52 protein-coding genes and 3 pseudogenes are annotated in these 54,854 nt (G+C 44.7%); 23 read left to right on the plus strand and 32 right to left on the minus strand.

The features are described 5' to 3' along the window. Positions 1-317: 317 nt before the first annotated feature. Positions 318-485 (plus strand): hypothetical protein, encoded by a 168-nt coding sequence (locus JGK36_RS10570; protein WP_293200914.1) that lies wholly within the window; start codon positions 318-320, stop codon positions 483-485. A gap of 327 nt (positions 486-812) precedes the next feature. Here JGK36_RS10570 and clpB read toward each other — a convergent pair whose 3' ends face one another. Then, positions 813-3,428: an ATP-dependent chaperone ClpB gene (gene clpB, locus JGK36_RS10575; protein ID WP_293190437.1), complete on the minus strand. Its 2,616-nt coding sequence runs from the start codon at positions 3,426-3,428 to the stop codon at positions 813-815. Positions 3,429-3,730: 302 nt separating this feature from the next. Between clpB and JGK36_RS10580 the strand changes: the two genes are divergently transcribed. Next, positions 3,731-3,937, plus strand: a complete 207-nt coding sequence (locus JGK36_RS10580; RefSeq protein ID WP_293190438.1) for a type II toxin-antitoxin system Phd/YefM family antitoxin — start codon at positions 3,731-3,733, stop codon at positions 3,935-3,937. Between the two features lie 528 nt (positions 3,938-4,465). On the opposite strand, the gene JGK36_RS10585 is transcribed toward JGK36_RS10580, so the two are convergent. The 4 genes and pseudogenes from JGK36_RS10585 to polA form a co-directional block, all read right to left on the minus strand. After that, the gene (locus tag JGK36_RS10585; RefSeq protein WP_293177324.1) at positions 4,466-6,187 is read right to left on the minus strand and encodes an ATP-binding protein; all 1,722 of its coding nucleotides are present in this window, start codon (positions 6,185-6,187) and stop codon (positions 4,466-4,468) included. Positions 6,188-6,871: 684 nt separating this feature from the next. Beyond that, positions 6,872-7,396 (minus strand): hypothetical protein, encoded by a 525-nt coding sequence (locus JGK36_RS10590; RefSeq protein WP_293177321.1) that lies wholly within the window; start codon positions 7,394-7,396, stop codon positions 6,872-6,874. Between the two features lie 1,017 nt (positions 7,397-8,413). Continuing rightward, entirely contained in the window at positions 8,414-8,986 is a 573-nt protein-coding gene (locus JGK36_RS10595) for a thermonuclease family protein (RefSeq protein WP_293196850.1), read from the minus strand. A gap of 13 nt (positions 8,987-8,999) precedes the next feature. Continuing rightward, a pseudogene (polA, locus tag JGK36_RS10600) lies at positions 9,000-12,165 on the minus strand (DNA polymerase I); the annotation flags it as partial. 656 nt (positions 12,166-12,821) lie between these two features. Here polA and JGK36_RS10605 point away from each other — a divergent pair. After that, positions 12,822-14,138 (plus strand): J domain-containing protein, encoded by a 1,317-nt coding sequence (locus tag JGK36_RS10605; RefSeq protein ID WP_293190441.1) that lies wholly within the window; start codon positions 12,822-12,824, stop codon positions 14,136-14,138. Between the two features lie 362 nt (positions 14,139-14,500). Here JGK36_RS10605 and JGK36_RS10610 read toward each other — a convergent pair whose 3' ends face one another. The 4 genes from JGK36_RS10610 to JGK36_RS10625 all read right to left on the minus strand — a co-directional run bounded on the left by JGK36_RS10610 (position 14,501) and on the right by JGK36_RS10625 (position 20,462). Next, the gene (locus JGK36_RS10610; RefSeq protein WP_293177312.1) at positions 14,501-16,162 is read right to left on the minus strand and encodes an EAL domain-containing protein; all 1,662 of its coding nucleotides are present in this window, start codon (positions 16,160-16,162) and stop codon (positions 14,501-14,503) included. Next, positions 16,152-18,530: a PAS domain S-box protein gene (locus JGK36_RS10615; protein ID WP_293177309.1), complete on the minus strand. Its 2,379-nt coding sequence runs from the start codon at positions 18,528-18,530 to the stop codon at positions 16,152-16,154. The genes JGK36_RS10610 and JGK36_RS10615 overlap by 11 nt, the downstream gene beginning before the upstream one ends. A gap of 739 nt (positions 18,531-19,269) precedes the next feature. Continuing rightward, on the minus strand, positions 19,270-19,572 hold the full coding sequence (locus JGK36_RS10620; RefSeq protein ID WP_293177306.1) for a hypothetical protein: 303 nt from the start codon (positions 19,570-19,572) through the stop codon (positions 19,270-19,272). Between the two features lie 23 nt (positions 19,573-19,595). Next, positions 19,596-20,462, minus strand: coding sequence for a hypothetical protein (locus JGK36_RS10625; RefSeq protein ID WP_293190442.1), 867 nt, complete (start codon positions 20,460-20,462; stop codon positions 19,596-19,598). Between the two features lie 295 nt (positions 20,463-20,757). On the opposite strand from JGK36_RS10625, the gene JGK36_RS10630 reads away from it, so the two are divergent. From JGK36_RS10630 to JGK36_RS10650, 5 genes are all read left to right on the plus strand, one after another. Beyond that, a complete protein-coding gene (locus JGK36_RS10630; RefSeq protein WP_293177300.1) occupies positions 20,758-21,132 on the plus strand; it encodes a DUF1257 domain-containing protein in 375 nt (124 codons plus the stop codon). A gap of 103 nt (positions 21,133-21,235) precedes the next feature. Further along, positions 21,236-21,922, plus strand: a complete 687-nt coding sequence (locus JGK36_RS10635) for a class I SAM-dependent methyltransferase (protein ID WP_293196851.1) — start codon at positions 21,236-21,238, stop codon at positions 21,920-21,922. A 293-nt stretch (positions 21,923-22,215) separates the two neighbouring features. After that, on the plus strand, positions 22,216-22,413 hold the full coding sequence (locus JGK36_RS10640; protein ID WP_293177295.1) for a hypothetical protein: 198 nt from the start codon (positions 22,216-22,218) through the stop codon (positions 22,411-22,413). A 10-nt stretch (positions 22,414-22,423) separates the two neighbouring features. After that, positions 22,424-22,789: a hypothetical protein gene (locus tag JGK36_RS10645; RefSeq protein ID WP_293196852.1), complete on the plus strand. Its 366-nt coding sequence runs from the start codon at positions 22,424-22,426 to the stop codon at positions 22,787-22,789. A gap of 5 nt (positions 22,790-22,794) precedes the next feature. Next, positions 22,795-23,112, plus strand: a complete 318-nt coding sequence (locus JGK36_RS10650) for an RNA-binding protein (RefSeq protein WP_293177289.1) — start codon at positions 22,795-22,797, stop codon at positions 23,110-23,112. A 68-nt stretch (positions 23,113-23,180) separates the two neighbouring features. On the opposite strand, the gene JGK36_RS33835 is transcribed toward JGK36_RS10650, so the two are convergent. The 4 genes from JGK36_RS33835 to JGK36_RS10665 form a co-directional block, all read right to left on the minus strand. Beyond that, positions 23,181-23,426, minus strand: coding sequence for a type II toxin-antitoxin system PemK/MazF family toxin (locus tag JGK36_RS33835; RefSeq protein ID WP_363319222.1), 246 nt, complete (start codon positions 23,424-23,426; stop codon positions 23,181-23,183). Between the two features lie 101 nt (positions 23,427-23,527). Beyond that, positions 23,528-23,734, minus strand: a complete 207-nt coding sequence (locus JGK36_RS10655; protein ID WP_293196853.1) for a hypothetical protein — start codon at positions 23,732-23,734, stop codon at positions 23,528-23,530. A 23-nt stretch (positions 23,735-23,757) separates the two neighbouring features. Then, positions 23,758-23,913 carry a type II toxin-antitoxin system HicB family antitoxin gene (locus JGK36_RS10660; protein WP_293196854.1) on the minus strand — a complete coding sequence of 52 codons (156 nt, stop codon included), beginning with the start codon at positions 23,911-23,913 and terminating at the stop codon, positions 23,758-23,760. A gap of 180 nt (positions 23,914-24,093) precedes the next feature. After that, entirely contained in the window at positions 24,094-24,612 is a 519-nt protein-coding gene (locus JGK36_RS10665) for a hypothetical protein (protein WP_366516560.1), read from the minus strand. Positions 24,613-24,862: 250 nt separating this feature from the next. Here JGK36_RS10665 and JGK36_RS10670 point away from each other — a divergent pair, with 250 nt between their 5' ends. Together JGK36_RS10670 and JGK36_RS10675 are read left to right on the plus strand one after the other, a co-directional pair. Further along, positions 24,863-25,366: a DUF6232 family protein gene (locus tag JGK36_RS10670; RefSeq protein WP_293190445.1), complete on the plus strand. Its 504-nt coding sequence runs from the start codon at positions 24,863-24,865 to the stop codon at positions 25,364-25,366. 50 nt (positions 25,367-25,416) lie between these two features. Further along, positions 25,417-25,863 carry a hypothetical protein gene (locus JGK36_RS10675; protein WP_293196855.1) on the plus strand — a complete coding sequence of 149 codons (447 nt, stop codon included), beginning with the start codon at positions 25,417-25,419 and terminating at the stop codon, positions 25,861-25,863. 87 nt (positions 25,864-25,950) lie between these two features. Here JGK36_RS10675 and JGK36_RS10680 read toward each other — a convergent pair whose 3' ends face one another. Both JGK36_RS10680 and JGK36_RS10685 read right to left on the minus strand, forming a co-directional pair. Beyond that, positions 25,951-26,397, minus strand: coding sequence for a PIN domain-containing protein (locus JGK36_RS10680; protein ID WP_293196856.1), 447 nt, complete (start codon positions 26,395-26,397; stop codon positions 25,951-25,953). Beyond that, a complete protein-coding gene (locus JGK36_RS10685) occupies positions 26,397-26,696 on the minus strand; it encodes a hypothetical protein (protein ID WP_293190448.1) in 300 nt (99 codons plus the stop codon). Before JGK36_RS10685 ends, JGK36_RS10680 begins: the two co-directional genes overlap by 1 nt. A gap of 146 nt (positions 26,697-26,842) precedes the next feature. On the opposite strand from JGK36_RS10685, the gene JGK36_RS10690 reads away from it, so the two are divergent. Then, positions 26,843-27,055, plus strand: a complete 213-nt coding sequence (locus JGK36_RS10690; RefSeq protein ID WP_293190449.1) for a hypothetical protein — start codon at positions 26,843-26,845, stop codon at positions 27,053-27,055. On the opposite strand, the gene JGK36_RS10695 is transcribed toward JGK36_RS10690, so the two are convergent. Together JGK36_RS10695 and JGK36_RS10700 are read right to left on the minus strand one after the other, a co-directional pair. Next, complete coding sequence (locus JGK36_RS10695) at positions 27,052-27,387, minus strand: XisI protein (RefSeq protein ID WP_293177271.1); 336 nt, start codon at positions 27,385-27,387, stop codon at positions 27,052-27,054. The genes JGK36_RS10690 and JGK36_RS10695 overlap by 4 nt on opposite strands. Then, a pseudogene (locus tag JGK36_RS10700) lies at positions 27,375-27,791 on the minus strand (XisH family protein). The gene JGK36_RS10695 and the pseudogene JGK36_RS10700 overlap by 13 nt, the downstream one beginning before the upstream one ends. A gap of 211 nt (positions 27,792-28,002) precedes the next feature. Between JGK36_RS10700 and JGK36_RS10705 the strand changes: the two are divergent. Continuing rightward, positions 28,003-28,851, plus strand: coding sequence for an Rpn family recombination-promoting nuclease/putative transposase (locus tag JGK36_RS10705; RefSeq protein ID WP_293190450.1), 849 nt, complete (start codon positions 28,003-28,005; stop codon positions 28,849-28,851). A 100-nt stretch (positions 28,852-28,951) separates the two neighbouring features. On the opposite strand, the gene ilvA is transcribed toward JGK36_RS10705, so the two are convergent. From ilvA to JGK36_RS10745, 8 genes are all read right to left on the minus strand, one after another. Beyond that, a complete protein-coding gene (ilvA, locus tag JGK36_RS10710) occupies positions 28,952-30,463 on the minus strand; it encodes a threonine ammonia-lyase, biosynthetic (RefSeq protein WP_293177265.1) in 1,512 nt (503 codons plus the stop codon). Between the two features lie 131 nt (positions 30,464-30,594). Next, on the minus strand, positions 30,595-31,656 hold the full coding sequence (locus JGK36_RS10715) for an MAE_28990/MAE_18760 family HEPN-like nuclease (RefSeq protein WP_293196857.1): 1,062 nt from the start codon (positions 31,654-31,656) through the stop codon (positions 30,595-30,597). Between the two features lie 6 nt (positions 31,657-31,662). Further along, positions 31,663-32,844 (minus strand): DUF262 domain-containing protein, encoded by a 1,182-nt coding sequence (locus JGK36_RS10720; RefSeq protein ID WP_293177263.1) that lies wholly within the window; start codon positions 32,842-32,844, stop codon positions 31,663-31,665. 169 nt (positions 32,845-33,013) lie between these two features. Further along, positions 33,014-33,583 (minus strand): hypothetical protein, encoded by a 570-nt coding sequence (locus tag JGK36_RS10725; RefSeq protein WP_293177261.1) that lies wholly within the window; start codon positions 33,581-33,583, stop codon positions 33,014-33,016. Positions 33,584-33,756: 173 nt separating this feature from the next. Beyond that, positions 33,757-34,620 (minus strand): bifunctional class I SAM-dependent methyltransferase/HIT family protein, encoded by an 864-nt coding sequence (locus JGK36_RS10730; RefSeq protein ID WP_293177259.1) that lies wholly within the window; start codon positions 34,618-34,620, stop codon positions 33,757-33,759. Positions 34,621-34,729: 109 nt separating this feature from the next. Continuing rightward, positions 34,730-36,526: an Hsp70 family protein gene (locus JGK36_RS10735; RefSeq protein WP_293177257.1), complete on the minus strand. Its 1,797-nt coding sequence runs from the start codon at positions 36,524-36,526 to the stop codon at positions 34,730-34,732. Positions 36,527-36,546: 20 nt separating this feature from the next. Then, positions 36,547-37,329 (minus strand): XRE family transcriptional regulator, encoded by a 783-nt coding sequence (locus JGK36_RS10740; RefSeq protein WP_293177255.1) that lies wholly within the window; start codon positions 37,327-37,329, stop codon positions 36,547-36,549. An 11-nt stretch (positions 37,330-37,340) separates the two neighbouring features. After that, positions 37,341-37,553: a DUF2997 domain-containing protein gene (locus JGK36_RS10745; RefSeq protein ID WP_293177253.1), complete on the minus strand. Its 213-nt coding sequence runs from the start codon at positions 37,551-37,553 to the stop codon at positions 37,341-37,343. Positions 37,554-37,632: 79 nt separating this feature from the next. Here JGK36_RS10745 and JGK36_RS10750 point away from each other — a divergent pair, with 79 nt between their 5' ends. After that, a complete protein-coding gene (locus JGK36_RS10750) occupies positions 37,633-38,658 on the plus strand; it encodes a low specificity L-threonine aldolase (protein WP_293196858.1) in 1,026 nt (341 codons plus the stop codon). Between the two features lie 378 nt (positions 38,659-39,036). Here JGK36_RS10750 and JGK36_RS10755 read toward each other — a convergent pair whose 3' ends face one another. Continuing rightward, positions 39,037-39,435: a DUF4112 domain-containing protein gene (locus tag JGK36_RS10755; RefSeq protein ID WP_293196859.1), complete on the minus strand. Its 399-nt coding sequence runs from the start codon at positions 39,433-39,435 to the stop codon at positions 39,037-39,039. 200 nt (positions 39,436-39,635) lie between these two features. Continuing rightward, positions 39,636-39,968 (minus strand): helix-turn-helix domain-containing protein, encoded by a 333-nt coding sequence (locus JGK36_RS10760; protein WP_293196860.1) that lies wholly within the window; start codon positions 39,966-39,968, stop codon positions 39,636-39,638. A 138-nt stretch (positions 39,969-40,106) separates the two neighbouring features. On the opposite strand from JGK36_RS10760, the gene JGK36_RS10765 reads away from it, so the two are divergent. Next, entirely contained in the window at positions 40,107-40,805 is a 699-nt protein-coding gene (locus JGK36_RS10765) for a pirin family protein (protein ID WP_293190457.1), read from the plus strand. A 107-nt stretch (positions 40,806-40,912) separates the two neighbouring features. On the opposite strand, the gene JGK36_RS10770 is transcribed toward JGK36_RS10765, so the two are convergent. Next, positions 40,913-41,260, minus strand: coding sequence for a DUF2442 domain-containing protein (locus JGK36_RS10770; RefSeq protein ID WP_293196861.1), 348 nt, complete (start codon positions 41,258-41,260; stop codon positions 40,913-40,915). 446 nt (positions 41,261-41,706) lie between these two features. Here JGK36_RS10770 and JGK36_RS10775 point away from each other — a divergent pair, with 446 nt between their 5' ends. The 6 genes and pseudogenes from JGK36_RS10775 to JGK36_RS10800 all read left to right on the plus strand — a co-directional run. Beyond that, the gene (locus JGK36_RS10775) at positions 41,707-43,350 is read left to right on the plus strand and encodes a trypsin-like peptidase domain-containing protein (RefSeq protein WP_293196862.1); all 1,644 of its coding nucleotides are present in this window, start codon (positions 41,707-41,709) and stop codon (positions 43,348-43,350) included. 938 nt (positions 43,351-44,288) lie between these two features. After that, entirely contained in the window at positions 44,289-44,462 is a 174-nt protein-coding gene (locus JGK36_RS10780) for a hypothetical protein (RefSeq protein ID WP_293177239.1), read from the plus strand. Between the two features lie 74 nt (positions 44,463-44,536). Continuing rightward, on the plus strand, positions 44,537-46,324 hold the full coding sequence (gene aspS, locus JGK36_RS10785) for an aspartate--tRNA ligase (protein WP_293177237.1): 1,788 nt from the start codon (positions 44,537-44,539) through the stop codon (positions 46,322-46,324). Positions 46,325-46,606: 282 nt separating this feature from the next. After that, a complete protein-coding gene (locus tag JGK36_RS10790; RefSeq protein ID WP_293177235.1) occupies positions 46,607-46,855 on the plus strand; it encodes a type II toxin-antitoxin system VapB family antitoxin in 249 nt (82 codons plus the stop codon). Then, positions 46,842-47,981 (plus strand): AAA family ATPase, encoded by a 1,140-nt coding sequence (locus JGK36_RS10795; protein ID WP_293196863.1) that lies wholly within the window; start codon positions 46,842-46,844, stop codon positions 47,979-47,981. The genes JGK36_RS10790 and JGK36_RS10795 overlap by 14 nt, the downstream gene beginning before the upstream one ends. Positions 47,982-48,016: 35 nt before the next feature. After that, positions 48,017-48,817: pseudogene (locus JGK36_RS10800) on the plus strand (DUF3226 domain-containing protein); the annotation flags it as partial. 109 nt (positions 48,818-48,926) lie between these two features. Here the strand turns inward: JGK36_RS10800 and JGK36_RS10805 are convergent. After that, complete coding sequence (locus JGK36_RS10805) at positions 48,927-49,154, minus strand: hypothetical protein (protein ID WP_293177229.1); 228 nt, start codon at positions 49,152-49,154, stop codon at positions 48,927-48,929. 214 nt (positions 49,155-49,368) lie between these two features. Here JGK36_RS10805 and JGK36_RS10810 point away from each other — a divergent pair, with 214 nt between their 5' ends. Together JGK36_RS10810 and JGK36_RS10815 are read left to right on the plus strand one after the other, a co-directional pair. Further along, on the plus strand, positions 49,369-49,602 hold the full coding sequence (locus JGK36_RS10810) for a helix-turn-helix transcriptional regulator (RefSeq protein ID WP_293196865.1): 234 nt from the start codon (positions 49,369-49,371) through the stop codon (positions 49,600-49,602). A 240-nt stretch (positions 49,603-49,842) separates the two neighbouring features. Then, positions 49,843-51,021: a M20 family metallopeptidase gene (locus tag JGK36_RS10815; RefSeq protein ID WP_293196866.1), complete on the plus strand. Its 1,179-nt coding sequence runs from the start codon at positions 49,843-49,845 to the stop codon at positions 51,019-51,021. 407 nt (positions 51,022-51,428) lie between these two features. Here the strand turns inward: JGK36_RS10815 and JGK36_RS10820 are convergent, their stop codons facing one another. The 3 genes from JGK36_RS10820 to JGK36_RS10830 form a co-directional block, all read right to left on the minus strand. Beyond that, entirely contained in the window at positions 51,429-51,620 is a 192-nt protein-coding gene (locus JGK36_RS10820; RefSeq protein WP_293196889.1) for a type II toxin-antitoxin system HicA family toxin, read from the minus strand. 29 nt (positions 51,621-51,649) lie between these two features. Then, complete coding sequence (locus tag JGK36_RS10825) at positions 51,650-51,862, minus strand: type II toxin-antitoxin system HicB family antitoxin (RefSeq protein WP_293196867.1); 213 nt, start codon at positions 51,860-51,862, stop codon at positions 51,650-51,652. Between the two features lie 343 nt (positions 51,863-52,205). Further along, a complete protein-coding gene (locus tag JGK36_RS10830) occupies positions 52,206-52,949 on the minus strand; it encodes a calcium-binding protein (protein ID WP_293196868.1) in 744 nt (247 codons plus the stop codon). Positions 52,950-53,164: 215 nt separating this feature from the next. Here JGK36_RS10830 and JGK36_RS10835 point away from each other — a divergent pair, with 215 nt between their 5' ends. Further along, positions 53,165-54,697, plus strand: coding sequence for an NB-ARC domain-containing protein (locus JGK36_RS10835; RefSeq protein WP_293196869.1), 1,533 nt, complete (start codon positions 53,165-53,167; stop codon positions 54,695-54,697). Positions 54,698-54,854: the final 157 nt, after the last annotated feature.

A 54,854-nucleotide genomic window follows, 5' to 3' on the forward strand; every position in this document is an offset into this window, starting at 1 on the left:
TTCTTTATTAAGCTTTGTTAAATACAGAAGGCGGTTGAAACCGCTACCGACTTATCCCCATGTCTAAAGCCAGGGGCTTGCGTCTCGCTCTTTGGTCAACATAGAACTCGTCTCCATTGATATTTTTGGAGCCAGAGCCAGCCCGGAACCTTGGACAGTGAGGGGCTGGCTTCTGACGTTTTAGGGTCTGAACCCTATTACACTAATAGCATAAATAGATGTTTTTAACATAAAATGACACAAAAATTATCTAATGACGTGAGAGTGTAAAATTGAAGACAGTTGAAGTAAAACCATGCCAGCCAATGCCTTCACGAATGCGAGTCACAGTTACACTGCCAGAAGACGTTCATCAAGCCCTTTCTGAATGGGCCGAAGAGGAAGATAGAACCCTCGCAAACCTGCTTTCCCATGTGGCAGCTAAAGCTGTCAGAGATCGCCAAGAGCAGAAAAAGGAAGAATCTAGAAGCGATCGCACTGCGTAAGGTGGACTGTTTTGAGATGTTTAGGAGTGCAACGAATGGCTTTAGTGGCGGTTAAACTCACATCGCAACAGGCTTTCCGGCCTGTTCCACAATAAAAATTATTTCTTGTGGGGTGGGCTTCTAGCCCGCCCATAAAAAGCGTTAGCAGTTTGGCAACGTACCTGCTGACTAAATCTGTTCGAGAGCGTCAAGAGTTGAAAAAGGATGAATCTAGAAGCGATCGCACTTAAGCGCGATCGCGCCCAATCCTATCCGCGTCCATCCGCGTCTATCAGCCTACATCTGCGGCAAAAAAAATAAGGTGAGCCGCAGCCCACCCTACTAAGATTATTTCGCAGTCACCAACTGCGCCGGTAGCCGCTTAAACGCCAACCTTTCATTCTCGATATCGACAAAAATGGTATCGCCGTCAACAAAATCTCCCCGCAAAATACCCTTCGCCATTTGCGTTTCCAATTCGCGCTGGATTCCACGCTTCAATGGGCGCGCACCGTACACCGGATCGTAACCGATTTCGGCTAAGAAGTCGATCGCAGATTCCGACAATTTCAGAGACATTTTGCGATCGGCTAAACGTTTTTCCAACCGCTTAACTTGCAACAGCACAATCTGCCGCAATTGGGCCTTACTCAAACCGTGGAAGATAATCATCTCATCAATCCGGTTCAAGAATTCCGGGCGGAAAGTAGCCCGCATCGCCTCCATCACCCGACTCCGCATTTGTTCCTCATCTCCCGCCACATCTAAAATGTATTGAGAGCCGACATTCGATGTCATAATAATCACAGAATTCTTAAAGTCAACCGTGTGACCTTGAGCATCCGTAACGCGGCCGTCATCCAGAATTTGCAGCATGATATTGAAGACATCCGGGTGCGCTTTCTCGATTTCATCGAATAGAATTACCGAATACGGACGGCGGCGCACAGCCTCAGTTAATTGTCCACCTTCGTCGTAGCCGACGTATCCCGGAGGCGCACCAATTAAGCGCGAAACTGCGTGTTTCTCCATGTATTCCGACATATCAATGCGGACGATCGCCTCTTCGGTGTCAAACAGGTATGATGCTAATGCTTTCGCCAACTCGGTTTTACCAACGCCCGTGGGGCCGAGGAAGATGAAACTCGCCACCGGGCGGTTGGGATCGGACAATCCCGCGCGCGATCGTTGAATTGCATCTGCAACCGCCGTCACCGCTTCATCCTGCCCAATTACCCGCTTGTGCAGTTCATCTTCCAAGTGCAAAAGTTTCTGCATTTCCGATTCAACTAACTTGCTAATCGGAATTCCCGTCCACTTAGAAATAATCTCGGCAATATCAGATTCGGTGACTTCTTCCCGCAGCAGAGTTTTACCTGTAATTTGACTTGCTGTCAGTTTAGCTTCCGCTTCTTCCAGTTTTTTTTGCAACTCGGTTAATTTGCTATATTTCAACTCAGCAGCGCGGTTAAGGTCGTATTTTAACTCAGCTTGTTGAATTTCAATATTAACCTTATCAATCTGTTCTTTAATCTTTTGAATGCTGTCGATGACACTTTTTTCCGATTGCCATTGTGCGTTCAAACCGCTTTGCTGTTCCTTGAGATTTGCTAAGTCTTTTTCCAGTCTTTCTAAACGGTCGATCGATGCAGCATTGCTTTCTTTTTGCAGCGACAGTCTTTCCATTTCTAGCTGCAAAACCTTGCGATCGATTTCGTCTAGTTCTTCCGGCTTGGAAGTAATCTCCATTTTGAGTTTAGCCGCCGCTTCGTCCATTAAATCAATGGCTTTGTCGGGAAGGAAGCGATCGCTAATATATCGAGTTGACAAAGTAGCCGCCGCCACTAACGCATTGTCGGAAATTTTAACGCCGTGATGAACTTCGTACCGTTCCTTCAAACCCCGCAAAATCGAAATAGTATCTTCAACTGTCGGCTGATCGACATAAACTTGTTGAAAACGGCGTTCTAAGGCCGCATCTTTTTCGAGATACTTGCGGTATTCGTCGAGAGTTGTAGCGCCGATACAGCGCAATTCGCCCCTCGCCAACATCGGTTTGAGCAAATTGCCAGCATCCATCGATCCTTGGCTGGCGCCAGCGCCGACAACGGTGTGAATTTCATCTATAAATAGGATGACTTTGCCGTTGCTATCCATAACTTCTTTGAGCACGGCTTTCAACCGTTCTTCAAATTCTCCCCGGAATTTTGCACCGGCAATTAACGCGCCCATATCTAAGCTAATTAATTGTCTGTCTTTGAGAGATTGCGGCACATCTCCGGTAATAATTCGTTGGGCGAGTCCTTCGGCGATCGCAGTTTTGCCAACTCCCGGTTCCCCAATCAGTACGGGGTTGTTCTTGGTGCGGCGGCTCAAAATTTGAATCGTGCGGCGGATTTCGTCATCTCGTCCGATTACCGGATCGAGTTTGCCTTGACGCGCGGCTTCTGTCAAATCTCGGCCGTATTTTTCCAGCGCTTCATATTTGCCTTCTGGATTTTGGTCTGTCACTTTGTTGTTCCCCCGGACTTGGGCGATGATGTCTTTAAGCTTGGCTTCATCTAGTTTAAATTCTTGCAGTAGATTTTTGCCAAAGCGATCGTCCTTAACGTAACCCAGGATCAAATGCTCGATCGAGATAAATTCATCACCGTACTCTTTGCGATAAGCTTCAGCCCTGTCTAGCAGGCTGTCCAGGGAACGGCCGAGATAAACATTGCCGCCGCTTCCAGAGATTTTGGGCTGGCGGCTGATAAACTCATCAGTGCGATCGCGCAATTTTGCTACAGACACTTTCGCCTTGTTAAACAAGCTGCTAGCGAGTCCCGATTCTTGTTCCAGCAACGCCTTCATCAAGTGTTCGCTTTCTAGCTGCTGCTGCTGGGCTGTTTTGACCACTTCTGGAGTGCGGGCTAGGGCTTCCCAGGCTTTTTCTGTAAATTGGTTCGGATTATTTGGTTGCATAAATTTTAATTCCCTGAATTCAAAAACATGACTGCTGTCAAGGCAATGGCTCGATTGCCCGTATAGTTGTCATTGTAGAGAGTTAAGGGCGATCGGGCGATCGGTGTTCCCGTATATTGAGATAGGTATTTCCGCCCTGTGTTTCAGCATAGATTTGTAGTGAGGACTTTAGTCCGCAGGTTTGTAGTGAGGACTTTAATCCGCAGGTTTGTAGTGAGGACTTTAGTCCGCCTAAAATCAGAGGACTCAAGTCCTCAAATATATAAAAACTATTTACATTTCAACGCCGAGACGAAATATAGATGATTCCATTACATCCTGAATTTATCACCAAAAACGGCAAAAAAGAATTTGCCGTGATTCTTTATGAAAAATTTGAAGCACTGCAAGAATTAATTGCTGATATAGAAGATTTGATTGATTTGAGGGTGGCAAAAGAAGAAAATGCAAATCAGCCTTATATGCCTTTAGCCGAAGTGAAGAAAATGTTAGGATTACTCAATAATTAATCCGTGTATCCGTGTCAAAATCAGCTTCGCGCCTGATTCATTACACTTAGGATCGCGAATTAAATAATTTACACAAGCTTGTGGGATGGGCGGGACGCCCGTCTATAAAGAACGGGCGTCCCGCCCATCCCACAATAATTAAAATTGTAAGTTATTTAATTCTTATTCCATTTATGCTATAGGGTTCGGGGATCGATTCATCAAGCTATTGATGTCCGCGCCCGATATGGCGGTTTCTGTACTTGCCCATTTTTCCAGTGTATAACAACAACTAATGACTGCTGATTAATTTTGTCAGGTGCGTCGCTCGGAGATTGTTGATCTTTGTAGGGATTGTTGATGGCGACGCACCCTACGGCCGGGTGCATCTGGTTTTTGAAGCCTGAAGAAGCATGACCGCATATAAGTTATTAGTTATAATCCCATATTTTCTGCGGTCATGCTTCGCCCCTACGGATATATTCGCCTTGCGTGAGATGCTCCCCAACTGCCAACTGCCAACTGCCAACTGCCAACTGTCAACTGTTTTCATGCCTGCATCACCACCCGTTCCGGGAGACTGACAATAAAAACTGAACCTTTCCCGTTCTCACTTTCAACGCTAATTTCGCCACCCAAAATTTGACACAAACGCTGGCTAATTGTCAATCCCAAACCCGTCCCGCCGTACTTCTTAGTAGTCGAAGGATCAGCTTGAGTAAAAGGTTTAAATATCTGCTCTAATTGTTCGTCTGTCATCCCAATCCCAGTATCGCTGACTCGAAAAATTAAAAATTGAGAACTGTAGTTTGAACCCGAATTAACAGCATTATTTTTATTTTTATTCCTTTTCTTAGGTTTTGGATTTTCATTTTTAACTTTTTCTATCTCGATAGTAATGACGCCTTTTTCGGTAAATTTGGCAGCATTGCTGAGCAAATTGAGGAGAATTTGCCGGACTTTCGGTTGGTCGGCGTACATCATGCCGAGTTCGCCTTTTGCTTGCAGCCTTAAAGCATTGCCTTTTTTCTCTACTAGCGGTTGAGCCGTAGTCATCACTTCTTCAATCATCGTCGCCACATCGAAGTGTTCCAAATAAAGCGTCACATGACCTGCTTCTATTTTAGAAATATCGAGGATATCGCTGATCATGTCGAGCAAATGTTTGCCTGCGGTTTGAATTTTTTCTAAGTCGGGGAGAAAGTCTTCGGAGCCGGAATCTTGAGCATCTTCTTGCAGCATTTCGCTGTAGTTGATGATGGCGTTTAGGGGGGTGCGGAGTTCGTGGCTCATGTTGGCGAGAAATGCACTTTTCGAGCGGTTGGCAGCTTCGGCTGCTATTTTTGCTTCTTGCAAGTCTTCCGTGTATTCCGCGACTCTTTGGATCAGTTCGTTGATCGAAATTGCCAGCATTCCTACTTCGTCGGAGGTGGTAACGGGTACTTGCAGGTCAAAGTTCGATTCTTCTGACACTCGCTGAGCGATGAAGGTGGCGGCTTGTAGTGGTCGGGCGATCGCCCTGCTGGTGTATATTGCCAGTAAGGTGGCGATAATCGCTGATGCCAACAGAGAACCAAGCAGAATCAGAGTTCCGAGTTGTTCAGCTTTCTCGTAGGTTCTAAATGCCTCGTCTGCTTTGTCTCGAAAAGTGCCAGCCAGTTTGGCTGAATCTTGCGAAAACTGTTCGAGTTTAAAAGCGTTGTTCCCCGTGGCAAAATTATTCAAATTCCGCTGGAATACCTGCCGCTGCTGCGGATTCAAACCAGATAACTTGGCATTCCCCAGCAGTTTCTGGACTTGTTGGAAGTAAGCTTCTACGGTTTTGCTGTGGGCTTTGGCGAACTCTTGAATCTCTTGGTAATCTTTTGTAACATCGGCAGAAGCCGACGGCGATTGGCTTTGCAGTTGTTCTAGCTGTCCGCTCATCTGAGCAACGCGAGTCAAAAAGTCCGATCGTTCGCGATCGAAAATTTGCGGTTGTCCCGTCAGATTCAGCAGTGATTGCTGGTGAATTCTGACTTCCTGGGCGCTATTATTCAGATTGGTGAGGATTTCGGCTTTATCTCGGTCGATCGCGAGTTTTTCTCTCACTTGCTGTTTGTGATATGACTCTACTCCCCGTCCCCCGGCGGCGCCCAAAATGGCAATACCAATGACCAAGGCGTATCCGCACCCGATTTTTTGCCTGATACCCAAGCGGCCCAACAGACTTTTAAAACCTATTTGAGAATTGTTCTGGGATTGATTGTTCGAGGCTAAGGTTGAAGACATGGGCAATATACTCGTCACCCTGAGGGGCATTATCTATTATTCTAATTGATGCCTGCCTGAGGGTAAATAAAGTTCTGGCAAAGGGCCAATTTTCGGCAGTTATGGGGTCTTTGCAGGGTTCCACACCTCGACCTGCTTTACAGTTTGGGGGAGTTATGGTTAAAAAATTATGGCACAAGCAAGAAGGCAGAAGCAAGAAGCAATAAAAGCCAGGGTTTAAGACATTAGGAACGTCCTCACCGTCGGGCGGTTGCTATATATAGCCTTTCTCAGATAGATCTGGCACGCTTATGGTAAAGGGTAATTGAGAAAAAGGTAATTGGTAATGGGGAAAAAGGTAAGCGATAGTTCCTTTCCTATAGGCTGCCTGAGGCTTCTGTCCGGTAAAGACGCTCTCCGTGTGTGCTCTCAGGGCGATCGTATCAGAATTTGGCATAACTCATATTTAGGAGAACCGCTATAAGTAGCGAGTGATAAGTTGCGAGTTATAAATTTGATTGGCGATTCAAGCCTCTACTCTACTCGCAACTCACAACTTATCAACTTATGGGAGCATCTCAGTTTGGAGTTTGTAGTGCTGTCCCCGCTCGCTTGCTGTTAAAACCAAGCGAGCTCTTAAGCTCGCACTACAACAAAAAAAGCTTTTTGCCAAAATGAGATGATCCCCAACTTATCGCTATTCTTCTACTGGCAAAGTCGAAATTGTGCTAATTCAGCAGGAAGTTTTGAAGCATTAGGTACGGTAGCAGAGGCAGGAACGAAGATTCCCATACCAAAACTGCAACCCTCTTCCTTCGTACATTCGCCAGGCTTGGCAGTGATTTGATATTCCCCTTGGGATGGCGGAGTAAAAGAGATTGATACCAGTTCGCCCGTCTTTTGACTCGTACCGATTTCTTGGCCAGTGTTGACATCCTTGAGGGTTAGGTTTAAATCCTGGCAATTTCCGTCGCAAGTGGCTACAAAAACATACTCAATATCTGGATGCAGCGTTGCTCTAAAAGGAGATGAAACTTGTTTGCGAACAGTGCCTATCAATGGCCAAAACACCAATTTTTGACCGTTGCTTGAACGCTGGTCAACTTCTGTTTTCAAGCGACAAGTAACAGTTTTTTGCTCGTTGGTTAGTTCTTGAGCAATAGCATTTCCTACGATTGCAGTACCCAGCAGCAGTGCAATCCCGGAGATAGTCAGATGTTTGATATTCATTGATGTCCCCTCAAACTAATTTCTGGGTGATTGCAATAGACCGCTTTTCGTGGCAGTCTATTGATTTATCTGGAGCCTATCACATTTGTTGACTTTTCCCAAAAAAAAGTCGCCTAAAAATGCGATCGAACTGGGTACATCTGGGTTTTGCATTTGTAGTGCTGTCGGGAGCACAGCAAAGCTTTGTAAAGCACGCTCTTCGAGGACAGCACTGTAAAAAAAATGCTTTTTGCGAAAGTGAGATGCTCCCCTCGAACTCATGTCTGACCTTGGATGAATCTGCCGTCATATCGTTTCCGGTTGCATCGGAATGATTTAACCGCAGAGAACACAGAGAACACAGAGGGAGATAAGAGAGATGAATACAGGACGATGAAGGGCGGATTTGATATCAGCTATTGCCCAAATTCCACAGATTGCGGACACTACGAGCAGAACCTCATCCTCGTTGTATTGTACTAAATTAGGATGCTCCGCATCGGTGTCTAGAAACCTGGTTTCTCAAATGTCTGATAAAGCTTCGCAGATACCACATCAACAACATAATTTTGCTGATGTCAATATACACATAGGTTGATTTTTTGCGATCGCCTTTTTCAAAAAATTTGGGTACACCGAAACCTGTATTGCTAAGCTTTTGAAGTTTGATTGAGTACATCATTTACCCTATAATACCAAATCCGGGTTATTCTTCCCCGTTATAAGTGGTAGGGTGCGTCGCTATCAGAGATCTCTCAATAGCAACGAGAGTTGTTCGTGGCGACGCACCCTATATTTACTTCCTTAGGATAGCGAATTAAATAATTTACAATTTTAATTATTATTGTGGGATGGGCGTCCCGCCCGTCCAAAAAGGGCGGGCGGGACGCCCATCCCACAAACTTGTGGAAGTTATAAGTGGTAGGGTGCGTCGCTATGAGATCTCTCAATAGCAACGAGAGTTGTTCGTGGCGACGCACCCTACATTTACTTCCTTCTTCCTTCTTCCTTCTTCCTTCTTCCTTCTTCCTTCTTCCTTCATTTATCGCTGTGCCGAAAATCCCAAGCTGGCACAAACTTAGAATCTCCCCAAATACCGCGGCGATTTTTCTTGGCTTCGGCTTCCGCTTGTTGCACAACAGTTGCACTCGGACAGTTTTTTAAGTATGGAGTGTAAACCATTGCTAATCCTTCGCGCAGCAAAACTTCTTGAGCAAATGTGCCATTTGGTAAGCGAACTTCGCTAATTTTGCGGCCGTAGCGGTCAGTATCGGTGACTGTCAAAACGATGCGACCGCCCCCTTCTTTGACGAGCTGCTGCATTCTTTGCTCGGCTAGATTGCCCCACTTGAACTGATTTTTCTCTGCTGCTTTTTTGCTATTTTTTTCGGCGTTAGTGTGAGCAATTTCTGGTGCATCTACGCACGCAAAACGCACTTTAATATCTTTGCCGGCGGCATCGCTGGCGACAAGAGTATCGCCGTCGCTGATTCGTTTGACAGCATAATTGTTGGGCGGTAGCTTTTGCGGACAGCCGGAGAGTAGGAAAAGCAGAGCAACTGCGCTCAAGCTGGTGATTGTAGGGGAAAGGGAAATTTTATTTTGGGTCATATTTTTCTTTTTTTTATTTAGTTTCCATCCAATTTTGCCCCGCGTGGATGTCAACTATCAGGGGTACGCTAAGCGGCAGAGCATTTTCCATCGCCGTTCTAATTTTTGGCTGCAATTCTTCCCATTCATCGGGAGGGACTTCAAATATTAATTCATCGTGAACTTGCAGCAGCAGCCGCGCCTGATAGTTTTGCAAAATTTTGTCTACCTCAATCATGGCAAGTTTAATGATATCAGCACTTGAGCCTTGAATGGGAGCGTTTGCTGCGGCGCGCAAAGATTGGGCGTCATCTCTGCTGAGAGATTTAAGTCTATCGGAGTGAATGTCTTCCGGGTTGCTGCCTTTTAACCTGCGGATTGTGTCGCTCTCGAAGTTGAGGTAGCGGCGGCGGCCTAGTATAGTGGAAACGTAGCCTAGGGCGATCGCCTCTTTTTTTACTTTTTCCAAGAATTCAAAGACTTTACTGTAACGCTGGTTGAATCGTTCAATAAACTTTTTACCGTCTGCGGAAGATTTGCCCATCGAACGACCAAACTTGATCGCCCCCATACCATAAATTACCCCAAAATTAATCGTTTTCCCAAACCGCCGTTCATCCGGCGTGACATCCTCCTTTTCAAACAGCAGTTGAGCCGTCAGAGTATGCACATCTCGGTTATTGTTGTAAGCTTCGATTAACACAGGTTCTTGACTCAAATGAGCCAAAATTCGCAGTTCAATTTGAGAATAGTCAGCCGACACCATCAGCCAACCAGACTCAGGTAAGAAAGCCTTGCGAATTTGCCGCGAAAACTCGGTGCGGATCGGAATATTTTGTAAATTGGGATTGGAAGAAGAAAGTCGGCCCGTACCCGTTGCAGCTTGGTTGAAATCTGTATGCACTCGCCCGGTATCCGCACGCACCAACTGCGGCAAAGCATCGACGTAAGTTGATTTTAATTTGGATAATGTTCGGTGTTCTAATAAATCGTCTACAATCGGGTGGTCTCCTTGCAATTTATCCAAAACAGCGGCGTCTGTAGAGTATCCCGTTTTGGTTTTGCGAGACTTTTTCTGAAACTGTTCGGGGATTTTTTCTAACAAGATTTCGCTGAGTTGTTTCGGTGAACCTAAATTAAACTTTCTTCCCGCAGCCTCATAGGTATTTTCTTCGAGTTTGGCTAATTTTATTTCTAGCTCTTGGGATAAGGTATTGAGATAAGCTGAATCAATGCGAATTCCGCAGTATTCCATTTCGGCTAAAACAGGTTCGAGGGGCTGTTCTACTTCCAGCAGCAATCGATGCAGAGAATTTTCAGATGGCGCATTTTTATCCGCTTTATCCAATTCGGCTCTAAGTTTACCTACTAATTGAAATGTAGTGTGAACATCCATGCCGCAGTAGCCAGCTACTTTCGGAATGCTGATGTCAGCAATTGTTTTGCCTTTAGGTACTAATTGATTGTAACTTTTGGGATTATGGCGTAAGTATTCCCTTAATGGTTCGCTGACACTGTGATTTTCTTCTGAATCGACTAAGTATTTCCTTGAGAGTTCGCTGAGACTGTGGCTGGTTTCTGGGTTGAGTACGTAACTGGCTAGCATGGTGTCGAAGACGACGGCGGCGAGTTTGATTCCTTGACAGCGCAATATTAGGCGATCGAATTTAGCATTTTGCAGCGCCTTGGGATAATTCTCGCTTTCCAAAATCGGACGCAAAGCATTTAAAACCGTGGCTTTGTCCAAGTTTGTGCCGGTTTTGTGTCCCGTGGGAATGTAAGCTAAATCTTGTTCTCCGGTTCCCCAACAGCAGCCAATTCCGACTAATTCGGCATCTCGCGGTTCTAAGGCGGTGGTTTCGGTATCCCACGCCACGGGCGAGGCTTTATCGGTGTGGGTTTGTAGGAGTTGAATTAATTCGTTTAACTGTTCTATTGTTTGAATGATTCGCGGTTTGATGGGTAATTGGTTTGCTTGTTGAGCGGCTAGGGTTTCTTCAAGACTGTAGAAAGCTAATGCTTCATCTTCAGATGAATTGATTGTGGGGTGGGCATCTTGCCCGCCCGAAGCAACAGGCAAGATGCCTGTTCCACTCTCAGCAACAGGCAAGATGCCTGTTCCACTCTCAGCAACAGGCAAGATGCCTGTTCCACTCTCAGCAACAGGCAGGCAAGATGCCTGTTCCACTCTCAGCAACAGGCAAGATGCCTGTTCCACTCTCAGCAACAGGCAAGATGCCTGTTCCACTGTCTGTCAATGGCTCTTCTGCGCCGCCAAAACGCTTTTGAATTTGTTTGACTTTGGTTAAAAATGTTTTAAATTCTAACTTTTCCAGCATCGGAATCAATGCTGCTTCGTCAAAACCTTTAAGCTGACAATCTTCTAAGTTGATTTCTAAGGGAACTTCTTGAATAATTGTCGCCATGCGCTGAGAATGATAGGCAGCTTCTTTCCCTTCTTCCAACTTTTTCTTAGTTGCGCCTTTAATCTCGTCGATCGCAGCATAGATGCCGTCGAGGGAATTGTAAGCTTCCAACAATTGCAGGGCGGTTTTGTCGCCGATGCCTTTGACTCCGGGAATGTTGTCGGATTTGTCGCCGCAGAGGGCTTTGTAATCTATTACTTGTGCTGGTATAATTCCGAGTTTTTCTTTGACTGCTTCCGGGCCGTATTCTTGGGATTTGCCTTTGCCCGATCGCCTGAGTTCATCCGTGCTCAAGTACAATACGCTGATGTGTTTCTCGGTTTCTACTAATTGAAACAAATCTCGATCGCCCGTCAGGATTTTAACCGCATAACCCGCGGCGCTGGCTTTGTTCGCCAAAGTTCCCAAAACATCGTCGGCTTCGTAGCCCGGAGCAGTGACTGCTGGTAAATTGAGATAGCCCAGGAGTTCTTGCAGGTTTTTGAGATCGGGGATAAAATCTTCGGGGGTTTCGGCACGACCGGCTTTGTAGGTTTCGTCTGCTTCGTGGCGAAAAGTGGGCGTGGCGAGGTCAAAGGCGATCGCCATGTACTGGGGATCGTGGGCGGCCATAACTTCCAGCAGCGACTTGAGAAAGCCAAAACAGACGCTGGTGGGAATGCCTGTGGTAGTTCGCAAGCCTCCGTCTCGACTTTTGGCAAAGGCGAAGTAGGAACGAAAGGCCAGGGAGTGGCCGTCAACTAGGATGAAGGTGGGAGGTTGATTTTCCGACACTGACACAGATGGCGATCGCCCGAAACTATTTTTCCATTCTACCCAGTTGTCATACCTTTTTTAAAACCGAACGCAACGTTAAAAAAGCTCGAAACCCTTATATCATAACTACTTTCCAAATCTAAAATCTCAAATCCAAAATCTCAAATCTCAAATCGCTCGATCGGCTTAATGTGCAGCTTGGCTGAGAATGGTAGAAGATAGTGAACGAACCTGGCGGTCAACTGGGTACAGTTAGACCGCAGGCTTCTTTTTCCTTTTTTTCAAAGGCTTTTTATAGTGAGGTAGTTCCACCCCCACTTGACTAATATAGTATCAGAGTATTTCCTCTTCATCAAGGGGTGTACAAGAATAATTGTCGGCTTCCGTTCCTCCATCCGACGAGCCTTTCATCAAGCGCGGTAATTCATTCGGGGGTACTTCGCGCAGCAATTGAGATTCATCCCCCTCTGAATATACCCTTAGACTTCCCGGCTGGTAGTTAAGTACGATCGCAAATTTACCAGAAAGAATTAATTGAAAGTCTCTCGCTTTGAGGGAGAAATTAAAATCAGACTATTCATTACTCCAATCCTCGGAGTTAAGCGGTTGAGGTAGCTCTCAAACTGTCAACTGTCAACTGTCAACTGTTGAACAACACCAGCCGATCGAAGCTTATGGGTGACATTAATCGATGCTACGAAATCCTCGAAATAGAGCCTGGAACTTCCCCAGAAGAAATTAAGCGCGCTTACAGGGATTTAGCCTTTGTGTGGCATCCCGATCGGTTTGCACACAACGATCGCCTGCAACAAAAAGCCCAACAAAGATTAACAGAAATCAATCAAGCTTACGACGAGTTGGTGTTATTTCTCAGTCAGCCTCCACCTCCGGCGATCGACAAACCATCTCAGCAGCCACCGCAACCATCACCACCAGAAAAGCCGCCCGAAAAGCCGCTGAGAAGGCGATCGGCAAAATCAGCCCGCAAGCCCGGTTCCCAGCGCACTCAAAGCCGGCAAAAAAAAGCCGCATCCCACAAAATTTCCACTCCAAACAACCCGAAAAACAAGAAACGATTTACAACTCAAAATCGCCAAACGTGGGGGGGGAAAAAGCCATCGGGGCCCACCGTGGCGAGGGAAGCGCGGCCATCTCAAAAATATGCCTACCTTACCCCGAACCGGAAAAAAGAATTTCCGACTCCATACTCACAACCGCGGCTATCTCAAAAATATTCCATCTTCCCTTGGGGGCAGTTGGCGATCGCAGTTGGGAGTTACGCTGTGACAGGCTACATTTTGACGAAATTTGACGCCCCAATGTGGATGTTGACTTTAATCTGGGGTGCGGATTGGTTGTGGGCCGCGATTTTGCTGGCGGAGGGTTCGGCAACGCCTAGAGTGTGGCTGGCGGCGTTAGTTTTGGCTGGGACGGTGGGGGGGTCGATCGCCGGTTTTCAGGCGGGAGGAATCGCAACAGGGGCTGCTTGGGCGCTAGTTGGGGCTGGTTTGGGGGCGATCGCCAGTTCAGAGGCCCAGTCCCGGGCCGTGGCTGTAGTTTTGGCAGCAGCGGGAGTGCTGACAGTGGTGGGATTGATGGCTGGAACGGGTTCCGGTAATTGGCTGAAGGTGTTAGTGGAGGCGGTTTGTTGGGGGATTGTGGGCTTGATGTGCGGGCTGGCGGCGGAACTAGGCGTACATTCTGGTGGGCCCGTCGGGCTTGGAGGTGCGATCGGGCTCTTGATTGGTGCGTGGGCGGGGGCTTTGGCTGGGCCGGGTGCGGAGGCTCTACCCCAAGCCTTGGCTGTGGCGGGCTCTCAGGCTGTTTATGGGGCTTGGGCTGCGATCGGGATTATTGCGGGAGTTGTGGCGCGGATGGTAGCTGGGGAAAGGTCGATCGGCAATGGCGGGCTTTACACATTTATCCTGTTAGTGGCTACTTCTGGTTTCGGGTTGTGGCTGGGAAATTGGCTGGTTGGGCGAATCTTTTAAATTAGTAAGTTGTCAGTTGGTAGGGGCCCGGCCTTGAGTGCCCGCCCTCTTAGTCATTAGTCATTAGTCATTGCGGAAAATTACCAGAAAGAATTGGTTAAAAGCCCCAACCCCGATCGGGAGAAATTAAAATTATACCAATTAAAAAAAAGCAACAGTATTCTTGTCCCCCCCTTTACAAGGGGGGGCTAGGGGGGGTCAAGCGTATTGCACAATTTTATAAAAATGGTATTAGACTATTCATTACTCCAATCCTCGGACTTAAAGGTAAAGATCGCTATCAAACAGTCAACAGTCAACAGTCAACTGTCAACTGTCAACTGTTGAACAATCCCCCATGCCCCATGCCCAATTCCCAATGCCTAAAAATTCCAGCACTTATCGCTTTTGAGCAGCACTTCAAACTCAGCCTTTGGCAAAGCCTGACTGAAAAAATGACCTTGAATTTCGTCGCAATCGTGTGCACACAAAAAAGAAAGTTCCCGCTGATTTTCTACCCCCTCAGCAATCACAGTCATATTCATGGAGTGCGCCATTTGAATAATCGCTATTGTAATCGCAGCATTTTGGCGATCGTCAGCAATATCGCGAATAAAACTCTTATCAATTTTGAGCGCATCAAACGGCAAGCGTTTCGGATAGCTCAAAGAAGAATATCCCGTGCCAAAATCATCAATTGCTATCCTAATCCCCATATCTCTCCACACAGTAAAAGCTTGAGCTGCTGCCGCTTCATCTTGCAAAACTAAACCTTCCGTCAATTCTAATTCCAGACATTTAGGATCTAGATGAGTTTCTCTTAATATCTGGCTGACTCTCTCGGTCAAATTTTTGCGATCGAACTGGCGGGCTGATACGTTGACTGCTACCCGCAGCGGAGGCAAACCCTCTGTTTGCCAAGCTTTAGTTTGCCTGCAAGCCGTCTCTAACACCCATTCGCCCAGCGGTGCAATCAAGCCCATCTCTTCAGCCATGGGAATAAATTCCGCAGGGGAAACTCTGCCCCTTTTTGGATGGTTCCAGCGCACCAAAGCTTCAGCACCAATAATTTTTCCGGTTTTAATTTCTATTTGTGGCTCATAGTAAACTTCAAATTCCGAGCGTTTTAAAGCATTACGCAGGCAAGTCTCTTGAGTGAATTTATTGATATAATTATTCGCAACTTTTGCCGTATAAAACTGATACTTGTTGCCACCTTTTTCCTGAGAATTGTACATAGCTGTATAAGCATTTTTTAGCAGTTCTTCTCCATCGTTGCCGTCGCCAGGAGACAAAGAAATGCCCATACTTGCCGTGACATAGAGTTCCGAGCCTTTGACAATCATAGCTTGGGCTACAATATCTAAAATGTTTCGAGCAATCTTGGCAGCATCCTGTTTTTCGGCAACTGGTTCGAGAACAATTGCAAATTCGGCAGATTCCAAACGAGCCACAATATTAATCTTCTCCGTGCAGTTGCTCAACCGCTCAGCAACTTTGCAAAGTACGTAGTCGCCGATATCGTGCCCCAAGGTACTGTTAATCCGGTTAATTCTATCTAAACTAAGAATGACAACGGGAATCATTTCGGGCAATTCTTTTTGCTTGTCTAATAGCAGACTTAGCTGCTCTCGTAACAGCGAACGATTTGGCAAGTTTGTCAAGCAGTCATGCTGATGTCGGTGGAGAGCTATTTGAATAGTTGTGTGCAAGTTTTTTTCTTCAAATGGTTTCACAATATAGCCGAAAGGTTTCGTTGCATTGACGCGCCGTAAAGTGTTTTCGTCCGCATAAGCTGTCAAATAAACTACCGGAATCTGAAAGCGCGATCGAATTTCTTCTGCTGCTGTAATTCCGTCGATTTCTCCTTGGAGGTTAACATCCATCAAAACTAAATCTGGTCTGAATTCGGCTGCGGATTCAATCGCTTCTTCTCCGGAATACACAATACCTGTTATGCTATACCCTCTAGATATTAAACTGTCGGAAATGTCTTCCGCAATGATGCTTTCGTCCTCAACTATCAGAATTTTTTTATTTGACATTAAGTTGTCTCCTTAAAGTGCTATTTTGCTTGGAAAATGTTATTTTAAAATTCGTGCCAGCCGTTTCTAACAGTTCTATTTTACCCCGAATTTGCTTGACCAAAGACCCGACCAGTCGCAAACCCAATGTTCGGGCATTTCGATAATCTAAGTCTGGAGGGAAACCAATTCCACTGTCGCTCACAGCTAGCACGCAAACCCGGTTATTATCTAAAGTAAAATCTATTTTTATTTTACCTTGAGTTTGTCCTGTAAAAGCATACTTGAGCGAGTTTGTCACAAGCTCGTTGATAATTAACCCGCAAGGAACTGCCGTATCAATATTCATAGAACACGGCGCAATATTTGTTTGCAACTTCACGCCTTCTGTATCAATTTCATAAGCTTGGAATAAATTGTGGGCAAGATTTTGGATGTATTCAGCAAAATCAATGTTTGACAAGTCTTTGGATTGATACAATTGTTCGTGCACCATGGCCATCGATCTGACTCGGTTTTGACTTTCTTTTAACATTTCACTAACGCGACTGTCTTGGATGTAGCGGGACTGAAGTTTGAGCAAACTCGAAATAACTTGAAGGTTGTTTTTGACGCGATGGTGAATTTCCTTGAGGAGGACTTCTTTTTCTGCGAGGGATGCTTTGATGCGATCTTCGTCGCGCTTGCGATCTGTAATGTCCCGCACTACTGCTTGAATTATTTTTCTACCGTTAATTTCCATTGCATTTAACAGCACTTCTGCGGGAAATTCTGAATCGTCTAGCCGTTTGTGCACCCAGTCAAAGCGACAGCTACCTGTTTGCATTGCTGCGGATATTTTTTGTGTTGCTAGACTGCACGAGTCTTGTCCGTTAGGCTGAAATTCCGGGGAGAATTCGCTAGGTTTCTTGCCGTAAAACTGTTCTTGATTGCTGCAACCAAAAATTGCTAGGGTGGCGAGGTTGCAGTCAAAAAAATTGTCTTCTTCGATCAGCATTACTGCGTCGCTGGTGGCTTCGTAAAGGCTCCGAAATTTGCATTCAGACTCTTGCAAAGAAACGATTAATTGGCTTTTTTGAGCTTCGGCGCGCTTGCGCTCGGTAATGTCTATTCCTACGGAAACTGCTGCGGTTCCTTGATGATATTTTTGAGCTACTATTAAATAATTGCAGGCTAAGCCGTTAATTTCTATATCTATTTCTTGGGAGGTTTGCTGACATGAACTGTGAAAAAAGTTTCGGATCAGTTGTCCAAAAGTTGAGCCTTTGTCGAGAAAGTTGATTTCTTCCCCGACAAAACTTTCAGGAGACCGTTTGAACGAGGTTGCTAAGTGCTGGTTGACTCCAATATACCGCAAATCTGAACTGACCCAAGAAATCAGTCCGGGTACGGCATCCAAGACGGCGCGAAGTTGGTCTGTAGCTTCTTGGAGTGCTTCTTCGGAGCGCTTGCGATCGCTAATATCTGTCGCCGTTCCGCACAGGCCTAAAATAGCGCCGTTTTCAGCTTGGTTGACGATGCTGTTGACGCGCAGGTGGACGGCGGTACCGTCTTTGCGGATGTGTACTATTTCGTAAGGCAAATTAGGGGTTTGTGGCTGAAGGCTGGTTCTTGCTAAGAGTTGGGCAAATATTTCTATTTGTCTGGCTTTTTCTTCTTTAATCAAAAAATCTGCAAAGCGACGACCGATCATTTCTAGGGGTTCGTAACCGTAGATCCTTTTGGCGGCGGAATTGACAAAAGTCAAGATGCCTTGAATGTCGATCGACCAAATCAACTCTTGGGAGGTTTCTACGAGGTTGCGGTACTTTTTTTCGCTTTCGGCCAGTGCTGCATTCGAGACTGCCGTTTGCAGAGTAAGTTTGTCTTCTAATTCTTGATTTGAAAGAGAGAGAGTTGTCATGGCTCGCTCGCGCTCGGTAATATCAGTAGAAACACCGACAGCCCCGACAACTTCGCCGTTTGCGTCTTGCAGCGGTGCCGATCGAATTTCGTGAATAAAATGCCCCTGTTGGGCATTCCAAGTGCGATCGTTTCCCGCTAGTACCTGGGCAATATTTTCTAAGATATCTGGCTGGCTGTAAACTGCAAAAATCGACTGCCCGAGGGTCTCAGCCGGTTCGAGCCCCAAATTTTCCAATCCTTTGCCTGCTGCAAGGGTTAACCTGCCGTCTTTGTCGGTTGCCCACAGGAAAACTGGAGCACAACTGACAGCGGCGTGCAGGGTTTGGTTGTCTTGTTTCAGGCGATCGATTTCTGCCTGAAGCCGATCGCGCGTGTTGCCTAATTCTACCGTTAGTCGATCGGCTTTTTCCTGCCAACTGGCAGTAGTACCGCAGATTTCTGTGGCATTGCTGGAAGCATAGATGGATTGGTTGCAGTGTGACATGGTTACTCAGGGAAGCACTGTTATATTTAACCCCTGCCTATCTTTTAAGCATAAACTTTTTCAATCAAATATTACAGTTCGTTGCGATACTCATCTGAGGAAGATTCGATAATTTCAAGCTAGTGTCAAGGATTCATAAATCGTGGCTTGCCCGGTTGTGTGGCGACTATTCAGAAATTGACAACAAGCTGAATAATGGTTGCGAATCGATACTTTTACCCTAAGTATGTGTAGTAGTGCAAAAAGAAGTTTCGCAATCCTCGGCTTGCACAAGACCTAGAATTATAAAGTTATTATATTTGCTTGCGTATATTTACGCACCTAGGAATCGGAAATCGCGAATTTTGAAATATAACCACCGGGCCCGACGGTTAGGAAGTTCTCGCATTGCACTTGCCCCATGCCGTCGATTGTCGATTGCCCCTTCCCTCTTCGTCATTTCCTCTTGCTTTTTCCAAGGGCCACATCTGTGTTTTGCTTTTACACGGTGTTTTGGTGTGCGGGACACTCGCTATATGTATATCAGCTTTGGTGTGCCGGGACGCTCTGGGAAGAGTAACAAACGGTTTTTACTGTTCCCAGAGATGTTATATCGTTTCCGGTTGCATCGGAATTATTTAACCGCAGAGAACACAGAGAACACAGAGGGAGATAAGAGAGATGAATACAGGACGATGAAGGGCGGATTTGATATTGCCCTTCCTTCTGACTTCTGCGTTATTTCTTATTCCTTCTGCCTTCAATTAATTCCCCAAGATTTGATAGTTTTGTCTAAACTGCCGCTGATAATAGTTTCGCCATCGCTGCTAAAAGTAAGACAAGTAACAGAAGCTTGATGTCCGCCGAGAGTGTGAATTTGTTCGCCGGTGCGGGCATTCCATGATTTGAGATTACCATCGGCGCTAGCACTGACAACAGTGCGCCCGTCGGGACTAAAGACGATCGCATTTATCGAGTTAAAATGCCCTGCCAAAGTTATTGGACTATCCGGATGCGATAGCTGGCGCAGTTGAATGTTTCTGTCCCAGCCGCCAGCAGCCAAAGTCTGCCCGTCTCGACTGAAAGCTAGACAATTGGCATAACCTTTAATTGTTTGGGAGCATTCTCGGCTGCCGAGGTTCCAGATTTTAATGGTACCATCAGAACTGCTGCTAGCGCGAGAGTTGGTGCGATCGGGCTAAAAGCCAAACTCGCAATTCCTCCTTTATGAGCTCCCCAAGTTAAATGACTGCCAAAAGTACAAATTAACTTTCCGCTCTCTAAATCCCAAATTTTGATTGTAGTATCTGCCGAACCCGTGGCGATAACTCGACTGTCGGGACTGATGACAATTGCGGTAATTTCCCCTTCGTGTCCGAGGGAAGTATGCAGCAATTCTCCTCCCTGCCAAATTTCGATCGCGCGGTGTTTCGGAAGATTTCTGCTCCTGACAAAAACTTCGGTTTCTTGGCAAAGAACAAAAGTTTCTTGAGCGCGGGGATACTTGTCTACAGTATAGAGTATTTCTCCTGTCTCTAAATCGCAAATTCTAATTATTTTGCCGTGCAAACTCGCCGTGCGAGATCCTCCGGGACTAATCGCTACATTTGTCCCAGTTTTCACAGTGCGGATGCAGTCAAACAACTGGTAAGGTACGAATTCTGTTAAAGCTTGGCGGACAAAAGGTTCTGTCCGTTGTCGCAAAACTGAATAAGCAACTCGCTGCACTTCGAGTGCGGGATCTAGCAGGGCTGCAATTGCTAAATTCAAACCGGCGTCTCCGTATTTAGGAGCATCTTTAACGGCGGCCATGCGCGGCTCGACACTAGGACTGTGCAAGCGCTGCTTGACTCCGGCGATGCCTCCCAAAACGGCGGCGGCGATCGGGATTTGACTTTGACCGCCGAGGACGGCATCATATTCTTTGGGTTGGTTAGAATTGTCGGAAATCATACCATTTTAGATTTTAGATTTTAGATTTTAGATTGGGAAATTGGGGAATTGGTAATTAACTGGCGAGACACGAAAGTTGACAATCGGTAGAGCGATTTAAAACTTAAATTTTGGCAAGGGCATGACGCTGGGTACCAAGCTGCCAGAAACCGGGTTTAATTGCAGGCGCAAAAAAAGCAAAACCCGCAATATTTCGTAAATATCGGGTTAAATAGCGTAAGTCCTAACTTATTGACTGTTGCTATTTATGTTATTATAATCAAATCAGCGTTTCACACAAAAATCCGAAAGTGATATGTCACACTTCACAACGATCAAGGTTCAGATCAAAAACGGCGAACTGCTGCATCAAGTGTTGGAAGAGTTGGGTTATCAAGTAGAGTGCAATGTGCAGGTGCGGGGTTATCATGGCGAGAAAACTAATGCCGAGTACGTGATTCGGCAGTCCAACGGTTACGATTTGGGTTTTCGGCGCAGCGGAGAGGATTATGAATTGGTGGCGGATTTTTGGGGCGCTCGCATTAACCAGCAGGATTTTGTTAATTCAATCAGTCAGAAATACGCGCGCAAAAGTTTGATGGCGGCGGTGGAGTCTGAGGGTTTTAATGTGGAAGAAGAGGAAACTTTGGCGGATGGAACGGTGAGGGTTGTTGTGGGTAGATGGGTTTAAGAATCGCTCTTTCTGAACTCGTTTTTATATACTCAGGACTTACGCAGAATCGGATTCAAAATCAGATTTCTTCGTAAGTCTTAGTACCAAGAATAGAATTACCATGAAATTCGATCGCCCTGAACAACAAATTCAAAAGAGTTGGGAAGCTAATGCTGACGCATGGACGCGGGCGATCGAGCAAAATTCGATCGAAAGTCGCCGCGCAGCAACGGATGAGGCTATTCTACAAGCTGTGCTGCGCTACGGGCATCGGCGAGTGCTGGATGTCGGATGCGGTGAAGGTTGGCTGGGGCGCGCCTTAGCAAAGCACGGTGTAGAGGTGGTTGGAGTTGATGCTTCCCGTGGTTTGATCGATCGCGCTCGTGAGAAAAGCAGCGGTTGTTTTCGGGCGATCGGCTACGATGACATTATTGCCGATCCGCTGATACTCGGTCAATCCTACGATGGGATTGTCTGCAATTTTTCGCTACTTGGTGAGGAAATTGGAGATTTATTGCGATCGTTACGCCAAGCCACAGTCTCAGACGGACATTTGTTAATCCAGACAGTTCATCCATTCACAGCGTGTCAGCCACAGCCCTATGTTGATGGATGGAAAATCGAGACTTTCGACAACTTCGGCGGAGTTTTTCGAGAGCCGATGCCGTGGTATTTTCGCACAGTTAGTTCCTGGTTTCAACAAGTATCGAAATCCGGCTGGAGAGTGTGCGAATTCCAGGAACCGATACATCCACAGACGAAGATTCCTCTTTCCATGCTACTAATTTGTCAGTCACCAGACGATTGAAATCGCTTCTACAGGAACAACCAAGTCGGCGAAACGCGAGACTGAAGAGAGGTAATAGAAGGAGATTTGGTATGGGTGCATCTCAATGCAAGCAAATATGTTTGTAGGGGCGAAGCATGACCGCAGTCAATATAAAATTATAACTAATAACTTATATGCGGTCATGCTTCGCCCTCTTCAAAAGTGAGATGCACCCTTTGGTATAATGTGATGGCGAAGGTCGGTGATGTCGATCGATGCTATATAATTAGAGCAAACACGTAAACAAATATTACGAAAAAAATTACTTACCCATGAACATTACAGAACTCAAGACAGCAGTAAGGGAACTTCCACAAAATGAACTCGCAGAGTTTTTTGAATGGCTTGAAGAGTTCCAAGAATCTCTTTGGGATCGGCAAATCGAAGAGGATTTGAAAGCAGGCAAATTTGACCCCTTGATTCGACAAGCAGAACAAGCATTTAGTGAAGGAAAGTGTAGGGAGATTTGAAGCATTTTACATGGAACCTAGTCAGTCACAATCCCCCCAAATCATTACGATTTACAAAGCACCTCAAAAACGCAAAGGTCAGAAATTACTGAAAGAGGGATTTCAACCAGTCGATTTTCCCTACAATCCTCCTTATGTCGATGGAAATTGCTATTTTGCCGGCCCCAACGATCGAAGTATTGCAGAAGAGTATAATCAAAGCTATAAAGAAGGGATACTGGAGGTTTCAATTGATCGGTCAAGTTATGAGCAGTATTTCAAGTCGCTGGAATATCGCTATGATGAAAAAGACGGTTACGAGCGAATTGAGGTAATTGTACCTCAACGCTTGTTTGCCATACTCAACCAATTTCCACGAGTCCTCAAACCACAGTGAATATTATGGATAGTCAAAGCTGGGAACAAATTAAATTAAAGTACAGATTGGGGCAGTTTTTGCTGGGTAAAGTTGAATATCATGCTCCCTTTGGAGTGTTTGTTAATATTGGTGAAGATGGTGTCAAAGGTTTGATTAAAATTCCAGACTTTTTGGATGAGGGAGAGATGAGTGAAGAGATGTATCCTGAAATCGGTAGTGCGATCGGGGCTATTGTTGTCGGATATAACGAGGGTAATTGTGGTGAAGTATATCTTAGTGCGAAGCCTAGTGTTTTGCATGAAATTCTTGTGCCGCTGAGAAGTCGTCCGGTGCTGGTTTGAAATCATGGCGAAACTTTTATTGCAGGGATTTGCGATCGTTTCCGGCAAGCGCGCGAGAGTAAACAAGGCTATACTAATTGAAATGCTTGTATTATAGCTGTATTCAATTGCTGCATTTGCTGACTTCCTAACTCGCCCAATCGTCTCACTATTAATCTCTGTTCAAGGCTGACAATCCGAGTCACTCTAACTTTAGAAGATACTCTTAATCCCGTGCTAGAAAATTCGGGATATGAAGCATTTAAAGCAAATTCATCTAAACTTAGGCTAGTGACATTTTGCGAAGAAATGAAGCAGATAGTAATTTCATCTATGGTTTAACTTGCCCACAGCACTAAAGCCGGACGTAACTTTTTCTGACTCAAATCTGTAAAGGGAAATTCAGCTAAAACAATATCTCCTTTTTTTAGCTTCACTAAATTGGCTCTCCATCTTCAAGGTTGTAAATATCAGGTTCATCGTGCAGGAATTGAAATGCTCCACCGGTTTGGGCTAACTGGGCTATTTCCGCAGTAGAAGGATAGGGGATGTTATTAAATAGTTTTGCTTTGATTAGCAATTGCTCTTCTTCAGAGAGTGTCTGGATGATTTGTACCAAGGATTCAATGAGTTTTGTGTTCATAGCTGAAAATATATGAGGATATTTTATTTTACTTCAACAAGGCAACCTTCGATTGCTTCACAAAGGTTTTGCAACAATTCCTCGAAGGTTTCTCCCTCAGTTGCACAGCCAGGAATAGCAGGAACTTCTGCCCAAAATCCGCCTTCTTCTGCTTCGTGGATGATAATTTTTATTTTCAATTGATTCTCCAATTCGGTTTCTGGGAAGTATGCAAAGGCTAAGAAACCGGGTTTCTTACAAAATTTGGGTTGGGTGGCTAAATATCTCGGAAGAAACCCGGTTTCTGGGAATTATGCACAACGCCTGAAATATCTCCTTTTTTAGTTTCACTTTAGTAAAATTCGCACAGGGCGCAGAATTTATTCCTCCAAGTCCACCTGTTTAACCTGCTCTAAAGGTAGATCTAGCGCTTCGGCAATTTGCTCATCGCTTAAGCCAAACTGCCGTAATTTATCTATTGTTTCAATCTTAGTTTGATTTTTGCTTTCATCCTGCAAGTCGGGATTTTCCGGCTGACTTTTATCTGGCGTAGGAATTGTTTGTTCGGAACCCATGTTTACACAGCCGATTATATTATTATTGCTATTAAAGCTTCGAGCACCCAAAGAAATATTTAGAGCACCTTGCCGTTCTACGACTGATTTAAGATTTTTTTTATCAACTTCTTCATCAAAGACATCAGATAACATTTGCAAAAGCTCGTAACCTACATCCTTAGCATGACCCGCTGAACAACCACAATTTTCTGCAATGTCATCATACTTTTGACGCTTCAGCGTTCCTTCAATAATTCCGCGCTGCAAGTCATTTAAATTTTTGCCTGTCTTGGCGTAGACAGCATCATCTATAAATTGAAGTATTTCTTGAAGGCGCATCATCCGGGATGTGGGAGGACAGTGGTTATTATAGCCGACTTTATCCGTCTCGATCCGTCTTTTTCCGTAGTTTACAATAATTTAAGAAAAATCCGTCTTTTTCCGCTTTTAATTTTTGTGCGATCGGTTTAGTATCAGTAAAGCAGACACAAGCATCTTACTAGAGTGTTTATTAACAGGCGCGTAGTTGTGCCTCAGAGCTGAAAAGGGTGTCGTCACATAGCATCAAACATCAATTTTATAGGTATAATAAATGGCAACACCAAACCTCTTGGGAAGTAATCAGAGCATCGCTTTAGAACGAAATCAAGTTATTACTATAACCCAAAGAACAGTTCGTTTTTCAAATACTGTTTATCAAACTCACAATATAACAAGTTTTAGTGAAGGAGCGGTCGATATTGGAACGATTCCTTGGTCGATAATTGTCAGTATTTTTTTTGCTTCATTGATAGCTGGTATAGGTAACAGTGCACTAGGTGGTTTGTTGGTATTGGTTGCAATTGGAGGTGTAGTTTGGAACTGGAAAAAGCCCAAATACCACGGTCTATTAATTACTCTAAATTCAGGTGACAAAACGCTATTTGTTACGGATGAACTAGCAAAACTCAAACAGATAGTTTTAGGCATATATGATTTTATAGAAAAAGAAAAAAACAACGTATCTTATGAAATATGTATCAACAATAGTGAAGTAAAAGGTAACTTAATACAGGGAAATGTCGGTGGTAATACTTCGTATCTTTCTGGTAATTGAGCTAACATAACACTAAAAGTAAACATTAGCAATTGAGGATGCTAGCAGTTATGGAACGTAAATCTGTAGACATGAATAATAGTAGTTTTCAGGGCAACTTGGTTCAAGGAAACGTCGATGGAAATGTAGAGTATAAACCCGTATCCGAGAGTAAAGTAGTGTCACAAACTTCTTATAATAATCATGGTCAGGTTGGGGCTATGGGTGAGAATGCCAGCTCTGACAACAACTCTTTTGTCCAACAATCAGAACAGAAACAAACTCTTGCGGCTTCAGCAAAAGAAATTCAACAACTGCTCAAACAATTAGAGGTAAGTAATCCCACCGCTACTGATGCGGAAAAGATTGCTCACGTTAATGATGAAACTACCCCCAGTTTCAAGCGTCGTGCGGTTGGTGCATTGCAGGCTGGTGGTGAAGCTGCGATCGAAGAGTTTTTAGACAATCCTTATGTCAATGTCGGGAAGGCGATCGTTAAAGGTTGGATAAAACCATAATAGATTGTGGTGTGCGAAGAGCGATCGCCCTTACTCAAAAAAACAAAGGGCGATCGCCTTTATTATTCGTCGCTCATCACCCTCGAATCACGTTGACGACAAACCTTTTCCTACAATCTCTCGGATTTCTGTAACAAATTCTGCTGGAGTTTGAATCATTAACCCGCTTTGTGCAGCAACTTCGGACGTAAAATCTTTGGTATTTAAGCTCAACAGGCGATCGACATTTGCCAGAACAGCCGCTGCTAAAATCGGGGTATCTTTAGCTTCAATAATAGCCGCCCACCGCGATGATTCTTCGAGGGATGGATCAGGTTGAATTTCGGGGTTGATAGTAGCTAGCAACTCTGTAAAAATTGGCAGAGATGCAGGTATTTTTTTGCGTATATTCCGATCGCATTCCTTCAAAACTTGGTCAGATATAACCAACTTTAAAAGACCTATTTCAGCCATTGTCAGCACAGCACGACTAGCTCCCGTTCGCGATCCGCATCCGGCAATTAACACGCTGGAGTCTGCAAATATCCTACGCATCAAGACTGTTTCTCCTGCCAAATCGCCTCTCTCTCCGCTTCTAAACCCGCCAATAAATCAGTCAAACCCACATTTTCATTTTCCATAATCGTTGCAATCCGATCGATTAGTTGGGGAACTTGAGGTTGTTTGGGAGCAAGCACAATCAAATTACCTATTTGGAGTAGCACCAGCATATCTCCCCGATCGACCTTGAGAGCATCTTGTAATAACTGGGGAATGGTAATTTCCCCTCCCTGTCCCAGAACAATAGGGAATTGTTGAATCTCTACATCCGTTTCTTGTGAAGTTATTGTCACGACTTTAACCTCAGCCTTTAGTGTTAAGTTTCTAAGACTCTTTATTATAGCAATTTTTGGGCATTTTTTGTCAAACTCCCCTAGAAGTTGCAATTACTACGTTGACCTGCTACCGTTAACATAGACGCATCGTAGGAAAACAACCGATGACACTAACAGAATTACTCCCTACCATTAGACAACTATCTGCGATCGACAAACGAGAGTTAATCCGCATTCTAATGGCGGAAGAGGATATCAGTGACGAACAGGTGTGGAAGGCTCAATTTGAAGCTACAACAGACGCTCAGTGGGATAGTCTAGCTGAGATAGTACGTCAGGAAATCGCTGCTGGTGACATTATTTTTAGCGATCGCTAAGCCACTCCAAAGCCCGTGTACTCGCGCACATAGGTTGCTTGAAATCCCAAGATAATATCCTCCTTTGCCACACCCATTGCCACCAACTCGTGCGCCACTCGCATCTCCGTTGTATTCTGCTGCAACCAAATCTTGCCATCCTTAATATCTAAATGCAGCACGCATCCATACACCCGCCGATGTCCATCCCAACCAACATTCGTCACTTGATAATGATCCCGCTGCGTATCAAAAATTATTTGCGATTCGATCGCACCATTGGAGATCGGAGTTGCCACATATTCAGTCAATAATGCTTGAATCGACTGACGATAATGCTCTAGCTTATCCATTGTACAATCACCTCATTCACTGGATCGTAGACAATGCGGTTAACTTGATGCCGCTCTACCGAAATTTGCAAAAACTCCCGCTGAAAAAAAGCTTCGTGCACCGCAACAGGAACTGCTAAATAAAGCTTGCGATCGGGTTCCTTAAGTTCTAATGCAAGCCGATAATTCAGAAACTGTCCTAATGCCGCATGATAATCCGTAATCGGGGAGTCACCCAAAAATGTTTTAATTTCAACGGCGATTTTTTCTCCTGCCCGTTGTGCTGCGAGTAAACGCTCTGCACCCAAATCAATCTCAAACTTTGCTCAACCGGTTTCTAGCCTCAGCGGATCGTCGGTAATCACCCAATTTTCCTTCTGAAGGGCAAGCTTAACGGCTTCATGAAAGCGATCGCGTGCTGCCATTGTTCCCTTTTGTAACTTTTAACTTTATTGTACTTCCAATCGCATCTATCTGGAAAAGCCCGATCGCCCTTCTGACTCTCAAGAGTGAGGATAGCTCATTATCTTCTCCTACGGGCGATCGCACCCGTCAAGTTCGTAGGCACAAGCTAAGGAAGTAGCCATCGCACCGATGATACAATCGAGACAGCCGTCGCGATTCCCGTTTCCCACCATGACATTCATCAACCCCAAAACCGATTACGCCTTCAAAAAAATCTTCGGTTCTTCAGATAACAAAGGCATACTCATCAGCTTTCTCAACGCCATGATTTACGATGGCAATCCTACCATAGAAGACTTAGAAATTATTAATCCCAATTTGCCCCCAAAAATCACAGGGTTAAAAGATACTTACTTAGATGTGAAAGCCCGACTTGCCGATGGTACTCTCGTCATTATTGAAATGCAGGTATTAAATGTAGAGTTTTTCGGAAAGAGAGTTTTATACAACGCTGCAAAAACCTATGTTTCTCAATTACAGAAAGGACAAGGCTACGGAATGCTGCAACCTGTGATTGCACTGACACTGACTGATTTTGAGATGTTTGAAAATAGCGATCGGGTAATTTCTAGATTTGTTTACAAAGAAGAAACGACTAATCTGAGATATACCGATAATAACATGAAGCTAGTGTTTGTCGAACTCCCGAAATTTACCAAAGATTTGTCACAGTTAGAAACCCTGGTGGATAAATGGATTTATTTCATAAAATATGCTAATACGCTGACACAAATCCCAGAAACAATGGATGTCATTCCAGAGATTCATCAAGCCTTTGATATAGCAAATCAAGTTAATTTAAATCCTGACGAGCTGGACGCTATCGAACGGCAAGAAATGTTTATTTATGACCAACAAGGAGTTATAATCTATGCTGAAAAACAAGCTCGAAAAGAAGCTAAAAAAGAAGCAACACTCGCGATCGCACGGCAGTTACTCGATCGCCTAGATGACGCAACCATAGCCCAAATAACCGGACTCAGCGTTCAGGATGTGCAGAATTTGCGATCGGAAGTTTGATGCGTCGAAAACCCGACATGACATTGTTCGCGTCCAATCTCTTAGTCCGCGCAGGCGGACTTCGTTTGTGTAGAAGCGGTTTCAACCGCCGAATAATAAACTACCTCAAAAACAACTTATAAGCCGGATTCTGACTCTCATCCCCATACTGATAGCCCAGCGTATCCAAAAAAGCCTGCCACTCCTTCATCTCATCTGGTGGTACCTGAATTCCCACCACAATTCGCCCGTAATCTGCGCCGTTATTCCGATAGTGAAAAACGCTGATATTCCAATTAGGACTCATCGAACCCACAAACTTCATCAACGCACCCGGACGTTCGGGAAATTCAAAGCGATAAAATAACTCATGATCCGCCAGCATCGAACGGCCACCCACCATATGTCGCAAGTGCAATTTCGTTAATTCATCATCAGTTAAATCCAAAGTTTTAAAGCCGCAATCTTCAAAACTCGCTGCTATTTTTACCGCATCGGCACGATTTTGAATCTGGACACCGATAAAAATATGCGCTGCTTTTTCATCCGCAATTCGATAGCTAAATTCAGTTAGATTGCGCTTACCCAAACATTCGCAAAACCTGCGGAGACTTCCCGGTTGTTCGGGAATTGTGACTGCAAAAATCGCTTCCCGACGTTCGCCAAACTCCGCTCTTTCTGCTACAAAACGCAGGCGATCGAAATTCATGTTCGCGCCGCAAGCAACCGCAATTAATGTTTCTCCTGCGACTTGTTCCCGTTCCACGTAAGCCTTCGCACCTGCGATCGCCAAAGCGCCAGCAGGTTCTAAGATCGATCGCGTATCCTCAAAAACATCCTTAATCGCCGCACAAATATCATCCGTATCCACCAAAATAATCTCATCCACATACTCCTGACAAAGCCGAAAAGTTTCCTCGCCAACTTCCCGCACCGCAACGCCGTCAGCAAATAAACCCACCTGCGACAACCGCACCCGTTTACCCGCTTTCAGCGATTGATTCATCGCGTCGGAATCCACCGGTTCCACACCAATAATCTTAATTTCCGGGCGCAATCGCTTGATATAAGCCGCAATTCCCGAAATCAATCCACCGCCGCCAATTGCTACAAAAATCGCGTGAATCGGTTTTTGATGTTGCCGCAGAATTTCCATGCCGATCGTACCCTGTCCCGCAATCACGTGCGGATCGTCAAAAGGGTGAATAAAAGTCATGCCTTTTTCGACCTCTAATTGGCGCGCAAAAGCGTAGGCATCATCGTAGGTATCCCCATGCAAAATCACCTCTCCACCGCGGGCTATCACCGCATTAACCTTCACCTGCGGCGTCGTTACGGGCATGACGATAATCGCGCGAGTTCCCAGGTGGCGGGCAGCGAGGGCGACTCCTTGGGCGTGATTGCCGGCGGAAGCTGCGATCGCACCTTGTGCTAGCAAATCCGGCGACAGTTGCGCCATTTTGTTGTACGCGCCCCGCAGTTTGAAGGAGAAAACAGACTGCATATCTTCGCGTTTCAGCAGCAGTTTATTGTTGAGCCGCGTTGATAGATTGGGGGCTACTTCTAGGGGGGATTCTTGAGCAACATCGTAGACGCGGGCGGTGAGGATTTGTACGAGGTAATCGCAAAGCATGGGGTTAGGATTTGGTAGATGCGGGATGGTGGGATTATTGTACGGTATTTGTGCGTTAGCGCAGCCCTCGAAGAGGAGCGCTCTTGTTGGGATTTTGTGGCGATAGAGCGCGCTTCACAGTAACGAAAATTTTAGTCAACTTTGTTTGATTTAGTTACATAAATAGTCAATCCTATTCTGGCATCCAGATCGAACTTTAAGCCTACTTCTGCTTCCGAGGTTATTTCCAGGCGATCGTGAGAAATATCGTTGAGCTGAATGCTCTCAATTGTAGCAGAGTAGCAGTACGATAATTCATCATTAACTAAAACTAGAAAAACACATTCTCCTACAGTTAATGTAACTTCCTTAACTTTTGCTACGCCTGCTTGCGGTTTTTTGAACCACTCAGTAAGTTTTCCAATTTCCCTTACCAATCCTCGATCGCTCTGGCGTAAAATTATATTGTAGGTCACTAAATCGGCAAGTGATTTGCATAAAGCCTCAACAAAATCACTTAAGTCCAACAGTTCTTGAGTCCCCAATATCTCGTCTACCGAGCCGTGTGCAGCTTCATTCCGATAATCAACCAGTTGTTTGAGTTCTCCTTCAGCCGTGTTTTGACTGTCGCGAACTTCTTCAACAAAATATTTAATTTCTTTGTGGTTAGTTACCCATTTCCATGGGTCATCAATTCCAGCATTTCTTAAGACTGTTTCTAGCACTTCCTTGCGTAAATTTTGCTCGTGCAATAGAAAAGCATCAGGAAGTAGCTCGTATTTTCCAGTGTCAGTAATGCCGCAGGATAATCCTTGCACTACTTTCTCAACTGAAAGATGTTGAAACCTATTCTTTTTGATGTCAATCAACAAACGCCCTATACCCTCTCGGTGGGTATTTTGGATTTTTTCTTCCAAGTCTGAATAGCGCGGAACCAAATCCGGCAGAAGTCGCAGCCAATCCGAAATTAAATCCTCAACGAAGCGCTCGTAAATAGCATACAATCTAGTTACCACAGCAGAGCGATCGTAAATTTCCCACTCCTTTTCGGTAGAGATTACCTCCATTAATGCGGTAAATTCAGGATTTTCTTCCAACTTCTGTTTATTTAAACTGTCTCGAAATACGATGCTTCTAAGTCGATGATTAGTCTTGATTATGGCACGAACGGTTGAAATTTTGACACTAGCTTTCTCGATCATCTCCTCAAACATCGCAAGTTACTCTCCGATAACTTGTGAAAGCATTTCGTCAAATATTCCGAGCCGCTCTTGAATCTCTGCTTTAGTTGTTCCACCTCCTGTCAAAAAACGAGCTTCCGGTTTGTTAAAGAGGTTTTTTGTTTCTTCAATAACTCGATTTTGCAATTTTTTAGAAAAAAACTTCTGGGCATCAGGTAACCGCTTGCTAAAACCAAGCATAGTCACATCATAATAGGAGCGATTGGATTGTTGAGACCAAGTTTGAGATTGAGGATCGAACGGCTTAAATAAATACTTTCCGTAAACTTTATGTGCTAGTTTAAGAGTTTCTATAAAATTATCTTCCAGAAATTTTATATCGAAGTTGGTAAGTTTCCAAGTTTTTGTCATATATAAATCTAAAAAATCGGGCATTTCCAGTTGATAATGTTCTATATTCCTTAGGGCAAAAAAACGCAAAACTAATTCAGCATCTTCCATGTTTTCATAAATACTGTTTTTCTCTAACTCCCCGCTGTTATTATCTGTCGGAATTCCCCAAGCTTCAGCAAATATGGGATGGCGCGCTAATTTTAGCAACAGTTCATTGAACTTTCCAGCATACAAAATGTTTCTCATTTCCTGTTGGCTGAAGTTTAATCTGCCAGTATTTAGACGTTCAAAAGTTTTCTGTTTGAGGAACTTGTCTGCTTCAGGATTAGAGGTTAATTCGGCAAGAATTGCTATTGATGATATGGAGCGTCGATCGATATTAGCTCTAATTTTTAGAGGAAGTCGGTTATAAGTATGTCCGTTTAATTCAGGCAAAATTTCCAGCCCTGTCAGTTTGAGCTTGTTTTCATAAAACTCTTGAATAGCAGAGATTCGTTGCTGACCATCCAAGACTTCATAAGGCTTGAAATCTTGTTTGTACAGAATTATTGAGGGTACGGGAATATTGAGAATAAATGACTCTATCAATCGGGATTTCATCGTCGAATTCCAACGACCCCTTCTTTGGTAAAACGATCGCATTTCTATATAATTAGAAAGCTTTAATGATTCAACAAACCGGGGAAGCTTTTCACGGTTGATTTCGGTAACGATTGGTGTTTCTTTGAAGTCGTAGCGCTGGTGGATATCGCGATCGAATCTGCCACGATCTGGTGTGTTTTGTGGCAAACTCTTCCACATCTTTTTTTCAAATGGTGCGAGCTGCATTTCCGTAGTCTCCCTAAGCACAACTTGTTAATAATTATAGCATTTCACGATCGGCAGATCGACTTAAATCTATCAAACTTGCGATCGTCAATTATTTGAAATCCCCGACTTCTTCAAGAACTCAGGGATACACAGCCACAAAACCCGAAGCTTCCAACCCTGCATATCTCTAATCTGGACGTGCAAAACCCGTTCGAGGGTCACTAATAAACAAACCCAGAACTAACGAATCCATCACCGTATCCCAGACAGAAGTCAAACGTTCAGCATCATCAACCCAGTAATCAAAAGTAATCAAACACTGAACATTAGAACCCAATCCGATACAGATTCTCGAATAAGCTTCCCGCTGTTCGGGAGGGTCGATAAACTTAAATTGGGTCCAAACAACCCGAGCAGTTTGCCGCTTCAATTGGATAATATCCCCAGGATCGATCGGATTTCTGGTATCATCTTCAACTATTTTCTGTAATAGCGGCACCAGCGGAAATTCTCCCCAATTACCAGGAGGTAACAAATTAAACGAAACCTCCAAACAACAATCATCATCCGGCGGTTTCTTATCCGTAAACCGGAACGACTTTGTATCCGGTTCAAAATGCCAATCTTGAGGAACATCAAAGCGGACTGCACCTCTTCCAGCGACAAAGATGCGAGTTCCAGGCTTTGACTTCCAATTGTGGTCTTCTTTAAGCTCTAGAGTTTCCTTGAGCCATTCTTGCTTTTTGCGCTTAGACATAAACAGAACACCAAATTACTGCTAATGTGTAGTTTGAGACTTGGCAAACACATTTTAACTCTATTTTGCTCACCCTTTGCTCAAATATCACAATCCTTACAAAAATTATAAATCCATCTCTTCTCTCTCCGCGTTCTCTGCGCCTCTGCGTTAAAAAAATCTTTCACAAATTCCTAATTTTTATTTTTAACTTGAGGAATCACATATCTAATACCGCCTTTATTTCCATCCGCATCGCCCCTGTAGCGGGGGATAACATGAATCGCAGCGTGACTGCGACTTTGACCCGCATCTTTATTAATATTGATACCCACATTAAAACCATCAGGCTGAAAATCTTTAATTAACATCTCTTGCACCTTATTCGCCATAAACCAGCAAGCCGATTGCTCTCGAAACGGCAATTCAAAATAATTTGCAGTGTGACGTTTGGGAACAATTAAAACATGACCTTGGCTGGCAGGATAACCGTCAAAAATTGCATATGCTGTCGCTGATTCTGTCAGTAAAGTTAGGTTTTTGTACGGATTGCAGAATATGCAGTTATTAGTTGAATTTCTTTGATGGTTGTAATGCACGTATTCGTAGATTTCGCAAGACTCATTTAAGAGAGACGACTTAAAAGGAAGTTTGACAATGCACTGATAGGTAGGTTTTTTGTGGACGTAGTGTTCTCGAAAACCTTCTTTTTTGATATCCCTTCTCACGGCAAAATATGCTTTACCTCCGGGTTTTAACAGGTGTGAGACTTCCATCAGCACATTCGCTTGTTCTTCGGGAAACAAGACATTTAAAACATAAAAGCAAATGATAGTGTCGAATTTATGTTCGGGAAATTCAGGAAAATAATAAGAGTCGTAACCTGCAATATCAAAGCCTTTTTGCTGCAACAATTTAACATCGCTACCGAAGCCGCACCCAAAATCTAAAACTTTACCTTGAAGCAAGTTTTGCTCTAATAAAAATCTTGCCGGAAATGACAGATAAATTCTTTCAATTGCTGTGAGGTGGCTGAATTTATTTTGTTGCTTCTTCATGGCGACATAAATTTGATTTAAATCGATATTCTTCAGTCCGCGGAGGCGGACTTTGTTTGTGTAGAAGCGATTTCAATCGCCGAATCTTATCTTAATAACAATTGTACCATTATTGCAGTTTGGCGATCGCCCCTTTCGCCACCAAAACCTTACCAGTCACCAAATCCCGCACCGTAGCCAACAACACCCGCTTCTCATCCACCTCAAAACTCACCGAAACCCTGTCAATCCCCAACACCCCAGGCGGATTCAAATGCGCCACACAAACCTGCTGGTGGTGGCTTTCCAAAGAACGAAAATCGCTGTGTTTGTTGAGCAAACTGCTCGTCATTTGCCCTTTTTCGTTAAAAGTAACCTCCGCTTGCGACACCTCCGCAACTTCTCCAATATCTAACCGAATTTCCCTTTGACCTTCAATGGCAACTTGCAGCGTCAACTCTTCGGAACTTTCACAAGGATACTTCATTTCTTTGCTAAAAATCGGCGAATAAGTATAAGCTTTAGCATAAGGTTCCCAGAGTCGAATTGCATAGCTGTGGCGCAAATAATCGTCAACACTCGCCAATTGTGTCAAGGCTAAAGCGCCGTGGGCTACAGCTTCAAAAGGCTTATCTGTTTTGACTTTTTGTCGCCCAAAATAGGAAACCACTAAATTAGATACAGCCGGAATCATAGAAGTTCCTCCTACCAGCAAAACCTGTTCGATATCTGCTTTACCGATACCTTTTCCCAGCGCAATGCTCAACACTTCATCTAAAGCTTCCCGCAACTGTTCCAACAACTGCCTAGATTCCAGGATTTCTTCAAGCTGATCTCGGTTTAGCACCAAGTCATAGGACATAAAATTCTCATCGTCAAACCAACTTTCCTTCGCCTCATTAACTTGAGAAACTTGAATCTTTAACTTTTCCGCTATCTCCAATAAATTTTGCCAGCCCACGCCACCAACTTCGGCCCGCGACGAACCAATTTGCCGCAAATAATCTTCAACAATCCAGATGTCAATATCTTCACCGCCGACATAAGCATCGGATTTTGCCAAAACTTCGGCGCGCACCCCCCCCAGCCCCCCCTTGCTAAGGGGGGGAGCAAGATTTGTCCCCCCCTTGCTAAGGGGGGGAGCAAGATTTGTCTCCCCTTTACTAAGGGGGGGAGCAAGATTTGTCCCCCCCTTGCTAAGGGGGGGAGCAAGATTTGTCTCCCCTTTGCTAAGGGGGGGAGCAAGATTTGTCTCCCCTTTGCTAAGGGAAGGATCGAAATTTCTCCCCCCCTTTATAAGGGGGGGTAAGGGGGGGGTAACAGCAGTGCGAACCAAACTTAAGTCTAAAGTACCGCCGCCAAAATCGACTACTAAAACCAAAGAACCGGGGCGTTGTACGGCATATCCCAGAGCCGCGGCGGTGGATTCATCTATTAGCTGAACTTCCTCAACTCCGAGAGATTCTGCTAAGTCGCGAAACCAATCAAGATATCGCTCAAATGCTCCGACTGGTACTGTAAAAATTAATTTATCTGGTTGTATGTTTTGCTGATATAATTGTTTCCATATAGTTCTGATAAATTGTTCAGCTACTGATTCCGGCGTGTAGCTTTCACCGTCTATATTGCGGGCCGGGGGCTGATAATCGGCAGCCAAGTCGCGTTTAAAAGCTTTGAAAAAGCGATCGGGCTGGGATTGTCCTAAACGCTGCGATCGCACTTTTTCTCCCAATACCAACTCTCCCGCATTTTTCACAAACACTAAAGTCGGAACTACAGGTATTTCTAGGGCATCTGGGTTCGATTTTTTGGTCTTAAAAATGCGGGACATTTCGCCAAATCTCAAAGTTTCTGGTGTTTGCGTATCCGGGTTGAGAATGCAAACAACCGTGTTGCTGGTACCGAAGTCTATTGCAACTGTAGTCATGTCTATTTTAGATTTTCAATTTAATTTGTTATTCCCGGTGGAAGGCTGCGACTAACTTTAGCTGGAGCAAGAATTTGCTCTCCATCTCGATAGCCGACAAACCGAATATAAACTAACTCTCCTTCTGTTATATCTTCAACATCCGGCTGGTGCAACTGCGGATTGTAAGTCACTTGTTCCCAAGCTGAACCAATTGTTTCAAAATCCCAACTTGACAAGAGATTTTCTAGGGGCGTAAACAAAGCCGAGAGATTTTTGGCGGGCATATTCGGCTTGGCTTCTGCCATTTTGCGGGCGCTGGGATAGTTGGTTAACAAAGTTTGCAACTGTTCAAAGGTGGCGCGGCGAAAATCGGTAGTTAGTTGAGTTTTTTGTTGCTGCAATTCTTCGCGCAGCCGGAAACACTGCTGTTTCAATTCTTCGATTTCGCTGGGATTCGTGGTGATTGCAGCCGATACGGGCAGTGCGCTTAAAGTGCGATCGAATTCCTGGAAATTCAAATTTAGCACAGTTGCCAGCCGCCGCAGTTGGTCTAGCGTGAGTTTTCCCACGTCTCCCTGTCGCACTAAGCGCACCCCGAAGCGACTTAAGCCTGCTTTTTCGCCTAAGTCTTGCCAATCGACGATATCTAGCTGATTCATGCGTTCCCGGAGGATTGTATCGTACTTAAAGTCGATCGCATCTCCGGCCTCGGATGCAGCATAAAGGTACACTAAAATTAGAAAAATGCCCCCGACAGCTAGCGCGATACCGAAGGCAGGCCCTGTTGTTATATCAACTGTTGCACCGAGGAGATAGAACATTGTTAATTTTTCTAAACTTGTTTTAAAGTCTGAGTTTGTTCGGCGGTCAAATTTTCTTCGCCTTCATAGTATTCTGGCAACAACTCTTGAGATTCTACTTGGCCCAGGGCTTTTTCAACTCCGGCAGTGGTTTCGGTGCAACTCGAACCGGTGGCGTTGAGGACGGTTTCGGTAATTTTGCCGTCTTTGCCGATGCGGTATTCTATTTGGCGGTACTCTGCCATAGTTCCTCTTGGTTTAATGCTTGACGGTTGAGTTTTGACTGTTGAGTTATATTATAGATTCTGTTTACCGATTATTCAAATGAATTTTTGTAGCGACAATGCAACCGGGGTTTCGCCGGAAATTATGGCAGCGATTGCAGCGGCTAATTGCGGTGCTGCGATGTCTTACGGAGATGATGAATATACGCAGCGTTTGCAAGTTAAATTCTCGGATTTGTTCGAGACATCGGTGACGGTTTTTCCTGTAGCCACCGGTTCTGCTGCTAATGCTTTGGCCCTGGCGGTGATGACTCCTGCTTACGGGGCTGTTTACTGTCACGCCCAATCTCATATTAATCTGGATGAATGCGGCGCGCCGGAGTTTTTTACGGGCGGTGCAAAGTTAGTGACAGTAACAGGAAATCATGCTAAGATAGAGGCAGAGACTTTAGGTGAAATAGTCGATCGCGCTGGTGCAGGAGTAGTCCACCACGTACAGCCCGCCGCCGTCAGCATCACGCAAGCCACAGAAGCCGGCACAGTATACCATCCAGCGGAAATTGCCCAGATTTCGGAAGTTGTGCGCCGCCACAATTTGCACCTACATATGGATGGAGCTCGCTTTGCTAACGCTGTGGCGAGTTTGGGCTGTGCTCCTGCCGATATCACTTGGCGCACAGGCGTGGATATCCTCTCATTTGGAGCGACAAAAAACGGCGCAATGGCTGCGGAAGCTGTGGTATTTTTCAATCAAGAATTAGCAAAGACTTTCCCATTTTACCGCAAGCGCAGCGGGCATCTGTTCTCAAAGATGCGGTTTTTGTCGGCGCAGTTGGAAGCATATATAACGGATGATTTGTGGCTAAAAAATGCGACTCACGCCAATAAGATGGCAGCTAAATTAGCCGAAGGTTTGGCCGGAGTTGAGAAAGTCAAGTTTTGCCATCCCGTCGAAGCTAACGAGATTTTTGTGCAGCTTCCCGAATCTGTAATTGCAGCGGTTTTAGCTGAGGGTTTTCTGTTTTATCGGTGGGATAACTCTACTATTAGACTGGTAACAGCTTTTAATACTAAAGAAGAAGATGTTAATGCTTTCGTGGAAGCTGTTAAACGCTATTCTGTATAAATTTTAAATTGTAAGAGCGGGTTTATTGAACCTTTTCGTGATGATAAATCTTTCTGTGAATACGCCCTTACAGATTTTTATAATTCGGTAGGGGCGGGTTCGCAAACATCTTTAATACCCACAAAAAATTTAGGTAAACCCGCCCCCACACAACCAATAACCCACATCAACGTTAATTTCTATCAAATACTAAAAATGTAGATTTAGATTTATCGTTGGGTGGGGGCGGGTTTTTGAGATTGTTGTTTGTTGGATGAGATTTTTGGCGAACCCGCCCCTACGGTTTGATGCAGAAAATGTAGATGTAAATTTACCGCTGGGTGGGGCAGGTTTTTGAGATTTTCGGTTTTTGGCTGGGATTTTTGGTGAAGTAGACGCCTAGAGTTTAATCGATTCATGAATAGGTTCTGCAACTGCTGCTAATTCGGGTTCCTCTGCTTCGAGGTGCGATTCCAAAAGCGCCAGATTTCTCATGTTTGACTTATAAAAAGCATCGAAAATATCTCCGACTAAAGGCACTGAGCCAATAACAGCTTCCAAACTAATATTGTAAATCATTTTGCCTAGAGTTTTGGGCGGAATGTTGAATTGAGTTGCCAAATAAATTAAGTAGGCAGAAAACGCAGTATCTACTATATCCCCAGCACCGGGAACTAAACCGATAATGGGATCTAAACCAATGCGAAATTTAGTACCGGGTATGCCAATGGCGGTATCCATCAGGCGGCTGAGTTTGCGGATGCGGTTGAGGGTGGCGAGACGCTCTATTTTGTTCATATTATTATTGTTGGACTAGCTGGAAAAAACGACATCAGTCGGAAGACGGAAAAAATATCGCCCTGACAGGTTCGTAGTGAGGACTTCAGTCCTCTTCAAATCAGAGAGGACTGAAGTCCTCACTACAAACTTTATAAGGGTTATTTTATGATATAGTCGGCGACGATCGCAAATTGGGAATTAGCTACGCTTCAATAAACTTAACTATAGTTAAGATGCTTAATTCCCCATTCGTGCATCGAATCAATAATCGGTTTAAGACTTTCGCCCAAAGGTGTGAGCGAATATTCAACTTTCGGCGGAACTTGCAGGTAAATTTCCCGATGAACAATCCCATCTGACTCCATCTCCCGCAACTGCTGCGTCAGCATCTTCTGAGTAATGCCGTTGACAGCTCGTTGCAGCTCATTAAAACGCTTCACTCCTTGAAATAGCTCCCGCAGAATTAAGACTTTCCAGCGCCCGCCAATCACCTCTAAAGTTCTTTCTACCGGGCAATTTGCGCGCTCAATAGTTCCTTCTTTAGCTTGCATAGTATCTTTTTGGTAACTACCGCACTTTTAAGTGCGTACTTCCCATAATAGCTTGACTTGGTTTAAAGTAGAAACATCCGATCAATACCCGAAGTCATTCCCACATCTAAAATCTAAAATCGAAGGAGGATTGAGAAAATGATTGCAGTCAGAAAAAGTGAAGCAAGAGGACACGCTAATCATGGTTGGCTGGACAGTTACCACACATTTTCTTTTGCCAATTATTACGATCGCAATTATATGAATTTTCGGTCGTTGCGGGTAATCAATGAGGATGTCGTTAACCCCGGCAAAGGTTTCGGCACTCACGGGCACAGCGACATGGAAATCATTACCTATGTACTGGAAGGAGCGTTAGAACACAAAGACAGTTTAGGTACCGGCGCAGTAATCAAACCCGGTGAAGTACAGCGGATGAGTGCAGGTACGGGCATCCAACACAGCGAGTTCAATCCCTCACAAACTGACCCAGTTCATTTGCTGCAAATCTGGCTGTTGCCCGATACAAATGGCTTAGAGCCGAGTTACGAACAGCGGGATTTTCCCGTAGTAGAAAGGCGCGGGAAACTGCGCTTAGTTGCGGCGCGAGATGCGAGAGATGGTGCAGTAAAAGTGCATCAAGATGTCGATTTGTATGCAGCAGTTTTGGATAAAAACTCGCGGGTTTCTCATGTTTTGCAGCCAAATCGCCATGCTTGGATACAAGTTGCTCGCGGTGCTGTTTTGCTCAACGGCTTGACTTTAGAAAAGGGTGACGGTGCGGCGGTTAGTGATGAGGCTGAGTTGGTAATTGAAGCGACAGAAGATGCGGAGTTTTTGCTCTTCGATCTAGCATAAAATTTAAGGCGAAATCCCCGAATTATTAGAAAAATCGGGGATTTGAGCCACTCGGCGGTTCAAACCGATCCTACACAAACAAAGTCCCTCTCTAAGAGACTAAGAAATTAATTAGCCATCCAAGATTTTGTCCCAAAAATACCTGCGATAAGTTCGGGAATGCCAAAATCAACATCTAAGCTTTCCCAGTGTACGCTGCTACCGGAAGGCGGCAGCCAAACATCAGCAAGTTGTTCTGGTGAAGCACTTTCTAAGCCTTGTGCAAGCCTCGGAGGAAAACAGAAAATAGCACCGTTTTTGAGTTTGATAACAATTAAATCTTCCGACTGATTGTAATGCACGGATTCGGCACGCGGCTTTATAGCCTCAGCGGTTTTCCATGTTTGCTTGGCTTGGGCTATTCGATCTCGGAGATTTTCCTCTGTTAACTCTTTGTTCCAGTTTCTATATACCATTATAAGTCAAGTTGTAGGGTGCGTCAGTACGAAGTTGAGAGGCTTGTTTGAAATTGCATAAACTGACGCACCTGCTAGCTGTAAGGTGCGTCAGTTCTTAAACTCTCAATTATCCACTAAAAACTCTAACTGACGCACCCTACTAACCTTACATTCTCATTTTGTGTAAAAATATGTTACAAAGCGGAAAACCCATCCGTCCGTTGATAGTTGTAGGGTGCGTCAGTACGAAGTTGAGAGGCTTGTTTGAAATTGCATAAACTGACGCACCCCCTAGCTGTAAGGTGCGTCAGTTCTTAAACTCTCAATTATCCACTAAAAACTCTAGCTGACGCACCCTACTAACCCTTACTTGCAAACACCCTTCCATTCCCAACCACCAACGCGCCACAAACCGGAAAACTAATCCGTCTGTTGATATGTGGGTATGTTAAATTGACACAATCATGAACTACAGCAGAACAATTCCGGCTATTTTGAGTGCTACGATCGCCCTAAGTGCGATCGCCCTCATCCCACTCACCTCACCTCCAATCGCCCTAGCCTTAACCGCCGACGCAGTTAAAACCGTCGCCAAACAAATCACGGTACGGATCCAAGGCACAAAAGGCGGTTCCGGAGTAATTTTAGAAAAACAAGGTAGCACGTACTATATACTCACCAACTGGCACGTAGTCGATAAACCTGGCGATTACGAGGTTGTAACTCCCGACGGTCAAGCTCACTCTGTATCATACGGCCTGGTGCGGCGAATGCCCGGTGCGGATATCGCGATCGTCACCATCAGCAGCCCTCAAAGCTACCCCCTCGCCCAATTAGCTAATTCCCCAGCAACTCCCGGAAAAAGAGCCTATGTGGCTGGCTGGCCAATATCCGGCGGTTCCCTGAGACAACCGATTTTCATCGCTACCGAAGGTCAATTTACCGGCCGCCAAACTCCATTAAATGGCTATACTTTGGTATACAACAACTTAGTTAGGGCGGGAATGAGCGGCGGCCCAGTGCTTGACGATGCGGGAAAAGTTGTCGCAATTAACGGCATTGTCAGGTTAGAGGACAATTCGGATAAAATCGTGGCAGCGGGAGTAGAAATCAGTAATATCATGAAATGGCGATCGACTATTTCGCTACCAGTCCTTCCCCAATCGCCAACAGCCGCAAATCCGAAAACTGCTGTCAATAATCCGCCTCAGAAGCCCGGAAGTGCGATCGCCTTTGCAGCCACAAATACCCTCAAAGGGCCTTCAGAAGTTGTCAGTTCGCTTGCTCTAGCTTCCACTGCTTTTACCACAGGAAATAGTAACGGCACAATCTCTGTTTGGAACTTCCCCAGCGGGCAATTAAAAACTACGCTGCAAGGACACGCGGAAGCGGTAAACGCCCTGGCATCGAGTGCGGATGGAAACGTGTTAGCTAGCGGCAGTGACGACAAAACTGTAAAAATTTGGAATTTAGAAACAGGCGCGGTTGTCCGCACTTTGAGCGGGCATTCTGGCGCTGTTTCGAGTGTTGCCGTCAGTCCAGACGCTCAATTTGTCGCGAGCGGCAGTTGGGACAAAACGATTAAGATTTGGAATGCGAAAACAGGGGCATTGCTGCGGACTTTAACCGGGCATTCTGGATTAGTGAATGCTGTTGCAATTAGTCCCGATCGCCAAACTTTAGCTAGTGGCAGCAAAGATGGTTCAATTAGGTTGTGGAATTTAACTACAGGTGCAGCAATTCGCACGATTGGCGGCAAGAACTTGTCTGTTTTGTCCCTCGCTTTTACTCCCGATGGCAAAACTTTGGCGGCCGGCAACAGCAACGGTACTGTCGGGTTGTGGAATGTCGGAAACGGTCAATTAATTCGGCGTTTGAGCGGACATACCGATGGAGTTTGGTCGCTGGCAATCAGTCGGGATGGGAGTATACTGGTTACTGGGAGTTGGGATAAGAGTGTAAAACTGTGGGATGTGCGATCGGGTCAATTGAGAGGTAATTTGAGCGGACATTCTGGCTATGTTACTGCTGTAGGAATTAGCGCAGATGCTAAGACTATTGTGAGTGCGGGTTGGTTGGGGGAAATTAAGATTTGGAAAAGAAGTTAAGATTTTTTTTAATTAACCGCACAGTGGGGAGTGAATCGGCTATTCAAGCGAGGTAACGGAGGCATCTCAATGAATGCAAATCTCTTCAAAAATGTCTCAAATGAAAAACCTTGTAGTAAAAATTCCAAAAAAACATGAGGTAATTAAAATCACACCAGCACACCAGCAATCAATATAATCCCACTTAAAAGCGGTGGCAGAAATTATTCACCTAAATATAGATGCAATGGAACTAAAAAGTTTTGAAAGTCTAGAAAAATCTGTACAGCAGGCAATATTATAAAAGTCAGACCAGTAATAGGCAAGTTTTCTTTTCAGCAGAATCAGAAATTAAGGAGCGCAAATTAAATAATTTACACAAGTTTGTGGGATGGCCTCTTCCGCCCGTCCAGAAAGGACGGACGGGCGGGACGCCCATCCCACAAGAGCAATAAAGATTGTAAGTTATTTAATTCTCATTCCTTAGCCCGAGCATGGAAAAATGCGATCTATTAATCAGTGCCAATGAATCTTATCAAATGGCAGAAAAAGATGCGAGAAACTGGGAGCATCTCAGTTTGGCAAAAAGCATTTTTTTATTATAGTGCTGTCTCCGCTCGCGTATTCTACTCGCGAGCGGGGACAGCACTATAAATGCCAAACTGAGATGCTCCCGAGAAACTTTCCTTGGAATCAAAGTTTCTCATAATACGTTACATAGGTTGGTAAAACGACAATACTTTGAATTACCCACGTGACTCACAAGGAATTTAAGAAATTATGGGGGGTCAGTAAACCGATCAAAAGAAGCAGTAAATATTTGGATAAGGCTTGTTTATTTACTTTCAACGGCTCTGAACACAGCAATCCTTCTGACTCTAATGCTACGATAGCTTCATATAAACCTGAATCCGTTACAATATATCAAACTCAATATTACTGTCAACTGGACAGAGGTAATGTCAATAGCCGATCGCGCGCGCAGTTTCGGTGCGACTGGGATTAAGCGTTACGGCTTAAAGCTTTCAGGGTTCAGCCAATACAACAGAAGAGCTTTCAAGAATGCTATGGTTGGGCGGACACTTGCACTCTACTGCACTCAACACCAAAACCACGATCGCGATCGCCCTTGAATTTGCATTCAGCACAATGTTCAGGCATACTGCATAATTAAAAAGCTTTATTTTTAGTCCACAAACCCCCAACCATGAGAACTTACTACTGCGGCGAACTGCGAAGCGAACACATCGGACAAACTGTCACCCTCTACGGATGGGTGGATCGCCGCCGCGATCATGGCGGGGTGATTTTTCTCGATTTGCGCGATAGATCGGGCTTAGTGCAAATTGTCAGCGATCCCCAACGCACCCCAGATTCCTATCACGGGGCTGAGGCTTTGCGCGGCGAATACGTGGTGAAAATTACAGGTAGAGTCACCAGCCGCCCCGCAGATTCCCTCAACCCTAAATTGCCTACGGGTGAAGTAGAAATTTACGCTGATGAGATTGAGTTGTTGAATGCGGTTCGCAAACAGTTACCGTTTCAGGTTTCGACGGCGGATAATGAAAGCGTGCGCGAAGATTTGCGCTTGAAATATCGCTATTTGGACTTGCGGCGCGATCGTATGAGTCGAAATTTGCAGCTTCGTCACCAGGTGATCAAAGCTATGCGTCGCCACCTCGAAGACGTTGGCGGTTTTATTGAAGTTGAAACACCGATTTTAACGCGATCGACTCCCGAAGGTGCGAGAGATTATTTGGTTCCCAGTCGCGTCAATTTGGGCGAATGGTATGCTTTGCCGCAGTCGCCACAATTGTTCAAACAATTGCTGATGGTTTCGGGTTTAGACAGATATTATCAAATTGCCCGCTGCTTCCGCGATGAAGATTTGCGCGCTGACAGACAGCCGGAATTTACGCAATTGGACATGGAAATGAGTTTCATGTCTGTGGAAGAAATCCTCGAATTAAATGAAGGTTTAGTCTGCAATATTTTCCAAAGTGTGAAAGGCGTGGAATTGCCTCGTCCTTTCCCGCGTTTGACTTACGCCGAAGCGATGGATCGTTATGGTAGCGATAAACCAGATACTCGCTTCGGTATGGAATTAGTCGATGTTTCCGATTTGATGAAAGATTCGGGATTTAAGGTGTTTTCCGGTGCGGTTGCTGCGGGCGGAATTGTGAAAATTTTGCCAATTCCGGGCGGGAATGATGCGATTTCTAATGTGCGAATTAAGCCGGGTGGCGATTTGTTTAAGGAAGCCAGCGAAGCCGGGGCTAAGGGATTAGCTTATATCCGGGTGCGGGAGAATGGCGAAATTGATACGATCGGCGCAATTAAGGATAATTTAACAGAGGCTCAAAAACAGGAATTGCTCGATCGCACTGGTGCACAACCAGGTCATTTGTTGTTATTTGCAGCAGCCGATGTCACAACTGTCAATAAGACTTTGGATAGATTGCGTTTGTGCATCGGTAACGAATTGGGATTGATTGACAAAGACAAGATGAATTTGCTGTGGGTGACAGAGTTTCCGATGTTTGAATGGAACGCTGATGAGAAGCGTTTGGAAGCATTGCACCACCCATTTACAGCCCCGCATCCCGATGATATTGACGATCTGAAGACTGCGAGAGCTCAAGCTTACGATTTGGTGTTAAACGGCACAGAAGTCGGTGGTGGTTCTCTGCGGATTTACCAGCGGGATGTTCAGGAAAGGGTGTTTGAGGCGATCGGCTTATCGACTGAGGAAGCTTACAATAAGTTTGGCTTTTTGTTGGATGCGTTTGAGTATGGAACTCCTCCCCACGGCGGAATTGCCTATGGTGTCGATCGCCTGGTAATGTTGTTGGCTGGCGAGGAGTCGATTCGGGATGTGATTGCGTTTCCGAAGACGCAGCAAGCGCGTTGTATTTTGGCAAATGCGCCGTCTGGTGTGGATGAGAAGCAGATGAAGGAGTTGCAAGTGCGATCGACTTATGTACCGAAGACATAGGTATGTAAAACACCTTCAATGAATAGTGGATGGGTGGCGAGAAACCGGGTTTTTTCCAGAATACTCGTCACACCTCCCAGAAACTGCGAAAAACCCGGTTTCTTTGATTTGTGGGTAGTCAGAAATCGGGTTTTTTCCGAGAATACTTCGTTGTCATTAAACTAAAAACGTTATAATTATCATAATCAAAAATAGGTAAAAACTATTCGTTTCCCAAGTTACGGATCGACAAATTGCGATCGTGGCTGGTAAGTATCATTACAATGAGATGAAAGATTAACCATGAAAACCCCCGTTGAACTTAACGAAGAGTTGGTTAAAGAAGCCTTTCGCTTAACCAATTTCAAGACAGAACAAGAACTGATTGACTTTGCTTTGCAAGAATTAATTCGCACCCGTAAAAAGCGAAACCTACTGGATTTAAGCGGACAAATTCAATTTTCGAGCGACTACGATTACAAAGCCTTGCGGGAAAACCGAAGCGAAGCATCTCCGTTGAAATGCGTAAGTCATAATTATGAAACACATTGACAATTTAACCATCCATCGGTTCCGAGGCCTGCGAGATTTAACCTTGCAGGGCTTGGGCCAGATCAACATTTTGGTTGGCGGGAATAACTCAGGTAAAACCAGTGTTTTAGAGGCGATATCAACCTATTGTCAGCCGTTGGATATCGGAGAATGGTTGAAAACAGCAGGGCGCCGAGAAATCAAGGCCTCTCCCAAAATTCCATTAGATGCTTTCAAGTGGTTATTTCCTCAAAAGAATGAAGTACCTAAACCCATTCTTTACCTAGGGGAAACCTATATTTCTGGGAATGGTAGCTTCCAAGTTGTAGAATCTAGGGCAGTCTATAATGAGATAGAAATGCTATTTCAATCAGAAAAAGATATCGAAGATAGCACTGAAGATTGGCTAGAATCTTATGAAGATCTTGAATATAAGAGTATACGTGGTGCCAACATAGAACTCAAAGCAATACTTCGCGATCCGCCAGAAGGTATCGTACTTTTCTTAGGGAATGAAGTATCAGAAAATTTTGAAATATGGCCACGTCAAAGGCTGATAAGTCAGTCTAATCATTTATACCCAAGATTGCCAATTAATATGGTCACACCTGTTTCTCACAGGATGGAAAAATTAGAGTCTCATCTTCTATCGCAGGCAATACTACGGGGATTGAAAGACGAGGTAATTAAATTACTTCAGATTGTAGATGCGGAAATAGTAGACTTGGAAATTTTATCACTTGGAGAGTTTAGTCCAAGTATCTATATCAACCATAAAGTATTAGGATTTTCACCATTAAGCTCTTTTGGTGATGGAGTACGTCGCTTGCTATTTATTTCTTTAACATTGGCAAAAGTCAGAGGTGGAGTGTTGCTAATTGACGAAATAGAAACAGCAATTCATACTGAAGCACTTCGCAGTTCCTTTGCTTGGATTGTGCAGTGGTGCAAGCAGATGAATGTTCAGTTATTTGCAACTACCCACAGTTTAGAAGCAATTGATGCGATGTTGGATGCTAGCGATTCGGAGACGGATGTAGTTCTTTATCGTTTAGAGAAACAAGAGTCACAAACTAAAGCAGTTAGAATTCAACGGGAAAGATTGCAAAGATTGCGGGAGGATTTGGGTCAGGAGGTGCGCGTGTGAAATACGCCATTATTGGAGTATAAGGGCCTCATGACCAGGCATTTACAGGGAAGGTTCTGAAGCTTTTGGGTTTTAAAGATTTTAGAGAAGAGTGGAACAAATTGGATAAGTTGACAAGATTGGATATGTCAAAAGAATTGGAAAGTAAATTTGACAAATTTTGGCATAAGTTTATTCCCCGTTATCCCAAACAAGGAGATTTGTACAAACGTCTTGATATGCCATCTATTTTGTTTAATGATACTGTCTCCGTAGTAATTTATGCTGGTGAAGGAACCAACCTTGTTACTAATCTAGATGATATATTATCTAATAATTCTGAGTATCAAACAAACTTGTCGGCATTTGGCATAGTTACCGATTGTGATAATAAGTCAAATCCCAATAAAATTGTTTCAGAATATACTAATAAATTCCGCAACTACTTTCCTGATTTGCCCGATCGAGCGGGTGTTGTCAATTCTAATAGCCCGCGTACAGGAATTTATATTTTGCCAGATAACGCTTCGCCCGGTGTGTTGGATACTTTGCTGTGTGAGTGCGGACAGATAGCTTATCCCGCGTACATGAAAAGAGCTAATTCTTATCTAGATTCTTATCTAGATGAGTTTTCCGATCTCGATGAATTTTCTCAAAAAGAGATAAGATCTTTAAACTGGAAAAATTTCGATCGCGAAAAAGCTTTAGTTGCTACTGTTGTCAGTGTTCTCAAACCGGGGAAGACTAATACAACAAGTATTGCTGATAATAATTGGGTGAGTAAAGAGACACAGCAGCAGGTTCCTGCTTTGGCAAATTTTATTGAGTTTTTGAGGCAACTTTTGGAGTTGAGTTGATAAACACGATCGAATCTGGTACATTGTACGCAATATCTGTAAGGACACAGCAATGCTGTGTCCCTACTGGGGAACTTTTGAAAAGTGCGATCGACCTCCACAATCATTCTTACCAGTAACGAGTTAAAATCCGAATCACCTCACCCGCTAGAGGCGACGGTACAGGCGGACTCCACTCTCCAACTTGTGCAAAACCCAAAACGTGCAGCAGATTAACAATGCTGTCTACCCCTTTGGGAACGCCACACAACAACAAACGAATCGGTTTTTTGCCTTGAGGTACATCAGGAATTTCTTCCCGGAGCAGTTCGGGAACGGACTTGGGCTGTGATATCATAGGGTTTGAATTACACGAATAGTGGAATTGCGATCGCCCTTAAGTTTTCTAGGCCAGGGGGCGATCGCTTTTCCGTTTGTACATCCTGAGTCTAGTTCAATCGCTGCCGCTTGTCAAGCGTAACGACAATTTATATTGTCGTTACGGCAATTTAAGGAAAATTGAAGGTTGCAGAATGGTAACATCAGCTTGCAATATCATGGCCAGCAGTTGAGTGTCAGCAGTGATTCGTTGGAAATTGGCAGTTGTGATGGCCGATCGCAATATCAGCAATAAAGAATTGGCTACTTTAATTGGGATGCACCCCACATCTGTGTCGAAAATCAAAACCCGTCGCCGACTCACCCGAATCGACGAAGCAACCCTCAGCGCTTTGTGCAGAGCACTGAATTGTCAGCCGGGGGATTTAATGGTATATGAAGAGGACGAGCCCGATCGCGAAAAATGACATCGTTGTTTACTGTTATTTCAAAATTATTATTAAACCGCAGAGGACACAGAGAACACGGAGGAAGAGAAGAGAGAGATGAATAATAAAGACACAATTATTTCCCATCTCTAACTAACTCTCTTTCCCCTCTTTTCTCTGCGCCCTCTGCGCCCTCTGCGGTTAATAAAAACAAATCTCAGTGTCACAGCCAAGCATATGCGTTACCTTAGTTAATTAACGCACTCCCCAACAAAATTCATGCTTCCCCGCATCCAAGAACTAGCAACCAGCCTCGCCCCCCGCTTAATCGAAATTCGCCGCCACATCCACTCGCACCCCGAACTCAGCGGCCAAGAACATCAAACAGCGGCCTATGTAGCCGGAGTTTTGGCATCTAGTGGAGTTCGCGCCACTGAAGGAATCGGCAAAACCGGCGTCATCGGCGAACTCAAAGGTAATAGCAACGAGTCCCGGTGGCTGGCAATTCGCACCGATATGGACGCTTTACCGATGCAAGAACGCACCAATTTAGAGTTTTCCTCGAAAAACCCAGGAGTCATGCACGCTTGCGGCCACGACATCCACACCACCGTCGGTTTGGGCGCGGCGATGATATTAGCTCAGTTGGAAGAAAAATTACCTGGTCATGTCCGCTTCTTGTTTCAGCCGGCAGAGGAGATAGCCCAAGGCGCGCGCTGGATGATTGCAGATGGGGCGATGAAAGATGTTGATGGCATCCTCGGACTGCACGTTTTTCCGACGATTCCCGGCGGTTCGATCGGCATCCGCCACGGGGCACTGACAGCGGCGGCAGATGACCTAGAATTGATTGTGATGGGTGAATCTGGGCACGGTGCGCGTCCCCACGAGGCGATCGATGCAATTTGGATTGCTTCTCAGATTATTACTACTTTGCAGCAGGCGATTAGTCGCACACAAAATCCGTTGAGGCCTGTGGTTTTGACGATCGGGCAAATTAGCGGCGGACGTGCACCAAATGTGATTGCCGATCGCGTAAAATTATTGGGCACGGTGCGATCGCTCCATCCTGAAACCCACGAAAAACTGCCGGCTTGGATCGAACAAATTGTGTCTAGCGTCTGCGCGACTTACGGCGCTAAGTACGAACTCACCTACAAGCGCGGTGTACCGGGAGTCCAAAACGATCCAAAACTTACCCAATTACTCGAAGCGGCGGCTTTGGAAGCTTTAGGGCGATCGCGCGTTCAAATTTTACCAGAACCATCCCTCGGCGCGGAAGATTTTTCGATGTATCTAGAACACGCGCCAGGAACGATGTTTCGTTTGGGAGTGGGATTAACTGACAAACCTAACTATCCCCTCCATCACCCGCAGTTTGAGGTGGATGAAGCCGCGATTGTGACCGGCGCTGTCACTTTGGCCTATGCTGCTTGTCAATATTGGAAACAAAAATAAGTTGTAGGGTGTGTCGCGATCGACAATTCCTCAACGAATAGCGACAATCTAATAGCGACACACCTTACCCAATATTTACTGTATAGCAACCGCCACATCGGTGAGGGCATAAATGACCTGATGAATGGAGACAAGAACCTACAGCATAAACGGTTTGATTGCCGTACTCTGTAACTGTCAACTGCTATAGCTGTAGGGTGTGTCGCGATTTCTCCCGATCGGGGTTCCGGCTTTAAACCAATTCTTTCAGGTAATGAAGAGCTTTATACTATAACTTTAATTACGAATCTTGTAAAACTATCTACTATAACTATTTAAGTCACTGCTAAGAAATGCTAGCCATGACCCAAGCTCCTTCAATCAAAACTGAATATTCGGGATGCGAATTATGATGATGAGTTTAGCTATTATAAACTCGCTATAAACTCATCAGGTGTGACCTTTGCTTGCTTTAGAACACCGCTAAGTGTACCAATTTTTAGCTCGCGGTGGAGTGGCACAACGCAAACAATTTCTCCATCGGGGAGAGCTTTTTTGAGGACAACATGGCTACCCGTTTGCCTAGCTTGATAAAAGCCTAGACGTTCTAGTACGCGAATTACTTCGCTTACTTGATATTCTGGGCAATCTAGGCATAGCTAACCTCTATGCTAGTTACAAACCTGGGAGTGATTTCGTCGGGTAAAGGACACTCTTCGAGATAGAGCCTTGTAGCTGCTTTGAGGTTGGCGATCGCTTCTTCTATGGTTTCGCCTTGGTCAACTGTGCCCACTTCTGGACATTCGGCAATATACATATCTTCTTCTTTGTAAATGATGGCGGTGAAGCTTTGGGTTTTCATTATGGTTTTCGCTTCCATCATCTAAGGTTGCTTGCTTTCTATTACCTAGTGTATCTCGGATGAATAGTTTTTACAAGTATAGGGGGGGAAGATGGGCGATCGCACTTTTTGACAAATTGGGATGTAAGGGCGATCGCCTTGTGGTTATTTTTAAATTGAAAGGCGATCGCTCTATCATCAAAAAATGCGATGCGTCACAGCCTATTTGTCTTCGCCGAATCGCCCCTTTCATTAGGCTAAAACCCGTTGAGTCAGGTTTCAACCCCTCGATAAATCGCAGCGGTTTTCACCCTCCCAGCTTATTTCCGATAGCGACAGGCTACCGGCCAGCATAGCAGAATCCTCAACTGCTGATAAAGTCCGCTGCTGTCAAGCTCGCTGCTGTTAGACGAACACCAGAAGTTGGATTTCGATCCAAAAGTCCAATAATTCGATTAGTTGATTTAACTCGTAGAGCTAGATTTAGATCGCTACCACTAGAGATGGCATTGAATGGAGACGGCGAGGGTTCAAACTGCCTCTCCACAAAAACTGGATTCAACCCAGCAGCTTGAAATGTCAGGACTTCGATGTCAGCAAATGTCAGACCTTTTGGAAGTACAATTTTGTCTTCCCCAGGGAAGAAATCGTTCAGAAAATCTACTGTATTAGTAGCCACTTCATCTTGAATGATAAACCTGTCTCGTCCAGATCCTCCAGTCAGAACATCAAAACCTAAATCTCCAGATAAAATGTCCTCGCCGTCGCCACCCAATAGCCAGTCGTTATCACGCCCCCCAAATATTTGATCGTTGCCACTTCCACCCCTAACAGTATCAGTGCCCGCATTCCCAAACAAAATGTCATCGTCAAGTCCACCGTCAAGAGAATCTGCATCTTTACCACCGTAGAGGGTATCAAACCCGCCCTCACCATCTAGTGAGTCACGCCCCAGATTCCCGAACAGTTCATCATTGCCACCCCTGCCAAAGATCCTATCATTACCCCCCAAGCCCAGCGTTCTGCGGCCCCCATCAGTATCACGAATGACATCATCACCCTCTGTGCCTTGTGCATTAGGAGTATTTGCAATATCGATGTTAGCCATGACTTCTTAGAAATTCCTGAAATTTATTTCGTCCTGAATTCTTAGCATATGTGAAAAAAATACTGAAATCAAGTCAAATCAATAGGATTTAGTAGGGATTCTTTTACCTATCCCGATCGATCTCAGTCGCATAAAGTAGGATTTAGTGGCTGAAATATCAAATAGTAGGATAAGGTAGGATTGCAATAGGCAAAACCCAAACCTCGACTCGACCTATGGACATTCAAGAAGTCTTAAAAATAGCTGACCAAATCCTATTCACTAACACAGGCAAACACCTCAATCACCTACAAGAAGGTATACTGCGCGGTACTTGGCAACGCCAGAAATACCCGGAAATTGCCACAAACTGCCACCGTAGCGAAGCTCATGTCAAGAAAGTCGCAGCACAATTATGGAAGCTTTTATCAGAGATATTAGGTGAAGACATCAATCAATCTAACTTTGGATATACAGTGGAAAGATTGCAATTATCCATAGTTGAATCAAAAATTGGAAAATATTCTGCACAAAATGATAATTCCAGTGTTTTGGGAATAGGGCTGTTTCATTCTCAAGAAAACGATAATTTTGTAGGGGTAGTGTCCCTACGCCGACCCTATTTGTCTACATTTTGTATGTGTTTGAGAGCTCGGGCAGGCACGGGGACACCGCCCCTACAAGAGAATGAAATAGCTCTGGTTTGTGGGAACTATCTTCAATCCTTAGAAACAGCAAAGTTAGAAAAGCAGAATCAGGTGACCTGTAGCAATACTCAGCCTAAAAAACGACTAGACTTATCCGATGCACCAGAACCCAACTTATTCTATAACCCCACATCTGAACTCACCACCCTCAAGCAGTGGATTTGGGAAAACCGCACCCGTCTCATCACCATATACGGCTTATCTGGCATTGGCAAAACGTCACTAACTCTCCAACTAATCCCAGAAGTTCAACATGAATTTGACTATATTATTTACCGCAGTCTCCGCAATTCTCCACCCCTGCAAACCCTGCAAACAAACTTAATTCAATTCGTTTCGCAGCAACAAGAAATTAAATTGCCATCACTTATTGAGCATTTGCGTTCATCCCGCTGTCTCATCATCATTGATGACATACAAACAATTTTCAGCAGCGGACAACTCGCAGGCAATTACCAACCAGGCTATGAAAATTACGGCACATTCTTCAAAGAATTAGCAGCATCATCCCACAACAGTTGCCTAATCCTCCTGAGTTGGGAAAAGCCCAGAGAAATTGCGGCCCTAGAAGGCGAAAATCGTCCTTGTAAATCGCTGCAACTCAACGGTTTGGGCGCGGAAGCACGGGAAATATTCAGAGAGAAAAGATTAGCAGAAGAGGAGAAATGGTCACAACTGATTGACCTTTACCGAGGCAATCCCTTATGGTTAAATATAGTTGCAACTATGATTCAAGATTTATTCGGCGGCAGCGTTTCCGAGTTTCTCTCCTATGATACCCTATTTTTAGGTGATTTAGAATCTCTGCTGCACCAGCAGTGCGATCGCCTATTTGACTCAGAAAAACAAGTGATATCCTGGTTAGCTCGTGAAGCCACACCAGTTGAAATATCCAAATTTTCAGCCAATCTGGAATTATCCCCATCAGCCTTATTACAAGCTGTGCAATCCTTGAGACGGCGTTTATTAATTGAAAAAGTGAAACAAGGTGAGAAAACGCTTTTCACACTCCAGCCTGTATTGATGGAGTATGTGAAAAACCAGTTCCTAAAGGTTGGATAGTTTCAGGCTTCTCATGGGAGGCTAGAAACCGGGTTTCTACGAAATTTTGTGTTTAGTAGCGAGAAATCTACGCAGAAACCCGGTTTCTGAGGACACAACTATTTTTATGGGAGGCTAGAAACCGGGTTTCTACGAAATTTTGTGTTTAGTGGCGAGA

The organism is Microcoleus sp. PH2017_35_SFW_U_B (genome assembly GCF_020737865.1).
Classification (GTDB): domain Bacteria; phylum Cyanobacteriota; class Cyanobacteriia; order Cyanobacteriales; family Microcoleaceae; genus Microcoleus.

Bases quoted from the DNA above. Each gene is read 5' to 3' on its own strand.
- JGK36_RS10570 (WP_293200914.1), top strand. From the start codon at position 318: ATGCGAGTCACAGTTACACTGCCAGAAGACGTTCATCAAGCCCTTTCT.
- clpB (WP_293190437.1), bottom strand. From the start codon at position 3,428: ATGCAACCAAATAATCCGAACCAATTTACAGAAAAAGCCTGGGAAGCC.
- JGK36_RS10580 (WP_293190438.1), top strand. From the start codon at position 3,731: ATGATTCCATTACATCCTGAATTTATCACCAAAAACGGCAAAAAAGAA.
- JGK36_RS10585 (WP_293177324.1), bottom strand. From the start codon at position 6,187: ATGTCTTCAACCTTAGCCTCGAACAATCAATCCCAGAACAATTCTCAA.
- JGK36_RS10590 (WP_293177321.1), bottom strand. From the start codon at position 7,396: ATGAATATCAAACATCTGACTATCTCCGGGATTGCACTGCTGCTGGGT.
- JGK36_RS10595 (WP_293196850.1), bottom strand. From the start codon at position 8,986: ATGACCCAAAATAAAATTTCCCTTTCCCCTACAATCACCAGCTTGAGC.
- JGK36_RS10605 (WP_293190441.1), top strand. From the start codon at position 12,822: ATGGGTGACATTAATCGATGCTACGAAATCCTCGAAATAGAGCCTGGA.
- JGK36_RS10610 (WP_293177312.1), bottom strand. From the start codon at position 16,162: ATGTCAAATAAAAAAATTCTGATAGTTGAGGACGAAAGCATCATTGCG.
- JGK36_RS10615 (WP_293177309.1), bottom strand. From the start codon at position 18,530: ATGTCACACTGCAACCAATCCATCTATGCTTCCAGCAATGCCACAGAA.
- JGK36_RS10625 (WP_293190442.1), bottom strand. From the start codon at position 20,462: ATGATTTCCGACAATTCTAACCAACCCAAAGAATATGATGCCGTCCTC.
- JGK36_RS10630 (WP_293177300.1), top strand. From the start codon at position 20,758: ATGTCACACTTCACAACGATCAAGGTTCAGATCAAAAACGGCGAACTG.
- JGK36_RS10635 (WP_293196851.1), top strand. From the start codon at position 21,236: ATGAAATTCGATCGCCCTGAACAACAAATTCAAAAGAGTTGGGAAGCT.
- JGK36_RS10640 (WP_293177295.1), top strand. From the start codon at position 22,216: ATGAACATTACAGAACTCAAGACAGCAGTAAGGGAACTTCCACAAAAT.
- JGK36_RS10645 (WP_293196852.1), top strand. From the start codon at position 22,424: ATGGAACCTAGTCAGTCACAATCCCCCCAAATCATTACGATTTACAAA.
- JGK36_RS10650 (WP_293177289.1), top strand. From the start codon at position 22,795: ATGGATAGTCAAAGCTGGGAACAAATTAAATTAAAGTACAGATTGGGG.
- JGK36_RS10655 (WP_293196853.1), bottom strand. From the start codon at position 23,734: ATGAACACAAAACTCATTGAATCCTTGGTACAAATCATCCAGACACTC.
- JGK36_RS10665 (WP_366516560.1), bottom strand. From the start codon at position 24,612: ATGATGCGCCTTCAAGAAATACTTCAATTTATAGATGATGCTGTCTAC.
- JGK36_RS10670 (WP_293190445.1), top strand. From the start codon at position 24,863: ATGGCAACACCAAACCTCTTGGGAAGTAATCAGAGCATCGCTTTAGAA.
- JGK36_RS10675 (WP_293196855.1), top strand. From the start codon at position 25,417: ATGGAACGTAAATCTGTAGACATGAATAATAGTAGTTTTCAGGGCAAC.
- JGK36_RS10680 (WP_293196856.1), bottom strand. From the start codon at position 26,397: ATGCGTAGGATATTTGCAGACTCCAGCGTGTTAATTGCCGGATGCGGA.
- JGK36_RS10690 (WP_293190449.1), top strand. From the start codon at position 26,843: ATGACACTAACAGAATTACTCCCTACCATTAGACAACTATCTGCGATC.
- JGK36_RS10695 (WP_293177271.1), bottom strand. From the start codon at position 27,387: ATGGATAAGCTAGAGCATTATCGTCAGTCGATTCAAGCATTATTGACT.
- JGK36_RS10705 (WP_293190450.1), top strand. From the start codon at position 28,003: ATGACATTCATCAACCCCAAAACCGATTACGCCTTCAAAAAAATCTTC.
- ilvA (WP_293177265.1), bottom strand. From the start codon at position 30,463: ATGCTTTGCGATTACCTCGTACAAATCCTCACCGCCCGCGTCTACGAT.
- JGK36_RS10715 (WP_293196857.1), bottom strand. From the start codon at position 31,656: ATGTTTGAGGAGATGATCGAGAAAGCTAGTGTCAAAATTTCAACCGTT.
- JGK36_RS10720 (WP_293177263.1), bottom strand. From the start codon at position 32,844: ATGCAGCTCGCACCATTTGAAAAAAAGATGTGGAAGAGTTTGCCACAA.
- JGK36_RS10725 (WP_293177261.1), bottom strand. From the start codon at position 33,583: ATGTCTAAGCGCAAAAAGCAAGAATGGCTCAAGGAAACTCTAGAGCTT.
- JGK36_RS10730 (WP_293177259.1), bottom strand. From the start codon at position 34,620: ATGAAGAAGCAACAAAATAAATTCAGCCACCTCACAGCAATTGAAAGA.
- JGK36_RS10735 (WP_293177257.1), bottom strand. From the start codon at position 36,526: ATGACTACAGTTGCAATAGACTTCGGTACCAGCAACACGGTTGTTTGC.
- JGK36_RS10740 (WP_293177255.1), bottom strand. From the start codon at position 37,329: ATGTTCTATCTCCTCGGTGCAACAGTTGATATAACAACAGGGCCTGCC.
- JGK36_RS10745 (WP_293177253.1), bottom strand. From the start codon at position 37,553: ATGGCAGAGTACCGCCAAATAGAATACCGCATCGGCAAAGACGGCAAA.
- JGK36_RS10750 (WP_293196858.1), top strand. From the start codon at position 37,633: ATGAATTTTTGTAGCGACAATGCAACCGGGGTTTCGCCGGAAATTATG.
- JGK36_RS10755 (WP_293196859.1), bottom strand. From the start codon at position 39,435: ATGAACAAAATAGAGCGTCTCGCCACCCTCAACCGCATCCGCAAACTC.
- JGK36_RS10760 (WP_293196860.1), bottom strand. From the start codon at position 39,968: ATGCAAGCTAAAGAAGGAACTATTGAGCGCGCAAATTGCCCGGTAGAA.
- JGK36_RS10765 (WP_293190457.1), top strand. From the start codon at position 40,107: ATGATTGCAGTCAGAAAAAGTGAAGCAAGAGGACACGCTAATCATGGT.
- JGK36_RS10770 (WP_293196861.1), bottom strand. From the start codon at position 41,260: ATGGTATATAGAAACTGGAACAAAGAGTTAACAGAGGAAAATCTCCGA.
- JGK36_RS10775 (WP_293196862.1), top strand. From the start codon at position 41,707: ATGAACTACAGCAGAACAATTCCGGCTATTTTGAGTGCTACGATCGCC.
- JGK36_RS10780 (WP_293177239.1), top strand. From the start codon at position 44,289: ATGTCAATAGCCGATCGCGCGCGCAGTTTCGGTGCGACTGGGATTAAG.
- aspS (WP_293177237.1), top strand. From the start codon at position 44,537: ATGAGAACTTACTACTGCGGCGAACTGCGAAGCGAACACATCGGACAA.
- JGK36_RS10790 (WP_293177235.1), top strand. From the start codon at position 46,607: ATGAAAACCCCCGTTGAACTTAACGAAGAGTTGGTTAAAGAAGCCTTT.
- JGK36_RS10795 (WP_293196863.1), top strand. From the start codon at position 46,842: ATGAAACACATTGACAATTTAACCATCCATCGGTTCCGAGGCCTGCGA.
- JGK36_RS10805 (WP_293177229.1), bottom strand. From the start codon at position 49,154: ATGATATCACAGCCCAAGTCCGTTCCCGAACTGCTCCGGGAAGAAATT.
- JGK36_RS10815 (WP_293196866.1), top strand. From the start codon at position 49,843: ATGCTTCCCCGCATCCAAGAACTAGCAACCAGCCTCGCCCCCCGCTTA.
- JGK36_RS10825 (WP_293196867.1), bottom strand. From the start codon at position 51,862: ATGAAAACCCAAAGCTTCACCGCCATCATTTACAAAGAAGAAGATATG.
- JGK36_RS10830 (WP_293196868.1), bottom strand. From the start codon at position 52,949: ATGGCTAACATCGATATTGCAAATACTCCTAATGCACAAGGCACAGAG.
- JGK36_RS10835 (WP_293196869.1), top strand. From the start codon at position 53,165: ATGGACATTCAAGAAGTCTTAAAAATAGCTGACCAAATCCTATTCACT.